This window comes from Streptomyces sp. NPDC046203, from assembly GCF_040646255.1.
GTDB lineage: Bacteria > Actinomycetota > Actinomycetes > Streptomycetales > Streptomycetaceae > Streptomyces.
Map to the genome: position 1 here is coordinate 1 of NZ_JBEYZX010000011.1, position 57,671 is coordinate 57,671.

Sequence of the window (57,671 nt, forward strand, 5' to 3'; positions counted from 1 at the left end):
CCCGCCGCCGCGCGACCGGCCGGCCCGCCCGGCACCGGGCGCCCGCCTACGGAGAGCCGGCGAACTGGTCCGCCGCCCGCCCCGCCGGCCGCCGGTCCCTGCCCCGCGACGCCTACCGCTCCCAGGACTGGTAGCGACCCGGGACTGGCGGCGACGGGGTGGCCACGGGGCGAGGGCGGGGGCGACGACGGGGGCGACGACCGGGTCCGGTCCGCCCCGCGGGGCCGATCGGACGTCCTCTGTCGGTGCCGGGTCGTACGGTGGTGACATGCGGCCCGTTTCCAAGATCGAACGCTCGGTGGCGCCCTTCGAGGTCGTCAGCCCCTTCCAGCCCAGCGGCGACCAGCCCGCGGCCATCGCCGAACTCGACCGGCGCATCCGCGCGGGCGAGAAGGACGTCGTGCTGCTCGGCGCCACCGGCACCGGCAAGTCGGCGACCACCGCCTGGATGATCGAGAAGCTCCAGCGCCCCACCCTGGTCATGGCGCCGAACAAGACGCTGGCCGCCCAGCTGGCCAACGAGTTCCGCGAGCTCCTGCCGAACAACGCGGTCGAGTACTTCGTCTCGTACTACGACTACTACCAGCCCGAGGCGTACGTCCCGCAGTCGGACACGTACATCGAGAAGGACTCCTCCATCAACGAGGAGGTCGAACGGCTGCGCCACTCCGCGACCAACTCGCTGCTGACCCGCCGCGACGTCGTCGTGGTCGCCTCCGTCTCCTGCATCTACGGTCTCGGCACGCCGCAGGAGTACGTGGACCGCATGGTCCCCCTCAAGGTGGGCGAGGAGATCGACCGCGACCAGCTGCTCCGCCGCTTCGTCGACATCCAGTACACCCGCAACGACCTGGCGTTCACCCGGGGCACCTTCCGGGTCCGCGGCGACACCATCGAGATCTTCCCGGTCTACGAGGAGCTGGCCGTCCGCATCGAGATGTTCGGCGACGAGATCGAGGCGCTGTCCACCCTCCACCCGCTCACCGGCGAGATCATCAGCGACGACCAGCAGCTGTACGTCTTCCCCGCCAGCCACTACGTCGCGGGCCCCGAGCGCATGGAACGGGCCGTGAACGACATCGAGGGCGAGCTGGAGCAGCGTCTCAAAGAGCTGGAGAAGCAGGGCAAGCTCCTGGAGGCCCAGCGGCTGCGGATGCGGACCACCTACGACATCGAGATGATGCGGCAGATCGGCTCCTGCTCCGGCATCGAGAACTACTCGATGCACTTCGACGGCCGGCTGCCCGGCTCCCCGCCCAACACCCTCCTCGACTACTTCCCCGAGGACTTCCTGCTCGTCATCGACGAGTCGCACGTCACCGTGCCGCAGATCGGCGCCATGTACGAGGGCGACGCCTCCCGCAAGCGCACCCTCGTCGACCACGGCTTCCGGCTCCCCTCCGCGCTCGACAACCGCCCGCTGAAGTGGGAGGAGTTCCAGGAGCGGATCGGCCAGACCGTCTATCTCTCCGCCACCCCCGGCACCTACGAGATGTCCCGCTCGGACGGCTTCGTCGAGCAGATCATCCGCCCGACCGGCCTCGTCGACCCCGAGGTGGTCGTCAAGCCCACCGAGGGCCAGATCGACGACCTGGTGCACGAGATCCGGCTGCGCACCGAGCGCGACGAGCGGGTCCTGGTCACCACCCTCACCAAGAAGATGGCCGAGGACCTCACCGACTACTTCCTCGAACTGGGCATCCGGGTCCGCTATCTGCACAGCGACGTCGACACCCTGCGCCGGATCGAGCTGCTGCGCGAGCTGCGCTCGGGCGAGTACGACGTCCTGGTCGGCATCAACCTGCTCCGCGAGGGCCTCGACCTGCCCGAGGTGTCCCTGGTCGCCATCCTCGACGCCGACAAGCAGGGCTTCCTGCGCTCGGGCACCTCGCTCATCCAGACCATCGGCCGTGCCGCCCGTAACGTCTCCGGCCAGGTCCACATGTACGCCGACACCATCACCCCGGCGATGGACCAGGCCATCGACGAGACCAACCGGCGCCGCGAGAAGCAGATCGCGTACAACAAGGCCAACGGCATCGACCCGCAGCCGCTGCGCAAGAAGATCAACGACATCGTCGCCACCATCGCGCGCGAGGAGATCGACACCGAGCAGCTGCTCGGCACGGGCTACCGCAAGGGCGGCAAGGACGGCAAGGGAGCGAAGTCCCCGGTGCCGTCGCTCGCCGCGCACACGCACCCGCCCAAGGCCGCGGGCAAGGGCGCCAAGAAGGGATCGGCCGTCGACCTGGGCGACCGTCCGGCGACCGAACTGGCCGGGATCATCGAGGAGATGACGGAGCGGATGAAGGCGGCCGCCGCCGAGCTGCAGTTCGAGGTCGCCGCCCGGCTGCGCGACGAGGTCTCCGAGCTGAAGAAGGAACTCCGCCAGATGAAGGAGGCCGGACTGGCCTGAACCCCCGCCCCGGCGGGGCTCGCACGCCGCCCGGAACCGGCCCCGGTGTGTTGCAAGAACGACACGAAACGGGCCCGGTCCGGGCCGGTCGTCGGTGCGGCTGCGTAGGGTTGTCGCTGATCACACCGATGAGAGGGGCAGCGCGTGACGGTCAACATGACCAAGGGGCAGGCCATCAGCCTGGAGAAGCGGGACGGGGGCAGCCTGACGTCCGTACGGATGGGACTGGGCTGGAAGGCGGCGCCCCGCCGCGGCCTCTTCGGCTCGCGTACACGGGAGATCGACCTGGACGCCTCGGCCGTCCTCTTCGCCGACAAGCAGCCGGTCGACGTGGTGTTCTTCCGCCACCTGGTGAGCGACGACGGCTCCGTCCGCCACACCGGCGACAACCTGGTCGGCGGCGCCGGCCAGGGCGGCGACGACGAGTCGATCCTGGTGGACCTCCAGCGGGTCCCGGTCCACATCGACTCGATCGTCTTCACGGTGAACTCCTTCACCGGTCAGACCTTCCAGGAGGTGCAGAACGCGTTCTGCCGCATCGTGGACGAGACCAACGGCCAGGAGCTGGCCCGCTACACCCTCGACGGCGGCGGCCCGTACACCGCCCAGATCATGGCCAAGGTCCACCGGGCCGGTGCCGGCTGGCAGATGACGGCCATCGGCAACCCGGCCAACGGCCGTACCTTCCAGGACCTGATGCCGGCGATCTTCCCGGTCCTGTAGGACCGCCGACGCCGCACGGCGCCACCCACCCACACCTGCATAGAGGAGAGACGCGCGCGATGACCGCCGAGCTGGTCCGGGGGCAGAACCACCCCCTGTCCCACACCCGCCTGGAGATCCGGGTCTCGGCCGGTCATCCGGTCCTCGCCGCCGCCACCCTCGGCGACGAGCGGGGGCGGATAGCGGGCCCCGAGGCCGTCGCCCACCCGGGCGCGGCCGCGCTGCCCGGGATCGAGGTGTCCCGGCAGGCGGCCACGGTCCACCGGCTCGCGGTCGACCTGGCGGTGGTACGGGACTCGGTCCACCGCGTCGGCGTACTGCTCGCTCTGCCTGGCAACGGGAGCGGCCCGGCCCGTTTCGGGGCCACGGCCGCTCCCGTCGTCGGTGTCACCGGCCCCGACGGCACCCTCCTCGTCAGCTACACGATCGGCGGTCTCGACCGCGAGTCCGCGCTGATCGCCCTGGAGCTGTACCGCCGCCAGGGCGCCTGGAAGATCCGGGCCGTCGGCCAGGGGTACGAGGGCGGGCTCGCCGCGCTCCTCGCCGACCAGGGGCTCCCCGGCGCCGACGGATTCGCCGGTACGGTCCTGGTGGCCGCCGCCCGGGAGGCGGCCCGCGCGGTCGCCGCCCCGCCGCCCAGGACCCCCGGAACCCCCGGGCCTGACCGGACCCGCCACGCCGCGCCCGCCCCCGCGCCCGATTCCACTCCCGCCCCCGCGCCTGCCCCCACTCCTGCGCCCGGCCCGGCGCCCGCTCCCGCACCGGCCGGCTCCACGAGCGGTATCGACTACACCCACCCGCGCCGCCGCCCGGCCGCCACGCCCCCGCCGCCCCCTGCCCAGGCCCCGACCCCGGCGCCCGCTCCCGCGTTCGCCCAGGGGGCCCAGGGGGCCCAGGGGGCCCAGGAGGCCCCGGACCCGGCCTCCGCCGCCCCCGCCGGGCCCCCGCCGCCCGTCGCCGGCGACGCCGCCGGCTGGTCGATGGACGAGCGGCTCTACAACCAGGTGTGGGGCATGTTCGAGGACCTGGCCCGTACCGTCGCCGCGTGCCGCAGCGCCCGCGCGTTCGCCGACTCCCGGCTGGACCAGGAGCTGGACCGGCTGCTCGCCGAACCGAGGAACCGTAGCGGCGCCACCGGGGACGCCGCCCGGGCCGGCGCCCGGGCGAAGCGCGACGTCCTGGTGGCCCGCGCCCAGGAGGCGCTGGACCGCGACCTCGTCCAGCTCATCGCGGAGTCCGAGGTGGTCGAGCCCGCGCTGCCGCCCGCGTACGCCCGCTGGGACAGCCCGGTCTGGCAGACGTACCGGGTGCCCGAGGAGCTGCCGATGGCCGTCCGGCTCGGCGATCTGCACCTGCCCGAGGAACCCGGTCTGCGGGTGCCCTTCCTGGCCCGGCTGCCGCTCGCCCGCGGTCTGTGGGTGGACAGCGGGCGCGGCCACGGCGAGGCGGCGGTGTTCCTGGACGCGGCCGAACGGCGCCGGCTCGCGCTCGACTCCGCCGTCGCGCACACCGTACGGCTGCTCGCGGCGCACCCGGCGGGAGGACTGCGGGTACGGGTGATCGATCCGGCCGGGGCGGGCGCCGCCGCGTTCGCGCCGCTCGTGGAGGCGGGGGTGCTGGAGGCGCCGCCGGCGGCCGGGGCGGCCGGGGTCTCGGCGACGCTGGCCCAGCTCACCGAGCGGGTGGACCTGCTCCAGATGGCGCAGCGGGCGGACGCGGCGGAGGATCTGCCGCCGGGGCTGGACACCTCGGCGCAGTTGCTCGTGGTGCACGACTTCCCGCACGGCTTCGACGACCGGGCCCTCACCCGGTTGCGCTATCTCGCCGACGAGGGTCCGGCGGTCGGGACCCAGCTGCTGATGGTCGCGGACCGGGAGGACGCGTCGGCGTACGGGCCGGTGCTCGACCCGCTGTGGCGTTCACTGACCCGGCTCACCCCGGTCGCCGACGACCACCTCGCCGACCCGTGGGTGGGGCATGCCTGGACGTACGAGCCCCCGGCCCTCCCGGCGAGCGGCACGGTCCTTCGGCGGGTGCTCGCGCAGGTGGCGGACGCCCAGCGGCGGGAACGCCCCTGACCTGCACTTTTGAGATTGCTTTACCCATCTCTTTACCTTCTCTTGGCCTTTCGGGTACTCTCTTTCCTGCGGAGGGGAGTACTCCCTGCATGCGGTGATCCCGTCAATACGGACAGGTCCGACACCTGGTCCCGGGACGCCGGCCCGGTCGTCCCGGGTGGAAGAGACCTCCGGCAACGAGCAGGCTCCTGGTGAGCCGTACGACGCCGGAGGCGCAATGGACGTATCCGTGACCCTGTGGGTCCTGACCATCCTGGGGCTGGCCGCCCTGATCTCGGTCGACTTCCTCATCGGGCGCAAGCCCCACGACGTGTCGGTGAAGGAAGCCGGTATCTGGACAGTCGTCTGGATCGTCCTCGCCGCGCTGTTCGGGCTCGGACTGCTGTTCTTCGGCAGCAGCCAGTCCGCCGGGGAGTTCTTCGCCGGTTACATCACCGAGAAGTCGCTCAGCGTCGACAACCTCTTCGTCTTCGTCCTGATCATGGCGAAGTTCGCGGTGCCCTCCCACCTCCAGCAGCGGGTGCTGCTCGTGGGCGTGCTGATCGCCCTGGTGCTCCGCGCGATCTTCATCGCCGCGGGCGCCGCGATCATCGCCAGCTTCTCGTGGGTCTTCTACCTCTTCGGCGCGTTCCTGATCTTCACCGCCTGGAAGCTCATCCAGGAGGCCCGGTCCGGGGGCGAGGACGAGGACGAATTCGAGGAGAACCGCCTCCTCAAGTCCATCGAGAAGCGATTCGGCGTCGCCGACCGCTACCACGGCACCAAGCTGGTCATCCAGAGCCACGGCAAGCGCGTGCTGACCCCGCTGATGGTGGTCATGCTCGCGATCGGCACCACCGACATCCTGTTCGCCCTCGACTCCATCCCGGCGATCTTCGGCCTCACCCAGGACCCGTACATCGTCTTCACCGCCAACGCCTTCGCCCTCATGGGTCTGCGGCAGCTGTACTTCCTGATCGGCGGACTGCTGAAGAAGCTGGTCCACCTCAGCTACGGCCTGTCGGTGATCCTCGGCTTCATCGGCGTGAAGCTGGTGCTGCACGCCCTGCACGAGTCCGGGGTGCACGTACCGGAGATCTCCATCCCGGTCTCGCTGGCGGTCATCTGCGGTGTTCTCGCCGTCACCACCGTCACCAGCCTGATCGCCGCGAAGCGGCAGGCGCGCCGGGAGGCCGTCGAGGCCGCCCTGGCGGCCCGCGCGGCCGACGGGACGGACGCCGGGGTCTGACCGGTCTGACCCGGAAGACACGGACTCAGGGCCGGTGCGGACGATCCGCACCGGCCCTCCGTACGCCCTGCGCGCCTGCGCGTCTACGCGCGCGTACGTCCCCTGATCCGCCGGACGGCCCCTACGCCGGCTCCGGCTCCGGCTTCGCGCCGGCGGTCACCGCCCGCCCCGGCAGGGTCTCCGGCAGCAGCGCGAAACAGCCGAAGCTCACCAGGGCCACCACCGTCAGATAGGCGGCCACCCCCCACGGCGGCCCCGAGCGCCCCTCCGAGACGGCCGTCGCCACGATCGGGGTGAGCGCACCGCCGAGCACCCCTGCGAGGTTGTAGCCGACGGCCGCGCCGGTGCACCGCACCCTCGGCTCGTACAGCTCGGGCAGATACGCGGCGACCACCGAGAAGACCGTGATGAAGGCGAGGGACGCGCCGAGGAAGCCGAGGAACATCAGCCACGGGCGCGCGGTGGCCAGCAGCGCCACCATCGGGAACATCCACAGCGCCGAGGCCGCGCAGCCCGTCAGGCACATCGTCCGGCGTCCGAAACGGTCGCCGAACATGGCCACGAACGGCGTCAGCGCCCCCTTGACCGCCACGGCGCCCATCACGCACGTCAGCATCACCGTGCTCGACACCCCGAGCTGCCGGGTGCCGTAGGACAGGGCCCAGGTGGACACCGCGTAGAACACGGCGTAGCCGACGGAGAGCCCGCCGGCGGTGAGCAGCAGGATCCGCCAGTGGTCCCGGAACACCTCCAGGACCGGGGCGTCGGCCTGCTGTCCCCGGGCGCTCATCGCCTCGAACTGCGGGGACTCCGCGAGCGAGGCGCGCAGCGCGAGCCCGGCCGTGGCGAGCAGTCCGGCCGCCCAGAACGGCACCCGCCAGCCCCAGGAACGGAACTCCGCGTCGCCGAGGCCGGCGGTCAGCGCCAGCATCACCCCGTTCGCGAGCAGGAAGCCGACCGAGGGCCCCATCTGCGGGAAGCTCGACCACAGGGCCCGGCGGCGCTCGGGGGCGTGCTCGGCGGTCAGCAGGACCGCCCCGCCCCATTCCCCGCCGAGGCCGAGTCCTTGGAGGAAGCGCAGGACGAGCAGCAGGACGGGTGCGGCGATGCCGATCGAGGCGTACGTGGGGACGAAGCCGACCGCGACCGTGGCACAGCCGGTCAGCAGCAGCGAGGCGAACATGACCGGGCGGCGGCCGTGGCGGTCGCCGATGTGCCCGAAGACGGCGGAGCCGATCGGCCGGGACAGGAAGCCGACGGCGAAGGTGCCGAAGGCGGCGAGGGTCCCCGCGAGGGGCGAGAAGGTCGGGAAGAACAGCGGGCCGAGCACGAGCGCGGCGGCCGTTCCGTAGACGTAGAAGTCGAAGAACTCGATGGCCGTGCCGACGAGCGAGGCCGCGGCGAGCCGCCCCATCGAAGGGGAGCGGCGTGGCGACGGAGCGTGACTGTGGTGCATGTCGCGCCAACTACCCCGGGGCCGTACGGGTTACGGGGGGCGTGCGGAGGCATCCCCGGTGCGACCGGCCGCGCTCGCCGGTCGTACCGGGTCCCTCAGGGGGTCACCAGCCGCGCTCGTGCCACTCCGCGAGATGCGGGCGCTCGTCGCCGAGCGTGGTGTCGCCACCGTGTCCCGGGTAGATCCAGGTCTCGTCCGGCAGTACGTCGAAGAGCTTGGTCTCGACGTCGCGGATCAGGCTCGCGAACGCCTCCGGATCCTTCCACGTGTTGCCGACTCCGCCGGGGAACAGACAGTCGCCCGTGAACACGTGCGGGTGACCGTGCGGGTCGTCGTAGACCAGCGCGATCGAGCCGGGGGTGTGCCCGACGAGGTGGCGGGCGGTGAGCCGGACCCGGCCCACGGCGACGGTGTCGCCGTCCTCCACGAGGACGTCGGTGCGGACCGGGATGCCCTCCGCGTCGTACGCGCCCGCGTAGGTCCGGGCGCCGGTGGCCTCGGCCACCTCGGCCAGGGCCTGCCAGTGGTCGCCGTGCCGGTGGGTGGTGACGACGGCGGCGATGCCGTCGTCACCGATCAGCGTGAGCAGGGTGCCGGCGTCGGCGGCGGCGTCGATCAGCAGCTGCTCGCCGGTGGCCCGGCAGCGCAGCAGATACGCGTTGTTGTTCATCGCGCCGACCGCGACCTTCGAGATCATCAGGTCGGTCAGTTCGTGCACGTCCGCAGGTCCGCCGACCTTCACCGCTCCGCTGTACGTCATGGCCTCAGCCTAGTGCGGCGGGCGGTCGGCCGGGAGGCGAAGGTCCTGCGGAGACCTGCGGAGACCTGCGGGGCTCTGCGGGTCCTACAGGTCCTACGGGTCCTACAGGGGCGGGAGCTCCGGGAGCCCGGGCCCCGCGAGGACGGCGAGGTGGGCGCCCTTGTCGCCGCGTCCGGCCAGCCAGCCGAGGAGCTCGGCGCCGGTGCCGCCGAGGACGACCGGCTCGCCCTCGGTGCCGCCGGTGCGCCAGGAGGGGCCGTTCTCGTCGTGCCCGAGCCGCAGCGTCACGGGCGGGACGTCCGCACGGCCGCTCCAGCGGTCCGCGAGGAAGTCGATCTCGCGGGTGGTGAAGTCCTCCGGCAGGTCCTCCAGCTCGTAGCCGCAGCCGAGGTCGACATGGTGCAGGGCCACCTCGACCCAGCGGCGGAACGGGACCCGGGAGGCGCTGTCGGTGACGCCGTTGCGCAGCTCGACGGTGCGGCTCCAGTCGGCGGGCTCGGCGGCCACGGCCGCGAGCCGGTCGGCGGAGGCGCGCAGGTCGGCGAGCTGCTCGTCGAGCGGCCGGCCGGCGTCCCGCGCGATGTCGGCGTCGCGGGTGGCGGCGTCCGGGTACATCGGCAGGCCCCGGAGAACGTTGGCGAGGGCGTCGGCGTTACGGGAGAGGTGGGCCAGCAGATGGCCGCGGGTCCACCCCGGAAGCCGTGACGGCTCGGCGAGCGCCGCGTTGTCCCAGGAGGAGACCGCGTCGACGAGCCGGTCGGTCGCCTCGCGTACGAGGGCAAGGTCACGCACATGGTCGATCATGGCGCCGACCCTAGGCGGTGCCGGGTTTTCCGACCAGGCCCTTTCCCGTACCGGACGGGGGAGTGCGGCCACTCCTTCGGGTGAACCGGGCGGTGAACCGCCGGAAATCGAATGTACGTGCTATAAGCTCGGTGGAAGCATCCGGCATCCTTGGTTGTTGGGTGTTCAGGACCATCCGCTCTCTGAAGAAAGGTGCGGAACGGCGTGACCGACCGTCTCATCGTCCGTGGCGCTCGCGAGCACAACCTCAAGAACGTCTCGCTCGACCTGCCCCGTGACTCGCTCATCGTCTTCACCGGGCTCTCCGGGTCGGGCAAGTCGTCCCTCGCGTTCGACACGATCTTCGCCGAGGGGCAGCGCCGGTACGTCGAGTCGCTGTCCTCCTACGCCCGCCAGTTCCTGGGCCAGATGGACAAGCCGGACGTCGACTTCATCGAAGGTCTGTCGCCCGCCGTCTCCATCGACCAGAAGTCGACCTCGCGCAACCCGCGCTCGACGGTCGGCACCATCACCGAGGTCTACGACTACCTCCGGCTCCTCTTCGCCCGTATCGGCAAGCCGCACTGTCCCGAGTGCCGCCGGCCGATCTCCCGCCAGTCGCCGCAGGCCATCGTCGACAAGGTCCTGGAGCTGCCCGAGGGCAGCCGCTTCCAGGTGCTGTCGCCGCTGGTGCGCGAGCGCAAGGGCGAGTTCGTCGACCTCTTCGCCGACCTCCAGACCAAGGGCTACAGCCGCGCCCGGGTCGACGGGACGACGATCCAGCTCAGCGAGCCGCCGACGCTGAAGAAGCAGGAGAAGCACACCATCGAGGTGGTCGTCGACCGCCTCACCGTGAAGGACTCCGCCAAGCGCCGGCTGACCGACTCCGTCGAGACCGCGCTCGGCCTGTCCGGCGGCATGGTCGTGCTCGACTTCGTCGACCTCGCAGAGGACGACCCCGAGCGCGAGCGGATGTACTCGGAGCACCTCTACTGCCCGTACGACGACCTGTCCTTCGAGGAGCTGGAGCCGCGCTCCTTCTCCTTCAACTCGCCCTTCGGCGCCTGCCCCGACTGCACCGGCATCGGCACCCGCATGGAGGTCGACCCCGAGCTGGTCGTGCCCGACGAGGAGAAGTCCCTCGAAGAGGGCGCCATCCACCCCTGGTCGCACGGCCACACCAAGGAGTACTTCGGCCGGATGATCGACGGGCTCGCCCAGGCCCTCGGCTTCCGCACCGACATCCCGTACGCGGGCCTGCCCCAGCGGGCGAAGAAGGCCCTGATGCACGGCCACAAGACCCAGGTAGAGGTCCGCTACCGCAACCGGTACGGGCGCGAGCGCGCCTGGACCAGCCCCGCCTTCGAGGGTGCCGTCTCCTTCGTGAAGCGCCGGCACAGCGAGGCCGAGAGCGACTCCAGCCGTGAGCGCTTCGAGGGCTACATGCGCGAGGTGCCCTGCCCCACCTGCCGGGGCACCCGGCTGAAGCCGATCGTGCTCGCGGTCACCGTGATGGAGAAGTCCATCGCCGAGGTCTCCGCGATGTCGATCAGCGACTGCGCCGACTTCCTCGGCCGCCTCACCCTGAACGCCCGCGACAAGAAGATCGCCGAGCGGGTCCTCAAGGAGGTCAACGAGCGGCTGCGCTTCCTCGTCGACGTCGGCCTCGACTACCTCTCGCTCAACCGGGCCGCCGGCACCCTCTCCGGCGGCGAGGCCCAGCGCATCCGGCTCGCCACCCAGATCGGCTCCGGTCTGGTCGGTGTGCTGTACGTACTGGACGAGCCGTCCATCGGCCTGCACCAGCGCGACAACCACCGGCTGATCGAGACCCTGGTCCGGCTGCGCGACATGGGCAACACCCTCATCGTGGTCGAGCACGACGAGGACACCATCAAGGTCGCCGACTGGATCGTGGACATCGGCCCCGGCGCCGGCGAGCACGGCGGCAAGGTCGTCCACTCCGGACCGCTGAAGGAACTGCTCGCCAACAAGCAGTCGATGACGGGGCAGTACCTGTCCGGCCGCAAGGCGATCGGCACCCCCGACCTGCGCCGCCCGCTCGACCCCGAGCGCATGCTCACCGTGCACGGCGCCCGCGAGAACAACCTGCGGGACATCGACGTGTCCTTCCCGCTGGGCGTCCTCACCGCCGTCACCGGTGTCTCCGGCTCCGGCAAGTCGACCCTGGTCAACGACATCCTGTACACCCACCTGGCGCGCGAGCTGAACGGCGCCAAGTCCGTCCCCGGCCGCCATACGCGTGTGGCCGGCGACGACCTCGTCGACAAGGTCGTCCACGTCGACCAGTCGCCCATCGGCCGCACCCCGCGCTCGAACCCGGCGACGTACACCGGCGTCTTCGACCATGTCCGCCGGCTCTTCGCGGAGACGATGGAGGCCAAGGTCCGCGGCTATCTGCCCGGCCGGTTCTCCTTCAACGTCAAGGGCGGCCGCTGCGAGAACTGCTCCGGCGACGGCACCATCAAGATCGAGATGAACTTCCTCCCGGACGTCTACGTCCCGTGCGAGGTCTGCCACGGCGCCCGGTACAACCGGGAGACCCTGGAGGTCCACTACAAGGGCAAGTCCATCTCCGAGGTCCTGGACATGCCGATCGAGGAGGCCCTCGGCTTCTTCGAGGCCGTCCCGACGATCGCCCGCCATCTGCGCACCCTGAACGAGGTCGGCCTCGGCTACGTCCGTCTCGGCCAGTCCGCGCCGACCCTCTCGGGCGGCGAGGCACAGCGCGTCAAGCTCGCCTCCGAGCTGCAGAAGCGCTCCACGGGCCGCACGGTCTACGTCCTGGACGAGCCCACCACCGGCCTCCACTTCGAGGACATCTCGAAGCTGATCAAGGTCCTGTCGGGCCTGGTCGACAAGGGCAACTCGGTGATCGTCATCGAGCACAACCTGGACGTCATCAAGACCGCGGACTGGGTCATCGACATGGGCCCCGAGGGCGGCAACGGCGGCGGCCTGGTCGTCGCGGAGGGCACCCCCGAGGAGATCGCCTCGATCCCGGCCAGCCACACCGGCAAGTTCCTCCGCGACATCCTCGGCGCGGACCGCGTCACGGACGCCTCCCCGACCCGCACCACCAAGAAGGCGGCGGCGAAGAAGACGGCGCCCAAGAAGGCGGCGACGGCGGCGAAGAAGACCGCGGCGACGGCGAAGAAGACGGCCACGAAGAAGACCACGGCCAAGAAGGCGACGACCCCCCGCTCCCGCAAGAGCTGACCGGTCGAACCTCCGAGGGCGCCCCGCCGCACGGCGGGGCGCCCTCGTCATGCCCTCTCCCCACTCCCACCCACTTCCCCACCTCACGGCGGGAAGCGCACCCACCCACCCCCTCCTCACCCAAGCGGGAGGGGTGCGGGGTGGTGCGCAGACGACGGATGGGAGCGGGGGCCGGGAAGGGGGTCGTGTTCGAAACGTAAAGCGTGATTTGTGGCGCGGAAAAAGAACGCTTTACGCGCAAGCGAGGCTCCCGCGCCGTAAATCATGCAGTGCAGAACGCGACCCCCGGACCGGCCCACGCGCACCCACCACAACCCACGCGCACCACCACGCAACCCCGAACGCGCCCCCCCCTACAGCTCACCCCCGTACGGCGGCTCCGCCCCCGCCCGCGTGCACGTCACCGCCGCCGCCCGCGCCGCGTACGCCAGCAGCTCCCGCCACGCCTCCACCCCCCACGCCCCCAGCGCCTCCGGCGCGCCCCGCACCTCGCGCCCCACCAGCCCGTGCAACAACGCCGCGTTCACCGTGTCGCCCGCCCCGATCGTGTCCACGACCCGCACCCGCACCGCCGGCACCGACACCTCGTACTCCCGGGTGAACACGGTCAGCCCCGCCGCGCCCCGGGTCAGGACGACCGCGCCCGGGCCCCGCTCCAGCCATGACCGGGGGGTGCCGCCCAGCCAGTCCGCGTCCTCCTCGGACAGCTTCAGGACGGAGACGTGCGGCAGCCAGTTCGCGAAGCGGGTGCGGTAGGCGACGGGGTCGGGCAGCAGCCCGGGCCGGATGTTGGGGTCGAGCAGGGTGAACAGGCCGTCCCGCGCCGAGCGCCGCAGGAGCGCCTCGTACGCGGTGGCGCCCGGTTCGAGGGCCAGGGAGAGGGTGCCGAAGGCGACCGCCCGGACGTCCTCGGGCAGCGGGCCGGGCAGGGCGAACAGCCGGTCGGCGGTGCCTTCCACGTAGAAGCCGTAGCGGGCGGAGCCGTCGGGGCCCACGGAGGCGACGGCCAGGGTCGTCGGTTCGGGGCCGCGCTGGACGAGCTCCGTGCCGACTCCGGCGGACCGGAGCCCGGCCACCAGCGCGTCCCCGAACGCGTCCGTCGACACACGGGAGCAGAACGCGGCCTCGGCGCCGAGCCGCCCGAGGGCGACGGCCGTGTTGTAGGGCCCGCCGCCGGGCCGCGGCAGCAGCGGGGCCAGGGGGCCGGGCGGCCCGTCGGGAACCAGGTCGATCAGGGACTCACCGGCGACGACGATCACGTACCGGAAGGTAACCCATGAGGTGTCGCGGCGGACAGGAGTCCGTGCGGCCCCGGGGGAGGGTGTCGTCCGGCCCGCCGGTATCGTCGATGGGGTCCCCTCTGGATCCCTTGGGTCCCCTTATGCCCCATGGGTCCGTTCTCTCACGACCGCCCGTGGAGTCCTCATGTCCGGCCAGTCCACCCGCCGTACCGTCCTCAAAGGCGCCGCCCTCGCCGGAGCCGCCGGACTGGGCGTAGCCGCCTGCTCCACCGACTCCAACCTCGGCCACGCGCAGAACCCCGTGCCGACCGCTCCGGTGGACCTCGGCGCGCCCGCGGACGTCCCGGTGGGCGGTGCCAAGCTCTACCGTGAGCAGCGGCTCCTCGTGCACTGCCCGGCCGAGGGCCAGTACAAGGCGTTCAGCGCCCAGTGCACCCACGCCGGCTGTGTCCTGGACAAGATCGAGAACAACGAGGGCAACTGCCCCTGCCACCACAGCCGCTTCGACGTGGCCACCGGCAAGGCGATCCAGGGTCCGGCGACCGTGCCGCTGCCCGAGGTCCCGGTGCGGGTCGAGAACGGCAAGCTGATCGCCGGCCCCAAGGCCTGATCCCCGCTCCCGGGTCCGGGGCGCGCGCCCCGGACCTCCCGGGGTTCCCGGAAGGGCATCCGCCCGTCCCCGGTCCGCTCGTCCCCGGCCCGTCTGCCCCCGGTCCGCCCGTCCCCGCCGGTCCCCCCGATGGAGGCGCCCGGACTGTCGGTGCCCGCCAGTAGGGTGGGAGCCATGGCCGACCCGTCCAGCTACCGCCCCCAGCCGGGACAGATCCCCGACTCCCCGGGCGTCTACAAATTCCGCGACGAGCACCGCCGGGTGATCTACGTCGGGAAGGCGAAATCGCTGCGCCAGCGCCTGGCCAACTACTTCCAGCCGCTGGCGAGCCTCCACCCGCGCACCGCGACGATGGTGACCACGGCCGCCTCCGTGGAGTGGACCGTCGTGTCGACCGAGGTCGAGGCGCTCCAGCTGGAGTACTCCTGGATCAAGGAGTTCGACCCCCGGTTCAACGTCAAGTACCGGGACGACAAGAGCTACCCCTACCTCGCGGTCACGCTGAACGAGGAGTTCCCGCGGGTCCAGGTGATGCGCGGGCACAAGAAGAAGGGCGTGCGCTACTTCGGTCCGTACGCGCACGCGTGGGCCATCCGCGAGACCGTCGACCTGATGCTGCGGGTCTTCCCCGTCCGTACCTGCTCCGCGGGCGTCTTCCGCAACGCCGCCTCGGCCGGCCGTCCCTGTCTGCTCGGCTACATCGGCAAGTGCTCGGCGCCCTGTGTGGGCCGGGTCACCCCCGAGGAGCACCGCGAACTGGCCGGGGAGTTCTGCGACTTCATGGCCGGCCGCACCGGTACGTACATCCGCCGCCTGGAGAAGCGGATGACGCTGGCGGCCGAGGACATGGAGTACGAACGGGCGGCCCGGCTGCGCGACGACATAGGCGCGCTGCGCAAGGCCATGGAGAAGAACGCCGTGGTGCTCGCCGACGCCACGGACGCCGACCTGATCGCGCTCGCCGAGGACGAGCTGGAGGCCGCCGTCCAGATCTTCCACGTACGCGGCGGACGCGTGCGCGGCCAGCGCGGCTGGGTCACCGACAAGGTCGAGGCCGTCGACGCCGCCGGCCTGGTCGAGCACGCCCTCCAGCAGCTGTACGGCGAGGAGAGCGGCGACGCGGTCCCCAAGGAGGTCCTGGTCCCCGCCCTGCCCGAGGACCCCGACGCGGTCGCGCAGTGGCTGGCCGGCCGCCGAGGCTCCCAGGTGTCCCTGCGGATCCCGCAGCGCGGCGACAAGAAGGACCTGATGGAGACGGTCGCGCGCAACGCCCAGCAGGCGCTCGTGCTGCACAAGACCAAGCGGGCCAGCGATCTGACCACCCGCTCCCGGGCCCTGGAGGAGATCGCCGACGCGCTCGGCCTGGACTCGGCGCCGCTGCGCATCGAGTGCTTCGACATCTCGCACCTCCAGGGCGAGGACGTGGTGGCCTCCATGGTCGTCTTCGAGGACGGGCTGCCCCGCAAGAGCGAGTTCCGCCGCTTCCAGATCAAGGGCTTCGAGGGTCAGGACGACGTCCGCTCGATGCACGAGGTGATCGGCCGCCGCTTCCGGCGCTATCTCGCCGAGAAGGAGAAGACGGGCGAGTGGGTCGACGGTGAGGTCGGCGGGGTCGGTGAGGCGGGTGAGCCCGCCGAGCCCGGCGCCGTGCCCGCCGGAGCCCCGGCCCAGGACGCCACCGCCCCCGAGAACACCCCCGAGAACGCCTCCGAGGCCGGCGCCCCGGACCCCTTCGCCGCCCCGGAGGACGACGGACGCCCCAAGCGCTTCGCGTACCCCCCGCAGCTCGTCGTGGTCGACGGCGGCCAGCCGCAGGTCGCCGCCGCCCAGCGGGCCCTGGACGAGCTGGGCATCGACGACGTCGCCGTCTGCGGCCTGGCCAAGCGCCTGGAGGAGGTCTGGCTGCCCGGCGACGACGACCCGGTGGTGCTGCCCCGCTCCAGCGAGGGCCTGTACCTTCTCCAGCGGGTCCGTGACGCGGCCCACGACTTCGCCATCCGTTACCAGCGGTCCAAGCGGAGCAAGCGCGTCCGCAGCAGCCCCCTGGACGCGATCCCCGGCCTCGGCGAAACGCGCAAACAGGCGCTCATCAAGCATTTCGGCTCGGTCAAACGTCTCCGACAGGCGACAATCGAGCAGATCTGCGAGGTCCCCGGCATGGGCCGCAAGACGGCGGAGGCCGTGGCGGTGGCCCTCGCGCAGGCGGCTCCGGCCGCGCCCGCCGTGAACACGGCCACAGGAGAGATCATGGAAGACGACGGGGGCACCACCGCATGACCGAGCACGACCAGCACCAGGACGAGCACCGCAGCGACCACCGGACCGGCCAGCGAAACGCCCGGCAGGAGAACGACGAGCCGAAGGGCGGCGAGCAGATGGCCGAGCACGTGGGCGAGCGTGTGTACGAGGACGGAGCGCCGGACATGGACCCGGACACGGCGGAGCCCGCCGACACCAACGGCGACACCAACGGCGACGCGCCCATCCCCGAGCTGGTGATCATCTCCGGGATGTCCGGGGCCGGCCGGTCCACCGCCGCGAAGTGCCTGGAGGACCTCGGCTGGTTCGTCGTCGACAACCTGCCGCCCGCCCTGATCCCCACCATGGTGGAGCTGGGCGCCCGCTCGCAGGGCAACGTGGCCCGGATCGCGGTCGTCGTCGACGTGCGCGGCCGGCAGTTCTTCGACAACCTCAAGGACTCCCTCGCCGACCTCGACGCCAAGCAGGTCACCCGGCGGATCGTCTTCCTGGAGTCCTCCGACGACGCCCTGGTCCGCCGCTTCGAGTCGGTCCGCCGCCCGCACCCCCTCCAGGGCGACGGCCGGATCGTCGACGGCATCGCCGCCGAGCGCGACCTGCTGCGCGAGCTGCGCGGCGACGCCGACCTGGTGATCGACACCTCCAGCCTCAACGTCCACGAACTGCGCGCCAAGATGGACGCCCAGTTCGCCGGCGACGAGGAGCCCGAGCTGCGGGCCACCGTGATGTCCTTCGGCTTCAAGTACGGCCTGCCCGTCGACGCCGACCTCGTGGTCGACATGCGCTTCCTGCCCAACCCGCACTGGGTCCCCGAGCTGCGCCCGTTCAGCGGCCTGAACGAGGAGGTCGCCGCCTACGTCTACAGCCAGCCCGGCGCCAAGGAGTTCCTGGACCGCTACACCGAGCTGCTCCAGCTGATCGCCGCCGGCTACCGCCGCGAGGGCAAGCGGTACGTGACCATCGCCGTCGGCTGTACGGGCGGCAAGCACCGTTCCGTGGCCACCGCCGAGAAGCTGGCCGCGCGGCTGGCCTCCGAGGGCGTGGAGACCGTGATCGTCCACCGTGACATGGGGCGCGAGTGAAGCCGTACCGACGGCGTGCGTCCACCCTGTCGGTGCGGCGCACGCTCCGCAGACGGGGCGCGCAGCCCAAGGTCGTCGCGCTCGGCGGCGGCATGGGCCTGTCGGCCTCGCTCGCCGCGCTGCGCCGGATCACCGGCGATCTGACCGCCGTGGTCACCGTCGCCGACGACGGGGGCTCCAGCGGCCGGCTCCGCGAGGAACTGGACGTGCTGCCCCCGGGCGATCTGCGCAAAGCGCTCGCCGCGCTGTGCGGGGACGACGACTGGGGCCAGACCTGGGCCCGGGTCATCCAGCACCGCTTCCAGTCCAAGGGCGAGATGCACGGCCACGCCGTCGGCAATCTGCTGATCGTCGCCCTCTGGGAGCAGCTGGGCGGCGACCCGGTGCAGGCCCTGGACCTGGTCGGCAAGCTGCTCGGCGCGCACGGCCGGGTGCTGCCCATGTCCGCCGTACCGCTGGAGCTCCAGGCCCTGGTCAAGGGGCACGACCCGGCCCGTCCGGACGACGTGGACACGGTACGGGGCCAGGCCACCGTGGCGCTCACCCCCGGCGAGGTGCAGTCCGTGCACCTGGTGCCGAACGACCCGCCGGCCGTCCCGGAGGCGGTCGCGGCCGTCCTGGACGCCGACTGGGTGGTGCTCGGCCCGGGCTCCTGGTTCTCCTCGGTCATCCCGCATCTGCTGGTGCCCGAACTGCTCGACGCCCTGGTGGAGACCAAGGCCCGCCGGGTGCTCTCCTTGAACCTCGCGCCGCAGCCCGGAGAAACCGAGGGCTTCTCCCCGCAGCGTCATTTGGAGGTTTTGGCACGACACGCCCCTAAACTCGCCCTGGACGTGGTGCTGGCCGACGAGGCCGCCGTGCCCGACGCGTCGGCAAGAGAACCCCTCGCCGAAGCCGCCAAGCGGCTCGGCGCCGCGGTCGAGCTGGCGCCGGTGGCCCGGCCCGACGGCACTCCGAAGCACGACCCGGAGCTGTTGGCCGCCGCGTACGACCGTATTTTTCGGATGCATGGAAGGATCGGCCCATGGCGATGACGGCAGCGGTGAAGGACGAGATCTCCCGGCTCCCCGTCACCCGGACCTGCTGCAGGAAGGCCGAGGTCTCGTCGATCCTGCGGTTCGCGGGCGGGCTGCACCTGGTGAGCGGCCGGATCGTGATCGAGGCGGAGCTGGACACCGCGATGGCGGCGCGCCGGCTCAAGCGGGACATCCTGGAGATCTTCGGGCACAGCTCCGAGCTGATCGTGATGGCGCCCGGCGGGCTGCGCCGGGGCTCGCGCTTCGTCGTGCGCGTGGTCGCGGGCGGCGACCAGCTGGCCCGCCAGACCGGTCTGGTCGACGGCCGGGGCCGGCCCATCCGGGGCCTGCCCCCGCAGGTCGTCTCCGGGGCCACCTGTGACGCCGAGGCGGCCTGGCGCGGCGCCTTCCTGGCGCACGGCTCGCTGACCGAGCCGGGCCGCTCCTCCTCCCTGGAGGTCACCTGCCCCGGCCCGGAGGCCGCGCTCGCGCTGGTCGGCGCCGCCCGGCGGCTCTCCATCGCCGCGAAGGCCCGCGAGGTCCGCGGGGTGGACCGGGTCGTGGTCCGCGACGGCGACGCGATCGGCGCCCTGCTGACCCGGCTCGGCGCGCACGAGTCGGTGCTGGCCTGGGAGGAGCGGCGGATGCGGCGCGAGGTCCGCGCCACCGCCAACCGGCTGGCCAACTTCGACGACGCCAACCTGCGCCGCTCGGCCCGCGCGGCGGTCGCCGCCGGTGCCCGGGTGGCCCGCGCGCTGGAGATCCTCGGCGAGGAGGTGCCCGAGCACCTCGCGGCCGCCGGCCGGCTGCGCATGGAGCACAAGCAGGCCTCCCTGGAGGAGCTGGGCGCGCTCGCCGACCCGCCGCTCACCAAGGACGCGGTGGCCGGCCGGATCCGGCGGCTGCTCGCGATGGCCGACAAGCGGGCCCAGGACCTGGGCATCCCGGGGACCGAGTCCAATCTGACGGAGGAACTGGACGACAGCCTCGTCGGCTGACGCCCCCGCTCCTCACCCGCTCCACCCTTCTCCAGCCTTCTCCTCCCTTCTGCCGGTGCCTCCCCGAGGCACCGGCAGAAGTCGTTTCCGCGCCGGCGGAAGTCGTTTCCGCGCCGGTGGAAGCCGTTTACGGGCCAGGGTCGGGTACTTCGGTCGGGTGCCCGGGTCGCGGGGAAAGGGCCGTCACGGGCCCGTGGTCCGTACCGGACACGCCGATAGGCCGAATCTGCGGCATGGATGGCGCGATTCATTCGAAGAGATGGTTTCAACGGCCGTGCAGCGGTCACCACCCGTGACATCGCCCACCCCGGCTTCGGCCGCGAGCGCGTCCCGAATGCGGCGGAACGGGAGGCTCTGCTCGGAATGACCGTCATTTCGCTCCGACGCCATTCCGGGTGCTCAGTCGAGCACTCATTTTCGTCACGCTGTGTAGTCGAAATCGGGGCATCGGGAGGGTCGATACCCATGGGGAAACAAGGTCTGTAGGCGTTTTACCGGCACATTTCGGGCAGGGGGAGGCGCACTCGATGTCACGCGCGGCCACCATTAGAGGTAGGGTCGTAAGCGGTCGGGGACATCCCAAAATTGAAGCTCGCCGGGCGTCGAAACCCGGCGTACCACGAGGAGATCGGTTCGTGACGATCCGCGTAGGCATCAACGGCTTTGGCCGTATCGGTCGCAACTACTTCCGGGCGCTCCTTGAGCAGGGTGCCGACATCGAGGTCGTGGCCGTTAACGACCTGGGCGACACCGCGACCACGGCCCACCTGCTGAAGTACGACACCATCCTGGGCCGCCTCAAGGCCGAGGTGACCCACACCGAGGACACCATCACCGTCGACGGACACACCGTCAAGGTGCTGTCCGAGCGCGACCCCGCGCAGATTCCGTGGGGTGAGCTGGGCGTCGACATCGTCGTCGAGTCCACCGGCATCTTCACCAAGCGCGCCGACGCCGCCAAGCACCTGGCCGGCGGCGCGAAGAAGGTCCTCATCTCGGCTCCGGCCAAGGACGAGGACATCACCATCGTCATGGGCGTCAACCAGGACGCGTACGACGCGGCGAACCACCACGTCATCTCCAACGCGTCCTGCACCACCAACTGCGTGGCGCCGATGGCCAAGGTCCTCGACGAGAACTTCGGCATCGTCCGCGGTCTGATGACCACGGTCCACGCGTACACCAACGACCAGCGGATCCTCGACTTCCCGCACCGCGACCTGCGCCGCGCCCGCGCCGCCGCGGAGAACATCATCCCGACCACGACCGGTGCCGCCAAGGCCACCGCCCTGGTCCTCCCGCAGCTCAAGGGCAAGCTCGACGGCATGGCCATCCGCGTGCCGGTCCCCACCGGTTCGGTCACCGACCTGGTCGTGGAGCTGTCCCGCGAGGTCACCAAGGACGAGGTCAACGCCGCGTTCAAGAAGGCCGCGGAGGGCGACCTCAAGGGTCTGCTCTTCTACACCGAGGACCCGATCGTCTCCTCGGACATCGTGGGCGACCCGGCCTCCTGCACCTTCGACTCGTCGCTGACGATGGTGCAGGCCGACAACTCGGTCAAGGTCCTCGGCTGGTACGACAACGAGTGGGGCTACTCCAACCGTCTCGTCGACCTCACCGTCTTCGTCGGTGGTCAGCTCTAGAATTCAGGGCGGGCTTCGGCGTGAAGCAGGGCTCGGGCAGTGCGATGGTGCGCTGCGCGGGCCCTGCGTCGTGTGCTCCACCACGTGCAACAGGGAGTCAGAGAAACACATGAAGACGATCGACGAGCTGCTCGCCCAGGGCGTCTCCGGCAAGCGGGTGTTCGTCCGCGCCGACCTCAACGTGCCCCTCGACGGCACGACCATCATCGACGACGGACGCATCCGCGCCGTCGTCCCGACCGTCAAGGCGCTGGCCGAGGCCGGTGCCCGGGTCGTGGTGGCCTCGCACCTCGGCCGCCCGAAGGGCGCGCCCGACCCGGCGTTCTCGCTCGCCCCGGCCGCCGAGCGGCTGGGCGAACTGCTCGGCGCCGACGTGGCGTTCGCGACCGACACGGTCGGCGACTCCGCCAAGGCCACCGTGGCGGCCCTCGCCGACGGGCAGGTCGCCGTCGTCGAGAACCTCCGCTTCAACGCCGGCGAGACCTCCAAGGACGACGCCGAGCGCGGCGCGTTCGCCGACCAGCTGGCGGGCCTCGCGGACGTGTACGTGGGCGACGGCTTCGGCGCCGTGCACCGCAAGCACGCCTCGGTCTTCGACCTCCCGGCCCGGCTGCCGCACTTCGCCGGCTACCTCATCGCCACCGAGGTCGGCGTCCTGAAGAAGCTCACCGAGGACGTACGGCGGCCGTACGTGGTCGCCCTCGGCGGCTCCAAGGTCTCCGACAAGATCGGCGTCATCGACAACCTGCTCGACAAGGCCGACCGCATCCTCATCGGCGGCGGCATGCTCTTCACCTTCCTGGCCGCCAAGGGGCACGAGGTCGGCACCTCGCTGCTCCAGGAGGACCAGAAGGAGAAGTGCCTGGAGTACCTGGCGGAGGCGGAGCGGCGCGGGGTGGAGTTCGTGCTCCCGCTCGACGTCCTGGTCTCGGCGGAGTTCCCGGACCTGAAGGCGAAGGCCGCGACCCACCCGGAGACCGTCGCCGCGGACGCCATGCCCGCCGGCAAGCTGGGCCTGGACATCGGTCCGAAGACCCGCGAGCTGTACGCCGCCAAGCTCGCCGACGCGGGCACCGTGTTCTGGAACGGCCCGATGGGCGTCTTCGAGCACCCCGACTACGCCGAGGGCACCCGCGCCCTCGCCCAGGCGCTGCTCGACGCGCCCGGTTTCACCGTGGTCGGCGGTGGCGACTCGGCCGCCGCCGTCCGCACCCTGGGCTTCGACGAGAATGCCTTCGGCCACATTTCGACCGGCGGCGGCGCCTCCCTCGAATACCTCGAGGGCAAGACGCTTCCCGGCCTCGCCGCACTGGAGGACTGATCCACCGATGAGCACCCGTACCCCGCTGATGGCGGGCAACTGGAAGATGAACCTCAACCACCTGGAGGCCATCGCCCACGTCCAGAAGCTCGCCTTCGCCCTGACCGACAAGGACTTCGACGCCGTCGAGGTCGCGGTTCTCGTGCCCTTCACCGACCTGCGCTCCGTGCAGACTCTGGTGGACGGCGACAAGCTGAAGATCAAGTACGGCGCCCAGGACCTCTCGGCGCACGACTCCGGCGCGTACACCGGCGAGATCTCCGGCCCGATGCTGGCGAAGCTGAAGTGCGCGTACGTGGCCGTCGGCCACTCGGAGCGCCGTCAGTACCACGCCGAGACCGACGAGGTCTGCAACACCAAGGTGAAGGCCGCCTTCCGGAACGGTCTGACCCCGATCCTGTGCGTCGGCGAGGAGCTGCCCGTCCGTACGGCCGGCGACGCCGTCCCGCACACCCTGGCCCAGGTCGAGGGCGGTCTGAAGGACATCCCGGCCGAGCAGGCCGAGTCCGTCGTGATCGCCTACGAGCCGGTCTGGGCGATCGGCACCGGCGAGGTCTGCGGCGCCGACGACGCCCAGGAGGTCTGCGGGGCGATCCGCGGCAAGCTCGCCGAGCTGTACTCCCAGGAGCTGGCCGACAAGGTCCGCATCCAGTACGGCGGCTCCGTCAAGAGCGGCAACGTCGCCGAGATCATGGCGAAGCCCGACATCGACGGCGCGCTGGTCGGCGGTGCCGCGCTGGACGCCGAGGACTTCGTCAAGATCATCCGGTTCCGCGACCAGTGATCCCCGGCGGATCCGCCGGTGCCGCCGGGATCCGGCGCGACCAGTGACGATCCGCGTCTGACGATGTAGAGCCGTGACGGCGATCCGTCGTACCCTTGCGGGGGCCGGGCAGGTACCTGCCCGGCCCTTGTCCTTACAAGTCCGAGGAAGTTGGTCCAGCCGTGGTTATGGGGTTTTCGATCGCCCTGATCGTCTTCAGTGCGCTGCTGATGCTGCTCGTGCTGATGCACAAGGGCAAGGGCGGCGGCCTCTCCGACATGTTCGGTGGCGGCATGCAGTCCTCCGTCGGCGGCTCCTCGGTCGCCGAGCGCAACCTGGACCGGATCACCGTGGTGATCGGCCTGCTGTGGTTCGCGTGCATTGTCGTACTTGGCCTGCTGGTGAAGATGGACGGGTAACTCCAACCACTGGACGCGCGTTGGGCCTTACGTAGACTGGGGCATCTTCGAGCACCATCACGCAGGGAGTTACGACCGTGGCAAGTGGCAACGCGATCCGGGGAAGCCGGGTCGGAGCGGGGCCGATGGGGGAGGCCGAGCGGGGCGAGTCGGCTCCGCGTCTCCGGATCTCCTTCTGGTGCTCGAACGGGCACGAGACCCAGCCCAGCTTCGCCAGTGACGCACAGGTCCCGGAGACCTGGGACTGCCCGCGCTGTGGCTTTCCGGCAGGTCAGGACAGGGACAACCCGCCGGACCCGCCGCGCACGGAGCCGTACAAGACGCACCTCGCGTATGTACGGGAGCGGCGCAGCGACGCGGACGGGGAGGCGATCCTCGCCGAGGCGCTCGCCAAGCTCCGCGGCGAGATCTGAGGGACGGAAGGACAGCCGCGCGGCGACGCGCGGTACGACGAAGACGACGGACGGGCCTCGCCCGCGAACACGGTTCGCGGCGGGGCCCGTTCGCCGTGTCCGGGGCCGTACGCGCAGGGCCCCGCACGGGCCGGCCGCGCCGGTCGTGCACGCGGGGACCGGCCGGGCCGCCGCCCGGGGCACGCGCCGGACGGGTTCGGGGCCCACGATCAACTAAGTTGTCAGGGCGGGGCATACAACCGGCAAGACGAAGAAATGGGCGATGTCCGAGATGACGAACGCAGGCACCAGGCTGAACCAGCTGCCCGAGTGGGCGGCCCTCGGCAAGCACCGTGAGCAGCTGGGCGACACCCATCTGCGCGAGCTGTTCGCCACCGACCCCGGCCGCGGCACGGGGTACGCGCTGCGCGTCGGCGACCTGTATCTCGACTACTCCAAGCACCTCGTGACCGATCAGACCCTGGAGCTGCTGCGCGACCTGGCCGCCGCCACCGGCGTCGCGGAGCTGCGCGACGCGATGTTCCGCGGCGAGAAGATCAACACCACCGAGGACCGCGCCGTCCTGCACACCGCGCTGCGCGCCCCGCGCGGGGCGGTCGTCGAGGTCGACGGGGTGAATGTCGTCCCCGAGGTGCACGCCGTCCTCGACAAGATGGCGGGCTTCGCGGACCGGGTCCGCGCGGGCGAGTGGACCGGCCACACCGGCCGGCCGATCAAGAACATCGTCAACATCGGCATCGGCGGCTCCGACCTCGGCCCCGCCATGGCCTTCGAGGCGCTGCGCTCCTTCACCCGCCGCGACCTGGTGGTCCGCTTCGTCTCCAACGTCGACGGCGCCGACCTGCACGAGGCCGTCCGCGACCTCGACGCCGCCGAGACCCTCTTCATCGTCGCCTCGAAGACCTTCACCACCATCGAGACGATCACCAACGCCACCTCCGCCCGCGAGTGGCTCCTCGGCGAGCTCGGGGCCGGCCAGGAGGCCGTCGCCCGTCACTTCGTCGCCCTGTCGACCAATGCCGGGAAGGTCCGCGACTTCGGCATCGACACCACGAACATGTTCGAGTTCTGGGACTGGGTCGGCGGCCGCTACTCGTACGATTCCGCCATCGGCCTGTCCCTGATGATCGCCATCGGCCCGGACCGGTTCCGCGAGATGCTCGACGGCTTCCACCTGGTCGACGAGCACTTCCGCACCGCCCCACCCGAGGAAAACGCGCCGCTGCTGCTCGGCCTCCTCGGCATCTGGTACGGCGCCTTCTTCGACGCCCAGTCGCACGCGGTCCTGCCGTACTCGCACTACCTGTCGAAGTTCACCGCGTACCTCCAGCAGCTCGACATGGAGTCCAACGGCAAGTCCGTCGACCGCGACGGCCGGCCCGTCGACTGGCAGACCGGCCCGGTCGTCTGGGGCACCCCCGGCACCAACGGCCAGCACGCCTACTACCAGCTGATCCACCAGGGCACCAAGGTCATCCCGGCCGACTTCATCGGCTTCGCCCGGCCCGTCGCCGACCTGCCGGCCGGCCTCGCCGCACAGCACGACCTGCTCATGGCCAACTTCTTCGCCCAGACCCAGGCGCTGGGCTTCGGCAAGACGCCCGAGGAGGTACGGGCCGAGGGCGTGGCCGAGGAGCTCGTCCCGCACAAGACCTTCCGGGGCAACCACCCCACCACCACCATCCTGGCCGACGCCCTCACCCCGTCCGTCCTCGGCCAGCTCATCGCCCTCTACGAGCACAAGGTCTTCGTCCAGGGCGCCGTCTGGAACATCGACTCCTTCGACCAGTGGGGCGTCGAACTCGGCAAGGTCCTCGCCAAGCGGATCGAGCCGGTCCTCACCCGCGGCGAGGGCGGCGCGGACCTGGACCCGTCCACCGCCGGACTCGTCGCCGCCTACCGCTCGCTGCGCGGCCGGAGCTGACCCGGTGACGGCGGGGGAGCACACGGCGACGGCCCCGGGAACCGGGGCGTCGGGCGCGTCCGGCGCGTCCGGCGCTTCCGGGGAGGGCACGCCAGGGGAGGGTGCGATACGGCTGCGCCCGCCGGCCCACACGGTCGACGGGCGGGCCGTCGGCTGGTGGCGGGCGCGGCTGCTCCTCGCGACCGTCGTCCCGGTGGCCGTCCTGGTGGTGGCCGGCGTGCTCGTCGAGCCGGCCGCCGGCTGGCTGTTCGCCGCCGCCGGCGCGGTGGGCGCGGTGGGCCTCGCGGCCGTCGTGGGTCTCCCCGGCTGGTGGTTCCGGGTGCACCGGTGGGAGGTCACCGACGCCGCCGTGTACGTGCGGACCGGGGCGATCCTGCAGGAGTGGCGGATCGCCCCCATGTCCCGGATCCAGACGGTCGACACCGTACGGGGGCCGCTGGAGCGGGCGTACCGGCTGGCCACCGTCACCGTCACCACCGCCTCCTCGGCGGGCGCCCTGCGGATCGCGGGCCTCGACCACGAGCGCGCCGCCGAACTCGCCGAACGGCTCACCGCGATCACCCGGGCGACCCCGGGGGACGCCACATGAGCGTCCCCGCCGGCCCCGGCGCGTCCGACACAGCGTCCGGCATACCCGGATTCGCCATCCCCGGGACCGGCAGCCCTGCGACCGGCACCTCCGGCTCCGGCAGCCCCGTCGCTCCCGGCTCCGGCGACGCGGGCTGGCGGCGGCTCTCCGCCCGTTCCCCGCTCGCCGGGGCCACCATGCACTTCGGCATGGCCGCGGGCGCCGTGCTGCCCGCGTACGCCGGCGGCGGCGGTCCGTCCCGGTTCGCCCTCGCGCTGCTTTTCGGCGGAGTCCTGCTGATCGTCGGCGGCGTCGCCGCCGACGTGGTCCGGGTGTGCCGTACCCGCTACCGGGTGGGACTCGAACGGGTCGACCTGCACACCGGGCTCCTCACGGTCCGCGAACGCTCCCTGGCCCGGGACCGGATCCGCAGCGTCGATCTCACCGCCGGCCCCGTCGAGCGGCTGCTCGGCCTCGTCAAGGTCAGGATCGGCACCGGTGAGCAGACCGCCGGCGAATCCACCCTCGAACTCGACCTGGTCACCCGCGCCGAGGGCGAGCAGCTGCGGCGCGTCCTGCTCGGCCGGCCCGAGGGCCCGGCCGTCGTCACCGTCCACGACGGGGTCCTCGCCACCCTCGAACCGGGCTGGATCGGCTACGCCCCGGTCTCCTTCGTCACCCCGCTGCTCGGCATCGCCGCCACCGGGACGCTGCTCCAGACAGGCGACTGGGTCGGGGTGGGGGAGGAGGAGGCCGCCGGCTTCCTGGAGGACCGCTTCGCGGGCATTTCCCCGTACGGGGCGGCCCTCGGGGCGGCGCTGCTGGTCACCGTCGTCGGTGTGATCGGCGCGCTCGGCCGGTGGACCGAGATGTGGGCCCGCTACCGGCTCGAACGCGAGCCCGGCGGCACTCTCCGGGTCCGCCGCGGGCTTCTGACCTCCCGCTCCGTCTCCCTGGAGGAACGCCGGCTGCGGGGTGTCGAACTGGTCGAGCCGCTCGGCATACGGCTCTTCCGGGGCGCCCGTCTCGACGCCGTCGCCACCGGCCTCGCCCAGGACGACGACGACCAGCACGGCGACCTGAAGAACCTGCTGCCTCCGGTGCCCCGTGCCGTCGCCGACCGGGTCGCCGCCCAGGTGCTGCGCGTCCCCGAGACACCCACCGGCATCCCGCTCGCCGCCCACCCCCGGGCCGCCCGCACCCGCCGGGTCCGCCGGGCGCTCGTCGCCGTGCTCGCCCCATCGGTGGTGCTTGCCGTCCTCGGCGCCCGGCTCACCCCGGTCCTGTACTACGTGGCCGCCGGCACCGTACTCGTGTTCACCCCGCTCGCCCTGCTGCTCGCCCGCGACGCCTACCGCGGCCTCGGGCACGGCATCGGCGGCGCCTATCTGGTGACCCGTTCGGGCAGCGTGCGCCGCTCCACGGTCGCCCTCCAGCGCTCCGGGGTCATCGGCTGGACCATCCGGCAGACCTGGTTCCAGCGGCGTGCCGGGGTGCTGACGCTGCGCGCCACGACGGCCGCCGGAGAGGGCGCGTACGCCGTCCGCGACGCGGGCGAGAGCCAGGGCCTGGCCTTCGCCGCCGAGGCCGTACCGGACCTGTTGACGCCCTTCCTGGAGCCGGTTCCGTACCAGGCCCCGGGCAAGGAGCCGGGCAACGCGAAGGCCCGGCTCACCAAGGGGTGAACCGGGCCTGAGACGTGCCGTCGGCAGTCCCTGAGGCGTCAGGCGGACGTCTGCGGGTACAGCTCCCTCGGCAGCTCCGAGGCCGCCGCCGCGTCCAGCAGCCACAGCGTGCGCGCCTGCCCGCGGGCCCCGGCCGCCGGGGCCTGGATCTCGCCCGCGCCGGACAGCGCGATGGCCGCGGCCTTCGCCTTGTCCGCGCCCGCAGCGAGCAGCCAGACCTCCTTGGCGGCCCGGATCGCCGGAAGCGTCAGCGAGATCCGGACCGGCGGCGGCTTGGGCGCGCCGTGCACCCCGACGACCGTCCGCTCGGTCTCCCGGACCGCCGGCAGCTCGGGGAAGAGCGAGGCCACATGCGTGTCCGGGCCGACCCCCAGCATCAGGACGTCGAAGGTCGGCACCCCGTGGTGGTCGCCCGGGACGACCGCCGAGGCGAGCTGCGCCGCGTACGCCGCGGCCGCCGCCTCCACGTCGGAGCCGTACGGACCGTCCGAGGCCGGCATCGCGTGCACCCGCGCCGGGTCCAGCGGGACGCTGTCGAGCAGCGCCTCGCGGGCCTGGGTGACATTGCGCTCCGGGTCGCCCTCCGGCAGGAAGCGCTCGTCGCCCCACCACAGGTCGAGCCGTCCCCAGTCGATCGCGTCGCGGGCGGGCGCCGCGCGCAGGGCCGCGAGCAGCCCGTTGCCGTTGCGGCCGCCGGTGAGCACCACCGAGGCGGAGCCCCGGGCGGCCTGCGCGTCCACGATCCTGGTGATCAGCCGGGCCGCGGCGGCCTCGGCCATCAGTTCCTTGTCGCGGTGGACGACCAGCTGGGGCACGCTCACTTCGCCGCCGCCTTCCGGGAGGAGGACTTCCGGCCGCCGCGCCGGGACGATCCGGCGGACTCCTCGTCCGAGGCCGGCTCGTCCGAGGTGGCCTGGGCCTCGACGGTCTCCGCCGCCTCGGTGGCCTCCACGGCCCCGGCGCTTTCCACGGCCTCGGCGGCCTCGGCGGCCTCGGCGGCCTCCACGACCGGCTCCGGCGCGGTGGTCGCCGCCCGCTCGTCCAGCCGCTCCAGGCCGTACTTCAGCGCCGACGCGTAGGTGTCGTCCGGGTCCAGCCGGCGCAGCTCCTCCGCGATCAGCTCGGCCGTCTCGCGCCGCTTGAGCGCCACCGCGCGGTCCGGCTGGCCCTGGATGGACAGCGTCGCCAGGGAGCCGTCCGGGCGGTCGAGCACGATCGGACCGGCGTCGGTCTCCAGGCGTACGGAGGTCAGCCCCGGGCCCGTCGACGCGGCGCGCCGCACCGGAACCTGGAGCCGGTCCGCCAGCCACATGGCGAGCAGCTCGACGCTCGGGTTGAACTCCTCGCCCTCGACCGCCGCCGAGGTGACCTCGCACCGCACCTGGTCGAGCGCGGCGGCCAGCATCGAACGCCACGGGGTGATCCGGGACCACGACAGGTCCGTGTCGCCCGGGGTGTACGCGTCGGCGCGCGCGGTCAGCTCCTGGATCGGCTGCTCGGCGGCGTACGTGTCGGTGACACGGCGCTGGGCGAGGGCGCCCAGCGGGTCGTTGGCCGGGTCGGCCGGCGCGTTCACCGGCCACCAGACGACGACCGGCGCGTCCGGCAGGAGCAGCGGCAGCACCACCGACTGGGCGTGGTCGACGACCTCGCCGTACAGCCGGAGCACCACCGTCTCGCCGGTGCTGGCGTCGGCGCCGAGGCGGACCTCGGCGTCCAGCCGCGCGTTGGCGCGGTCCCGCGGGGTGCGCGAGACCCGCTTGATGACGACGAGGGTCCGCGAGGGGTGCTCGCGGGACGCCTCGTTGGCCGCCTTGAGCGCGTCGTAGGCGTTCTCCTCGTCGGTGACGATGACGAGGGTCAGCACCATGCCGACGGCCGGGGTTCCTATGGCCCGCCGCCCGAGCACCAGCGCCTTGTTGATCTTGGAGGACGTGGTGTCCGTCAGGTCGGTCTTCATGGCCGGCGCCAGCTCCTGCCGTCTCGTGCGAGCATCTCGTCCGCCTCGACCGGACCCCAGGTCCCGGACTCGTACTGGGCGGGCGTGCCGTTCTGGTCCCAGAACCGCTCGATCGGGTCGAGGATCTTCCAGGACAGCTCGACCTCCTCGACCCGCGGGAAGAGGTTGGAGTCGCCGAGCAGGACGTCGAGGATGAGCCGCTCGTACGCCTCCGGGCTGGACTCGGTGAAGGACTCGCCGTAGGCGAAGTCCATCGACACGTCCCGGATCTCCATCTGGGTGCCGGGCACCTTGGAGCCGAAGCGCATCGTGACGCCCTCGTCCGGCTGGACGCGGATCACGATGGCGTTCCGGCCGAGCTCCTCGGTCGCCGTGTGGTCGAACGGGGAGTGCGGGGCGCGCTGGAAGACCACCGCGATCTCGGTGACCCGGCGGCCCAGCCGCTTGCCGGTGCGCAGATAGAAGGGGACGCCCGCCCAGCGGCGGTTGTCGATGCCCAGCTTGATCGCCGCGTAGGTGTCGGTCTTCGACTGCGGGTCGATCCCGTCTTCCTCCAGGTAGCCGACGGCCCGCTCGCCGCCCTGCCAGCCCGCCGCGTACTGCCCGCGGACCGTGGACTCGGCGAGGTCCTTCGGCAGCCGTACGGCGCCGAGCACCTTGGTCTTCTCCGCGGCGAGCGCGTCGGCGTCGAAGGAGGCGGGCTCCTCCATCGCGGTGAGCGCCAGCAGCTGGAGCAGGTGGTTCTGGATGACGTCACGGGCCGCGCCGATGCCGTCGTAGTAGCCGGCCCGGCCGCCGATGCCGATGTCCTCGGCCATGGTGATCTGCACGTGGTCGACGTACGACCGGTTCCAGATCGGCTCGAAGAGGGTGTTGGCGAAGCGGAGCGCCAGGATGTTCTGGACGGTCTCCTTGCCGAGGTAGTGGTCGATCCGGAAGACCGCCTCGGGCGGGAAGACCTCGTGGACGATGTCGTTGAGTTCCTTCGCCGACGCCAGGTCGTGGCCGAAGGGCTTCTCGATCACCGCGCGGCGCCAGGAGTCGTTCTTCTGGTCGGCGAGCCCGTGCTTCTTCAGCTGCTGGACGACCAGGGGGAAGAACTTCGGCGGTACGGAGAGGTAGAAGGCGAAGTTGCCGCCCGTGCCCTGCTCCTTGTCCACGTCCTCGATGGTGGCCTTCAGCTGCTCGAAGGCGTCGTCGTCGTCGAAGTCGCCCTGGACGAACCGCATGCCCTGGCTCAGCTGCTGCCACACCTCCTCGCGGAACGGGGTGCGCGCGTGCTGCTTGACGGCGTCGTGGACCTCCTGGGCGAAGTCCTCGTCGTGCCACTCACGGCGGGCGAAACCGATGAGGGAGAAGCCCGGCGGCAGCAGACCCCGGTTGGCGAGGTCGTAGACGGCGGGCATCAGCTTCTTGCGGGACAGATCGCCCGTGACACCGAAAATCACCAGACCCGACGGCCCCGCGATACGCGGGAGCCGTCGGTCTGCGGCGTCACGGAGCGGATTGGCTCCGGTGACTGCGCTCAAGGGGACTACGCCTCCGAGGGTGCGAGGCGGGTGAGCTCCGCCTCGGTCGACGTGAGCAGGTCGGTCCAGGCGGCCTCGAACTTCTCGACGCCCTCGTCCTCCAGGACCTGGACGACATCGTCGTACGAGATGCCCAGCTTGGCCACCGCGTCGAGGACCCGGCGGGACTCCTCGTAGGTGCCGCGGATGGTGTCGCCGGCGACCACGCCGTGGTCGGCGGTGGCCTCCAGGGTGCCCTCCGGCATGGTGTTGACGGTGCCCGGGGCGACCAGGTCCACCACGTACAGGGTGTCCTTGTACGCCGGGTCCTTCACACCGGTCGAGGCCCACAGCGGACGCTGCTTGTTGGCGTGCGCCTTGTCGAGGGCGGCCCAGCGGGCGGAGCCGAAGACCTCCTCGTAGGCCTCGTAGGCCAGACGGGCGTTGGCGAGCGCCGACTTGCCCTTGAGGGCCTTGGCCTCGTCGGTGCCGACGCCGTCCAGGCGCTTGTCGATCTCGCTGTCCACGCGGGACACGAAGAACGACGCCACCGAGTGGATCTCGGAGAGGTCGAGGCCGCGCTCGCGGGCCTTCTCCAGGCCCGCCAGGTAGGCGTCCATGACCGCGCGGTAGCGCTCCAGGGAGAAGATCAGCGTCACGTTGACGCTGATGCCGAGGCCGATGACCTCGGTGATCGCCGGCAGACCCGCCTTGGTGGCCGGGATCTTGATGAGGGTGTTGGGGCGGTCCACCAGCCAGGCCAGCTGCTTGGCCTCGGCGACGGTCGCGACCGTCTCGTGGGCCAGGCGCGGGTCGACCTCGATGGAGACCCGGCCGTCCTGGCCGTCGGTGGAGTCGAAGACCGGCCGCAGGATGTCGGCGGCGTCGCGGACGTCGGCCGTCGTGATCATGCGGATGGCCTCGTCCACGGTCACCTTGCGGGCGGCGAGATCGGCCAGCTGCCGCTCGTAGCCGTCGCCCGAGGAGATCGCCTTCTGGAAGATGGACGGGTTGGTGGTCACGCCCACCACATGGCTCTGGTCGATCAGCTCGGCCAGGTTGCCGGACGTGATCCGCTTGCGCGAGAGATCGTCCAGCCAGATCGCGACGCCTTCGTCGGAGAGGCGCTTGAGAGCGTCTGTCATGAGAGTTGCATCTCCATTAGTCGTACGTAATCGCGCGTATCCGCGTCAGCGCGCGGCGGCGGCGATCGATTCCCGGGCGGCCGAGGCGATCGCCTCCGGCGTGAATCCGAACTCGCGGAACAGGACCTTGGCGTCCGCCGAGGCACCGAAGTGCTCCAGGGAGACGATCCGGCCGGCGTCGCCGACGTACCGGTGCCAGGTCAGGCCGACCCCGGCCTCGACCGCGACCCGCGCCTTGACCGACGGCGGCAGGACGGAGTCCTTGTACGCCTGGTCCTGCTCCTCGAACCATTCCACGGACGGCATCGAGACCACCCGGGTCGGCACGCCGGCGGCCTGGAGCTGCTCGCGGGCCTCGACGGCCAGGTGCACCTCGGAGCCGGTCGCGATGAGGATGGCCTCCGGCGTGCCGCCGTCGGCCTCGAACAGCACGTAGCCGCCCTTGACGGTGTCCTCGTTCGGCGCGTAGACGGGCACGCCCTGGCGGGTGAGGGCCAGACCGTGCGGGGCGCCCTTGCCGTACACCCGGGTGTGGCGCTCGGTGATCTCGCGCCAGGCGATGGCCGTCTCGTTGGCGTCGGCCGGCCGGACCACGACGAGACCCGGGATCGCGCGCAGCGCGGCCAGGTGCTCCACCGGCTGGTGGGTCGGGCCGTCCTCGCCGAGACCGATCGAGTCGTGCGTCCACACGTACGTCACCGGCAGGTGCATCAGCGCGGACAGCCGGACGGCGTTGCGCATGTAGTCGGAGAACACCAGGAAGGTGCCGCCGTAGACGCGGGTGTTGCCGTGCAGGGCGATGCCGTTCATCTCCGCGGCCATGGAGTGCTCGCGGATGCCGAAGTGGATCGTTCGGCCGTACGGGTCCGCCTCGGGCAGCGGGTTGCCCTCGGGGAGGAACGAGGACGACTTGTCGATCGTGGTGTTGTTCGAGCCGGCGAGGTCGGCCGAGCCGCCCCACAGCTCGGGGAGCACCGAACCGAGCGCCTGGAGCACCTTGCCGGAGGCGGCGCGGGTCGCCACGCTCGAACCGGGCTCGAAGACCGGCAGCTTCTCGGCCCAGCCGGCCGGCAGCTCGTTCGCCTGGATCCGGTCGAAGGAGGCCGCCCGCTCCGGGTTGGCCGTACGCCACGCGGCGAGCGACTTCTCCCACTCGGCGCGGGCCTCGCGGCCCCGGTCGCCCAGCGCGCGGGTGTGCCCGACGACCTCGTCGGAGACCTCGAAGGACTGCTCCGGGTCGAAGCCGAGGACGCGCTTGGTGGCGGCGACCTCGTCGGCGCCGAGCGCCGAGCCGTGCGCGGCCTCGGTGTTCTGCGCGTTCGGGGCGGGCCAGGCGATGATCGAGCGCATCGCGATGAACGACGGGCGCTCGGTCTCGGCCTCGGCGGCCCGGATCGCCGCGTACAGCGCGACCGGGTCCAGATCGCCGTCGGCCTTGGGCTCCACGCGCTGGACGTGCCAGCCGTACGCCTCGTACCGCTTCATCGTGTCCTCGGACACGGCGGTCTCGGTGTCGCCCTCGATCGAGATGTGGTTGTCGTCCCACAGCAGGGTCAGGTTGCCGAGCTTCTGGTGACCCGCGAGCGAGGACGCCTCGGCGGAGATGCCCTCCTGGAGGCAGCCGTCGCCGGCGATCACGTACACGTGGTGGTCGAACGGGGAGGCGCCCTTGGCCGCCTCCGGGTCGAACAGACCGCGCTCGTAGCGGGCGGCCATGGCCATGCCCACCGCGTTGGCGACACCCTGGCCCAGCGGACCGGTGGTCGTCTCCACGCCCGCCGTGTGGCCGTACTCCGGGTGACCCGGGGTCTTCGAGCCCCAGGTGCGGAAGGCCTTCAGGTCGTCGAGCTCCAGCCCGAACCCGCCCAGGTACAGCTGGGTGTACAGGGTCAGCGAGGAGTGCCCGGCGGAGAGGACGAACCGGTCGCGGCCCACCCACTGCGGGTCGGCCGGATCGTGCCGCATCACCTTCTGGAAGAGGGTGTACGCGGCGGGTGCGAGGCTCATCGCCGTGCCGGGATGGCCGTTGCCGACCTTCTGCACGGCGTCGGCGGCGAGAACGCGGGCGGTGTCCACGGCCCGCTGGTCCAGATCGGTCCATTCGAGGTCTGTGGTCGTCTGCTTAGTGCTCACCCTGAGTCAGGGCTCCTCTCCGCATGTCGTTGGCCGGTGACGGAGGGTGTCCCGGCGTGGTCGAGCCTACCCCTGGAAATCGCCACTCTTTTCGTGTCCAGGCCCCTCAAATGAGCGGCTTTGGCAACACGGCGAAGGGGTGGCCGTCTTCGCCTTCCGGGGCCGGGCCGGAGGCGGGGTCCGCGCGTGCCGGCTCACGCATCGAGGAGCCCCGGCGCGCGCCCGGTCCCGGGAGTGTTCGCGCAGGTCGCCCCGGGGCCGCCGGCGAGGCGGGGTGACACGAGCCCACCCCGAATAAGAACGAGGTATGGGCAACGTCTACAGTGGCGTGGTACGCGCAAGTTTCGCCCTGCCCGCAGGCGGGGAGGCTTGCTGGGATTTCTCTGTCAGGGGTGTGCGTGACGGCCGTCGAGTCCCGACCCGCAGGGGTCGTCTTGACTCCCAGCCCGGCGGGCCATCGGCCGTTCGGGGCCCGCGTCAAGGCATTCGTGGCGCTGACGAAGCCGCGGATCATCGAGCTTCTGCTCATCACCACCGTTCCGGTGATGTTCCTCGCCGAACAGGGCGTGCCGAACCTCTGGCTGGTGCTCGCCACCTGCTTCGGCGGCTACCTGTCCGCGGGCGGCGCCAACGCGCTGAACATGTACATCGACCGCGACATCGACGCGCTCATGGACCGTACGGCCCAGCGTCCGCTGGTCACCGGCATGGTCTCGCCGCGCGAGGCGCTGGTCTTCGGCATCTCCCTCGGCGTGGTGTCGACGCTCTGGTTCGGACTGCTCGTCAACTGGCTGTCCGCCTGGCTGTCGCTCGGCGCGCTGCTCTTCTACGTGGTCGTCTACACGATGATCCTCAAGCGGCGCACCGCCCAGAACATCGTCTGGGGCGGCATCGCCGGCTGTCTGCCGGTCCTCATCGGCTGGTCGGCGGTGACCGACTCGATGTCCTGGGCCGCCGTCATCCTCTTCCTCGTCATCTTCTTCTGGACGCCGCCGCACTACTGGCCGCTGTCGATGAAGGTGAAGGAGGACTACGCCCGCGCGGGCGTGCCGATGCTGCCGGTGCTGGCCTCCAACAAGGTCGTCGCCAAGCAGATCGTCCTCTACAGCTGGGTGATGGTCGGCGTCTCGCTGCTGCTCACCCCGCTGGGCTACACCGGCTGGTTCTACACGGCGGTGGCCCTGGTCACCGGCGGCTGGTGGCTGTGGGAGGCGCACGCGCTCCTGGGCCGCGCCAAGTCCGAGGTGACCGGCGCGAAGCTCAAGGAGATGCGCCTGTTCCACTGGTCCATCACCTATGTCTCGCTGCTGTTCGTGGCGGTCGCGGTGGACCCCTTCCTGCGCTGACCCCTCTGAAGCATCCGGCTCGACGGCCGGGGCGCGTGGCCCACGCCACGTGCCCCGGCCGTCGCCACGTGATCTACCCGCGAGTAGCATCTGCTGCATGGCAGAAACGAAGCAGGCGGAGCGCAAGGCGGCCAAGCTGGCCCGCGAGATCAAGGCGTTCTCCGGTAAGCACGGCGGCGCCGAGGGCCAGCTGGCCCACATCGGCCAGGCGGGCACCCGGATCGTCCTCGTCGGCGAGGATGGCGGCTGGGGCGACCTGGTGGCCCCCGACTACGCGATCGCCCAGCAGGCCGCCGAGCTGGCCGGGCTCACCCTGCACGACGAGTTCGACGGCGAGTTCGCCGCGAAGGTCGTCACGGGGCCGTACGAGTGGACCCGCATGGCGGGCATCCAGGTCGGCGGTCCGTCGAACGGCTGAGCCGTTCCCCCTCCTCTTCACCGACTGACACCGCTGGTCCGGTCGGCTTCCGCGCCCGCGCCCTGCCACAGGACGCGGGCGCGGGTGCGTCCGGTGGCGAGTGGGTGATGTCGGAGCGAGGCCCAGGGTGTCGCCGCTCGGCATCACAAGGCACCCATATAAAGCCTTTGTGAATAATTCGCCGTATCTGTCGTATATGTCGCGCGTGGCGCATGTGTCACGTAGATCGCATGTATCGGGGTGTCGCCGCTCGCTGCGTACCCTGCTGGCGGCTCTGGCCGCCGCACTGTTCCTGACCGGTCTCGCCGCCCCGGCCGCCCATGCGGCCCCACCGGCGGGCACAGCGCTGAGCTGGGGCTTCAACCTCTCGGGCCAGCTGGGCAACGGCACCACCACCAACAGCGACGTCCCCGTGGGGGTGCACCTCCCCGCGGGCACCACGGTCACCGCCGTGGCCGCAGCCAACTTCCACGCTCTGGCGCTGACGTCCGACGGCCGGGTCCTCGCCTGGGGCGCCGGCTACGCGGGCCAGCTCGGCGACGGCACCACCACCGGAAGCACCACCCCGGTCGCCGTCGACCTCCCGGCGGGCACCACGGTCACCGCCATCGCCGCGAACGGCGGGCACAGTCTGGCGCTGACGTCCGACGGCCGGGTCCTGGCCTGGGGCGTCAACACCTACGGCGAGCTGGGCGACGGCACGACGACCGAGCGCCTCACCCCGGTCGCCGTCGACCTCCCCGCCGGCGTCACCGTCACCGCCATCACCGCGGGCAACAGTGAGAGCGCGGCGCTGACCTCCGACGGCCGCGTCTACGCCTGGGGCCGCAACGACCTCGGCCAACTGGGCGACGGTACGACGGCCGACAGCACCACTCCTGTCCTCGTCGCCATCCCCGCGGGCACCACCATCAGCGCCGTCTCCATGGGCAGCTTCCACAGCCTGGCGCTGACGTCCGACGGCGGTGTCCTCGCCTGGGGCGACAACGGCAACGGTCAGCTCGGCGACGGTACGACGACCACCCGCACCACCCCGGTCGCCACCCTCATCCCGGCGGGCACCACGATCACGGCGGTCGCGGCGGGCACCAACCACAGCCTGGCGCTGACCTCCGACCACGGGGTCCTGGCCTGGGGCTCCAACATCGGAGGCCAGCTCGGCAACGGCTCCCTCATGGAGAGCGACATCCCTGTCACCGTCCTTCTCCCCCCGGGCGTCACCGTCACCGCCGTCGCCGCGGGACACAGCGACAGCCTGGCGCTGACCTCCACCGGCCGGATCCTCGCCTGGGGCGCCAACTACTACGGTGCGCTGGGCGACGGCTCCACCATCCCCCGAGAGGTCCCCATCTTCACCGACCTCCCGGAAGGCGCCCGGGCCACCGCGATCGCCGCGGGCCGCTGGTACAGCCTGGCGGTGGTGGGGGAGCCGTCGAGCACCACCACGCTCACCGCCTCCCCGACCACGGTCACCGAGGGCCGGCCGGTCACCCTGACCGCCGAGGTGACCTGTGACCTCGGCACTCCCACCGGCGAGGTCACCTTCTCCAGCGGCGGCACCCCGATCGGCTCGGCTCCCGTCGGCAGCGACGGCCGCGCCGAGATCTCCGTCTCCGACCTCGGCGTGGGCACCCACCAGATCACGGCCCACTACGCGGGCGACGCCACCTGCCCGGCCTCCGTCTCCGCACCGGTCACGATCACCGTGAACGCCGAAGGCGGCGGCTACGGGGACTACGGGGACCACGGCTCCTCCAGCTGACCCCACCCGTACCCGGCACACACGACACATGACAAGGGGCGCTCCGCAGGGAGCGCCCCTTGTCATGTGTCTCGTACCCGTGACCTCGCGGCCTCTTACAGCGCGGCCATCTCCGGAGCCTTCGCCGGGAGCTCCGGCTCCGCGGACGGGCGCTCGCGCAGGCTCATGGCCAGCCGGACGACGGCGACCCACATCAGCGAGGAGCCGAGCATATGGGCGCCGACCAGGATCTCGGGGACGCCGGTGAAGTACTGGACGTAGCCGATGACGCCCTGCGCGGCCAGCACGACGAGCAGGTCGCGGGCCCGGGCACGGGTGTCGTCCGGGGCGTCGACGACGCGCAGGATCAGCCACATCGCGATGGCGAGGGCGCAGACCAGCCAGGCGGCGATGGCGTGGACATGGGCCGCGTTGGTCCAGTCCCACGGCATGCGCGGGACGTCGCTGCTGTCGCCCGCGTGCTTGCCGGCGCCGGTCACCGTCGTACCGAGCGCGATCAGGACCGCCGAGACGACGACGATCGCCCAGGACAGCTTGCGTACGGGACGCGGCACGCGCGGCTTCGGCGCGCCGTCGCCCTCGCCGACCCGGATCCAGGTGATCGTGGCGACGGTCAGCAGCGCGTTGGCGGCCATGAAGTGGCCGGCCACGGTCCACGGGTTGAGGCCCATCCAGACGGTGATGCCGCCGATCACGGCGTTGCTCATCACCATCCAGAACTGGGCCCAGGCGAGCCGGGTGAGGTTCCGGCGGCGGGGCTTGGCGCTGCGCGTGGCGAAGATGGCCCAGCCGACGGCGGCGGACAGCACATAGGTCAGCATGCGGTTGCCGAACTCGACGGCACCGTGGAAGCCCTGCTCGGCGGTGACGATCAGGCTGCCGTCCGTGCACTTCGGCCAGGTGTCGCAGCCGAGGCCGGAGCCGGTCAGCCGGACCGCGCCGCCGGTGACGATGATGATCACGCTCATCACGACGGCGGAGAGCGCGGCGCGCCGGACGATCCGGGGAGACGGAGTCCAGCGCTGGGCGATGAAGGCAAGGGGGGTTCGCACGGGCCCATCGTAGGCGGGGGCTTGTGCACGGTTTCACGAGGGGGTGGTTCCGGGGCGAGTCGACGCGAAACGTCACTGCATCGCCACGTACCGCGTCAACCGGACGCGCCTGAGACAGCCCCGAGGAGGCCCCTGAGGCGGCTCCTGGGGCGGGCCCGGAGAACCCCCGGAGAGCCCCTGCGACGGCCCCGGAGACCCCTGGGCATCCCCGGAAAACGCACTGGGGCGCACCCCGAGAGGTGCGCCCCCGCAGTCCCTCTGCCCCTACTCCCAGCGGAAGAACCTGGCCGCCGCGCCAAGCCCCAGGACCGCCCACACGGCGAGGATCAGCGCGTCGCCCCACGGCATCATCGCGCCGTCCTGGAGGACGTCCCGCAGGCCGCCGGAGAGGGCGGCGATGGGCAGCAGTCCGAGGACGTTCTGCGCGGCCTCGGGGAACTTGTCGAGCGGCACGACCACGCCGCCGCCGATGAGCAGCAGCAGGAAGACCAGGTTGGCGGCGGCCAGCGTCGCCTCGGCCTTGAGGGTGCCGGCCATCAGCAGGCCGATGCCGGAGAAGGCCGCCGTGCCGAGCACCAGCAGGAGGAGCACGGCGAACGGGTTGCCCTCGGGCGACCAGCCGAGCGCGAAGGCGATGACGGTGAGCAGGATCACCTGGAGGATCTCGGTGACCAGCACCGACAGCGTCTTCGCGGTCATCAGGCCCCAGCGCGGCAGCGGGGAGGCCGCGAGCCGCTTGAGCACCCCGTAGCGGCGTTCGAAGCCGGTGGCGATGGCCTGGCCGGTGAAGGCGGTGGACATCACCGCGAGGGCGAGGATGCCGGGGGCGAGGAAGTCCACGGCCTTGCCGTCGCCCGTGTCGACGATGTCGACGGAGGAGAAGAGCACGAGCAGCAGGGTGGGGATGACGACCGTGAGGAGCAGCTGCTCGCCGTTGCGCAGCAGCATCTTCGTCTCCAGGACGGCCTGCGCGCCGATCATGCGCGGGAGCGGGGCCGCTCCCGGCTTCGGGGTGTACGTACCGGCGCTCATCCGCGCAGCTCCCGCCCGGTCAGTTCGAGGAACACGTCTTCGAGGGTGTGGCGCTCGACGGAGATCCGGTCCGGCATCACGCCGTTCTGGGCGCACCAGGACGTGACCGTCGCGAGCAGCTGGGGGTCGATCTCCCCGGTCACGCGATAGGCGCCGGGGGTGGTCTCGGTGGCCGAGCTGCCGTCGGGCAGGGCCTTCAGGAGCGAGCCGGTGTCGAGGCCGGGGCGGCCGGTGAAGCGCAGGGTGTTCTCCGCGCCGCCTCGGCACAGCTGCTCCGGGGAGCCCTGGGCGATGACCTTGCCGCCGTCGACCACGGCCACGTCGTCGGCGAGCTGTTCGGCCTCGTCCATGTGGTGGGTGGTGAGGATGACGGAGACGCCGTCGGTCCGCAGATCGCGGACCAGATCCCAGGTCGCGCGGCGGGCCTGCGGGTCGAGTCCGGCGGTCGGCTCGTCGAGGAAGACCAGTTCCGGCCGTCCTACGACGGCCATGGCGAGCGCGAGCCGCTGCTGCTGGCCGCCGGACAGCCGCCGGTAGCCGGTGCGGCCGCAGCTGCCCAGGCCCAGGCGTTCGATCAGGGCGTCCACGTCGAGCGGGTGCGCGTGCAGCCGGGCCACATGGCGCAGCATCTCGTCGGCGCGGGCGCCGGAGTAGACGCCGCCGGACTGGAGCATCACACCGATCCGGGGCCGCAGCCGGGCGGCTTCCCCGACCGGGTCGAGGCCGAGGACCCGGACGGTTCCGGAGTCCGGCCTGCGGTAACCCTCGCAGGTCTCGATGGTGGTCGTCTTGCCCGCCCCGTTCGGGCCGAGGACGGCGGTGATGCCGGGGTGGGCGGTCAGATCGAGACCGTCGACCGCGGTCTTGTCTCCGTACCGCTTCACCAGACTTTCGATCCGGAGGACGGGCTCGCTTCGCATGGTGGTCAAGTCTAGAGACGCGTCCGAGGTGGTCGGTCCACGGGGGCGGGCCGGGGCGGGGCGGGCCGGTGGGACGGGTGGCGGGGTATTGGCCGGAAGCGGACCCCTGAGACCTACTTGTGACCAACTTGTCATGCCTGCATCATCTTTACCGGCTCAGGCCGCGCCTGCACCCCCCGCAGCACGACCGGCACCCCGCACCCCGCCACCGCAGGACAGCAGCGGATTGAGCGTCCGGTACGAACCCGCTTTCACCAAGGAGAGTTCGTGGCTCGACGCAGGAAACAGGTCCCCCGCGGTACAGGGCGAGGAGCGAACCTCGCCGCCCTGACCGCCCTGATCACCGCCCTTCCCCTGGGGCTCGGGGCACTCCCGGCCCAGGCGAGCGCCGCCGCCCCCGCACCGGGCGGCGCCCTCGTCGCCAAGGGCGACGCGAAGCTGGTCGGCCAGTTCGCCGCCCAGGCTGCCAAGACCGGCAAGACCGGCAAGACCGGCAAGACCGGCAAGACCGGCAAGACCGGCAAGGGCGCCGAGACCGCCAAGGCCGCCGACGGCAAGGTCACCTTCTGGGTGAACCTGACCGGCAAGGCCGACCGGTCCGGGGCCCACAAGGCCAAGGGCAAGAAGGCCAAGGCCCGCGCGGTGTACGACACCATGACCGCCTACGCCGGCACGGCGCAGGCCGGAGTGCTCGACGAGATCGCCCGCCAGGGCGGTACCGCGAAGTCCTTCTGGATCGCCAACACCGTCGAGGTGACCGGCACCCGGGCGCTCGCCGAGAAGCTCGCCGCCCGCTCGGACGTCGCCTCCCTCGACTCCGACAGCGCGCTGACGCTCCCCGACCCGCTGCCCGGCGAGGCCGAGCCGAAGACGGACGGGGTCGAGTGGAACATCGACCGGATCAACGCCCCCAAGGTCTGGAACGAGCTGGGCGTACGCGGTGACGGTGTCGTCGTCGCGTCCATCGACAGCGGGGTCCAGTACGACCACCCGGCGGTCAAGGCCAAGTACCGGGGCCTGAAGTCGGACGGCTCGTACGACCACAACTACAACTGGTTCGACCCGGCGAAGGTCTGCGCGAACGCCACCCCGTGCGACAACAACGGCCACGGCACCCACACCATGGGCACCATGGTCGGCGACGACGGCGCGGGCAACACGGTCGGCGTCGCCCCCGGCGCGAAGTGGGTCTCCGCCAAGGGCTGCGAGTCCAGCTCCTGCTCCCGGGAGTCGCTGCTCGCCTCCGGCCAGTGGGTGATCGCCCCCACCGACCTGAACGGCGCCAACCCGCGCCCCGACCTCGCCCCCGACGTGGTCAACAACTCCTGGGGCATGACCGGCTACGACCCCTGGTACCGCGAGACGGTGCAGGCGTGGCGCGACGCCGGCATCTTCCCGGCCTTCTCCAACGGCAACAACGGCTCGGCCTGCAACACCTCCGGAGCCCCGGGCACGTACACGAACTCGTACTCCTCGGGCGCCTTCGACATCAACAACGCCATCGCCGGCTTCTCCTCGCGCGGCACCGGAGAGAACGGCGCGATCAAGCCCAACCTGGCGGCTCCGGGCGTCAACGTCCGGTCCTCCTGGGCCGGCGGCGGCTACAGCACCATCTCCGGTACGTCGATGGCCTCCCCGCACACCGCCGGCACCGTCGCCCTGATGTGGTCGGCGTCGCCCGCGATCCGGGGCAACATCGCCGAGACGGAGAAGCTGCTCGACCAGAGCGCGATCGACGTCGACGACACCACCTGCGGCGGCACCGCGGCCAAGAACAACGTCTTCGGCGAGGGCCGGCTCGACGCCTACGCCGCGGTCGGCGCCACCCCGCGCGGCGCCCTCGGCGCCCTGTCCGGCACCGTCACCTCCGGCGGCGGCGCCCTCGGCGACGCCCGGCTGAGCCTGTCCGGCCCGATGAAGACCACGGTCGTCACCGGCGCGGACGGCTCCTACACGCTGCCGAAGCTGATGGTCGGCGACTACACGGCCGAGGTGGGCAAGTTCGGCTACGTCACCGCCACGGGCACCGTCACGGTGGTCGAGGACCAGGCCGTGACGAAGGACTTCGCCGTCGACCAGGCCCCGTCGGCCAAGCTCACCGGCAAGGTCTCGACCGAGGCGGGCCCCGAGGCCGGCGCCACCCTCGCCGTCCAGGGCACCCCGGTCCGCGGCACCACCGCGGCCGACGGCAGCTACGCGCTGACCCTGCCGGTCGGCGCCTACGACGTGGCCGTCACCCCGGTCAGCCGCTGCGCCGCGGGCACCAGCACCGGCGTCAAGCTGAACGCCGACACCACCCGGAACATCGACCTGGCGCCCCGTACCGACACCTTCGGCACGGCCTGCCGGCTCGCTTCGACGGCCTTCCCGACCGGCACCGACAAGCTCACCATGTCGAGCCAGACCACCGGCTCGGCCGTGGTGACCCTGCCCTTCCCGGTGGCGCTGTACGGCAAGACGTACCGCACCGCCACCGCCACCACCGAGGGCGTCCTCGCCTTCGGCACCAGCTCCACCTCGTCCGCCAACAGCACGCTGCCGACGACCACCACGCCCAACGGCGCGCTGTACCCGTTCTGGGACAACCTCCAGCTGGCCGCCGACTCGGGCATCTACAGCGGAGTCTCCGGCACCGCCCCGCACCGCCGGTTCACCGTCGAGTGGCGCGATGTCCAGATCTACGCCGACACCACCCAGCGCGTCACCTTCTCCGCGGTGATCGGTGAGGACGGCGAGGTGTCCTACCACTACAAGGACATCGGCGCGGGCAGCTACGAGAACGGCTCCAGCGCCACCATCGGCCTGGAGAACGCCACCGGCACCGACGCCCTGCTCTACTCGTTCAACGAGCCGGTCGTCACCGACGGCATGAGCATCACCTTCCGCACCACCAAGAGCGCGGTCGTCGCCGGCACCGTCACCGACGGCAACGACAAGCGGGGCGTCGAGGGCGCCACGGTCTCCGTCCGCCAGGGCGGCGCCGAGGTAGGCACCGCCACCACCGGCGCCGACGGCGGCTACCTCGCCCAGGTCCCGGCCACCGGCGACAAGGCGACCTACACCCTCGCCTTCGGCGCCGCGCACTACACCGGCGCCACCGCCGCCCGGGACGCCAAGGCCACCGAGATCGCCACGGCCGACGCGGTCCTCGCCACCGGCCGGGTCAAGGCCGACCGTACGGCGGTGACCGAGATCGTCCCGGCGGACCAGAGCCGCGCCCGGGAGCTCGTCCTCGGCAACGACGGTTCCGCGACCGCGTACACGGTCAAGGAGAAGAACGGCGCCTCCTGGCTGAAGATCACCCCGGCCTCGGGCGACCTGGCGGCGGGCGGCACCCAGAAGGTGGCGCTCACCCTCGACACCCAGGGCGCGACCCCGGGCTCGGTGCTCACCGGCACCCTCCAGATCGCCTCGGAGTCCGGCCGTACACCGCTGACGGAGCTGCCGGTCAAGGTCGTCGTGCCCGCCTACCAGGTGGCCGTCGACGCCGGCGCGACCGAGGCGTCCACGGACACCCGCGGCGACGGCTGGCGTCCCGACCAGGAGTACAAGGCCGGCTCGTACGGCTACCTCGGCTCCACCGGCAAGGTCTCCACGTCCAAGGCGATCTCCGGCACCGGCGACCCGGAGCTGTACCGCAGCGCCCGCCAGGGTGCCTACGAGTACCGCTTCGACACCCTGCCGAACGGCGTCTACCAGGTCGACCTCGGCTTCGCGGAGCTGGGCAACACCAAGCCGGCGGACCGGGTGATGGACGTGATGGCCGAGGACACGGAGAAGATCTCCAACCTCGACGTCGCGCTGACGGCGGGCACCTTCGCCGCCCACGACCGGACCTTCACGGTCGAGGTCACCGACGGCCAGCTGAACCTGCGCCTCGTGGGCATCAAGGGCAAGACCCTGGTCAACTCCGTCCGGGTGAGCCACCGGCCGGACCTCGGCTGACGGACACGGCCACGGCCACGGTCACGGCCGCCGTGGGCGCGGGACGGACACGGATCCCGCACGCGACCTGACAGAGTGGGAACACCAGCGGGAAGCGCCGGGCCCGTCCCTTCGGGGGCGGGCCCGGCGTCGTCTCGGCATATGCCCGGGCCTGACGCCCCCCGTTCTGGCATATGCCCGGGCTCGGGTTTCCCGGATTCCCGGGCTTCCCGGCGATGGATGAATCCGGGGGCGCGGCGGTCCGCGACGCGCGGGCCTTCCTCCGCTCGGCGGCCTCCCAGGGGCTCGCGACGGCCTCGCCGAAGGGGGTCGGGAAGGGGGTCGCGAGACGGACGTAAAGCCTGGTCAGAGGGGTGGTGAAAGAGCCCTCCGGTGATCGTTTCCGCAGGTCAGGTAAGGCTTACCTACGTGATGCACCGCACCGCCGGACGGCCGGACCTCGCTTGTCAGCCCGTGATTAATTACGCAACAATGGCGTTGTGAAAAACGTCGGAGAGGCTCCCACGGAGGAACTCGCGACCGGAGAGCGCTCGACGCGCAACCGGGTCGCGCGCTCCATCCTGGACCACGGGCCCTCGACCGTCGCCGATCTGGCCCAGCGGCTCGGCCTCACCCAGGCCGCCGTCCGCCGCCACCTCGACTCGCTCGCCGGCGACAACGTCGTGGAGGCCCGCGAGAAGCGCGTCTACGGGGCCCGCTCCCGCGGCCGCCCCGCCAAGGTCTTCGCCCTCACGGACGGCGGCCGGGACGCGTTCGACCAGTCGTACGACAAGCTGGCCGTCGAGGCACTGCGCTGGATCGAGCGCAACGCCGGCGGGGAAGCGGCCGTCGCCGCCTTCGCCCGCGACCGCATCGAGGCGCAGGCCGAGGCGTACCGCGCGGCCGTCGAGGCCGCCGGCCCCAGCCGCCGCACGGAGGCGCTGGCGAAGGCGCTGAGCGCGGACGGGTACGCTGCCACGGCACGTCACGCGCCGGTCGGCGAACAGCTCTGCCAGCACCACTGCCCGGTCGTCCACGTCGCCGAGCAGTATCCGCAACTGTGCGAGGCGGAGACGGAGATCTTCTCCCGCCTCCTCGGGACCCATGTCCAGCGCCTGGCCACCATCGCGCACGGCGACGGCGTCTGTACGACGTACATCCCGGACATCGCGCACGGCGACTCCGGGACCACCGCGCAGACGCGGACCACATCATCCACAGCATCAGCCAGCAAGGCCGGGAGGAACCCCGCATGACCACCGAGATCAGCCACCCCGAGCTCGAGGGCCTGGGTCGGTACGAATACGGCTGGGCCGACTCGGACGCAGCGGGTGCCGCCGCCCAGCGCGGTCTCTCCGAGCACGTCGTCCGCGACATCTCCGCGAAGAAGAACGAGCCGGAGTGGATGCTGAAGCTGCGCCTCAAGGGGCTCAAGCTCTTCGGCAAGAAGCCCATGCCGACCTGGGGCTCCGACCTCTCCGGCATCGACTTCGACAACATCAAGTACTTCGTGCGGTCCACCGAGAAGCAGGCCGAGTCCTGGGAGGACCTGCCGGAGGACATCAAGAACACGTACGACAAGCTCGGCATCCCGGAGGCGGAGAAGCAGCGCCTCGTCGCCGGTGTCGCGGCCCAGTACGAGTCCGAGGTCGTCTACCACCAGATCCGCGAGGACCTGGAGGAGCAGGGCGTCATCTTCGTCGACACCGACACCGCGCTGAAGGAGCACGAGGAACTCTTCAAGGAGTACTTCGGCACCGTCATCCCGGTCGGCGACAACAAGTTCGCCTCCCTGAACACCGCCGTGTGGTCCGGCGGCTCGTTCATCTACGTGCCGAAGGGCGTGCACGTCGAGATCCCGCTCCAGGCCTACTTCCGTATCAACACGGAGAACATGGGCCAGTTCGAGCGGACGCTGATCATCGTCGACGAGGACGCCTACGTCCACTACGTCGAGGGCTGCACCGCCCCGATCTACTCCTCCGACTCGCTGCACAGCGCCGTCGTCGAGATCATCGTGAAGAAGGGCGGCCGCTGCCGCTACACGACCATCCAGAACTGGTCGAACAACGTCTACAACCTGGTGACCAAGCGCGCCGTCGCCTACGAGGGCGCCACCATGGAGTGGGTCGACGGCAACATCGGCTCCAAGGTCACCATGAAGTACCCGGCCGTCTACCTGATGGGCGAGCACGCCAAGGGCGAGACGCTGTCCATCGCCTTCGCGGGCGAGGGCCAGCACCAGGACGCCGGCGCCAAGATGGTCCACATGGCCCCGAACACCTCCTCCAGCATCGTCTCCAAGTCGGTGGCGCGAGGCGGCGGCCGCACCTCCTACCGCGGTCTCATCGAGATCGGCGAGGGTGCCCCGGGCGCCAAGTCGAACGTGCTGTGCGACGCGCTGCTCGTCGACACCATCTCCCGTTCCGACACGTACCCCTACGTGGACGTGCGCGAGGACGACGTCACGATGGGCCACGAGGCCACCGTCTCCAAGGTCTCCGAGGACCAGCTCTTCTACCTGATGCAGCGCGGCATGACCGAGCAGGAGGCCATGGCGATGATCGTCCGCGGCTTCGTCGAGCCGATCGCCAAGGAGCTGCCGATGGAGTACGCGCTGGAGCTGAACCGGCTGATCGAGCTGCAGATGGAAGGCGCGGTCGGCTAACTGCCGCCCCACCCCGTACGCAGCGAACGATTCTCAACGCAGGAAGAGAGCACTACGACAGCCATGGCTGAGGCTCAGAACATCCCCGCGGGCTCGACCACCGCGGGCTCGATCGCGGTGGCCGCCGAGTCCACCGTCGCCACCCGCATGAGCGCCCCGCCGTCCTTCGACGTCGCGGACTTCCCCGTGCCGCACGGCCGCGAGGAGGAGTGGCGCTTCACCCCGCTGGAGCGGCTGCGCGGCCTCCACGACGGCACGGCCACCGCCAACGGCGAAGGCGTGCGCGTCGAGATCGAGGCCCCCGAGGGCGTCACCGTGGAGGCCGTCGGCCGCGACGACGCCCGCCTCGGCCGGGCCGGCAAGCCCGTCGACCGGGTCGCCGCCCAGGCGTACTCGGCCTTCGAGAAGGCGTCGGTCGTCACCGTCGCCAAGGAGGCCGTGCTCACCGAGCCGATCCGGATCTCCCTGCGCGGCCAGGGCGGCGTCGCCTTCGGCCACCAGGTGATCGAGGTCGGCGCGTTCGCCGAGGCCGTGGTCGTCCTCGACCACACCGGTGACGGCGTGCTCGCCGCCAACGTCGACTTCGTCCTCGGCGACGGCGCCAAGCTCACCGTCGTCTCCGTCCAGGACTGGGACGACACCGCCGTCCACGTCGCCCAGCACAACGCCCTCGTCGGCCGCGACGCGACCTTCAAGTCCGTCGTCGTGACCTTCGGCGGCGACCTGGTCCGGCTGCACCCGCGGGTCGAGTACACCGCCCCCGGCGGCGACGCCGAGCTGTTCGGTCTGTACTTCACCGACGCCGGCCAGCACCAGGAGCACCGCCTCCTGGTCGACCACAACACCCCGCACTGCCGCTCCAACGTGGCCTACAAGGGCGCCCTGCAGGGCCAGGACGCCCACGCGGTGTGGATCGGCGACGTCCTCATCCAGGCCAAGGCCGAGGGCACCGACACCTACGAGCTCAACCGGAACCTCGTCCTCACCGACGGTGCCCGGGTCGACTCGGTCCCGAACCTGGAGATCGAGACGGGCGAGATCGCCGGCGCCGGCCACGCCTCCGCCACCGGCCGCTTCGACGACGAGCAGCTCTTCTACCTGATGGCCCGCGGCATCCCGGAGACCGAGGCCCGCCGCCTGGTCGTCCGCGGCTTCTTCGCCGAGCTGGTCCAGCAGATCGGCGTCCCGGACGTCGAGGAGCGCCTGCTCGCCAAGATCGAGGCCGAGCTGGAGGCGTCCGTCTGATGGCCTTCGTCCGCGTCTGCGCGCTGAGCGAACTCGGCGAGGACACCCCGAAGCGGGTCGAGATAGACGGCACGCCGGTCTCCCTCGTACGTACCGAGGGCGAGGTGTTCGCGATCCACGACGTCTGCTCGCACGCGAACGTCTCCCTCTCCGAGGGCGAGGTGGAGGACTGCCGGATCGAGTGCTGGCTGCACGGTTCCGCGTTCGACCTCCGCACCGGCAAGCCGTCCGGTCTTCCCGCGACGCGCCCCGTCCCCGTATACCCCGTAAAGATCGAAGGGGACGATGTGCTCGTCTCCGTCACCCAGGAGTCCTGAGTCACCCATGGCAACGCTTGAAATCCACGACCTGCACGTCTCCGTCGAGGCCGAGAACGGTCCGCGTGAGATCCTCAAGGGTGTCGACCTGACCATCAAGCAGGGCGAGACCCACGCCGTCATGGGCCCCAACGGCTCCGGCAAGTCGACCCTGGCGTACTCGCTGGCCGGCCACCCGAAGTACACGATCACCGGCGGCACCGTCACCCTCGACGGTGAGGACGTCCTGGAGATGTCGGTCGACGAGCGTGCCCGCGCCGGCGTCTTCCTCGCCATGCAGTACCCGGTCGAGGTCCCCGGCGTCTCGGTCTCCAACTTCCTGCGCACCTCCGCCACCGCGATCCGCGGCGAGGCCCCCAAGCTGCGGCTGTGGGTCAAGGAGGTCAAGGAGGCCATGGCGAAGCTCCAGATGGACCCGGCGTTCGCCGAGCGCAACGTCAACGAGGGCTTCTCCGGCGGCGAGAAGAAGCGCCACGAGATCCTTCAGCTGGAGCTGCTCAAGCCGAAGATCGCGATCCTCGACGAGACCGACTCCGGCCTCGACGTCGACGCCCTGCGCATCGTCTCCGAGGGTGTCAACCGCGTCCGTGAGCAGGGCGAGGTCGGCACCCTGCTGATCACGCACTACACGCGGATCCTCCGCTACATCAAGCCCGACTTCGTGCACGTCTTCGCGAACGGCCGCATCGTCGAGTCCGGCGGCGCCGAGCTCGCGGACCAGCTGGAGAACGAGGGCTACGACAAGTACGTGAAGGGTGGCGCATCCGCGTGAATTCCGCCCATCAGGGGCTGACCGGCCTCCTCGACACCGAGGCGATCCGCAAGGACTTCCCGCTGCTGGACCGTCTGGTCCACGACGGCAAGAAGATCGTGTACCTGGACTCCGCGGCCACCTCGCAGAAGCCGCGCCAGGTCCTCGACGCGCTCAACACCTACTACGAGCGGCACAACGCCAATGTGCACCGCGGCGTCTACACGGTCGCCGAGGAGGCCACCGAGCTCTACGAGGGCGCCCGCGACAAGGTCGCCGCGTTCATCAACGCGCCGAGCCGCGACGAGGTCATCTTCACCAAGAACGCCTCCGAGTCGCTCAACCTCGTGGCCAACATGCTCGGCTGGGCCGACGAGCCCTACCGGGTCGACCACGAGACCGAGATCGTCATCACGGAGATGGAGCACCACTCCAACATCGTGCCGTGGCAGCTGCTCGCGCAGCGCACCGGCGCGAAGCTGAAGTGGTTCGGGCTCACCGACGAGGGCCGGCTCGACCTGTCCAACATCGACGAGCTCATCACCGAGAAGACCAAGGTGGTGTCCTTCACCCTGGTCTCCAACCTGCTCGGCACCGTGAACCCGGTCGAGGCCATAGTCCGGCGCGCCCAGGAGGTCGGTGCGCTCGTCTGCGTCGACGCCTCCCAGGCGGCCCCGCACATGGTGCTCGACGTGCAGGCGCTCCAGGCCGACTTCGTGGCCTTCACCGGCCACAAGATGTGCGGCCCGACCGGCATCGGCGTCCTCTGGGGCCGCCAGGAGCTGCTCGAGGACCTGCCGCCGTTCCTCGGCGGCGGCGAGATGATCGAGACCGTCTCGATGCACTCCTCGACCTACGCCCCGGCGCCGCACAAGTTCGAGGCGGGTACGCCCCCGATCGCCCAGGCCGTCGGCCTCGGCGCGGCCGTGGACTACCTGACGGCGATCGGCATGGAGAACATCGCGCGCCACGAGCACGCGATCACCGAGTACGCCGTCCGCCGCCTCCAGGAGGTTCCGGACCTGCGGATCATCGGCCCGGCCACGGCCGAGGACCGGGGCGCCGCGATCTCCTTCACGCTCGGCGACATCCACCCGCACGACGTGGGCCAGGTCCTCGACGAGCAGGGCATCGCGGTCCGGGTCGGCCACCACTGCGCCCGCCCGGTCTGCCTGCGCTACGGAATTCCGGCGACCACGCGCGCGTCGTTCTATCTGTACTCCACTCCGGCCGAGGTCGACGCCCTGGTCGAGGGTCTGGAGCACGTCCGTAACTTCTTCGGATAGGGCGGCTGACCTGTGAAGCTGGATTCGATGTACCAGGACGTCATCCTGGACCACTACAAGCACCCGCACGGGCGGGGCTTGCGGGACGGCGACGCCGAGGTGCACCACGTCAACCCGACCTGTGGTGACGAGATCACGCTGCGCGTGAAGTACGACGGCGAGCGTGTCGAGGACGTGTCGTACGAGGGCCAGGGCTGCTCCATCAGCCAGGCCTCGGCCTCCGTCCTCAACGAGCTGCTCGTCGGCAAGGAGCTGGCCGAGGCGCGAAGGATCCAGGACACGTTCCTGGAGCTGATGCAGTCCAAGGGCCGGATCGAGCCGGACGAGGCGATGGAGGAGATCCTGGAGGACGCGGTCGCGTTCGCCGGTGTCTCGAAGTACCCGGCCCGGGTGAAGTGCGCGCTGCTCAGCTGGATGGCGTGGAAGGACGCGACCGCCCAGGCCCTGGGCGGGGACGACCAGAAGTCTGTGAGGAAGTCGGCATGACCGAGAACGCCGAGGCCACCCTGAAGCCGGCCTCCGAAGAAGAGATCCGCGAGGCGCTGTACGACGTCGTCGACCCCGAGCTGGGGATCGATGTCGTCAACCTCGGACTGATCTACGGGATCCACGTCGACGAGTCCAACGTCGCGACCCTGGACATGACCCTGACGTCGGCGGCCTGCCCGCTGACCGATGTGATCGAGGACCAGGCGAAGTCCGCGACCGACGGCATCGTCAACGAGCTGAAGATCAACTGGGTCTGGATGCCCCCGTGGGGCCCGGACAAGATCACGGACGACGGCCGCGAGCAGCTTCGCGCGCTCGGCTTCAACGTCTGATCGGTCTGATCTGTCCGATCGGTCTGATCGGCCTGGTCGGTTTGACTGTCCGATCGGTCTGATCCGTTTGGATCCGTCCGACGGTCCGACCGCCTGATCCGTGCGATCCGTCTGCTTCAGGCGATCCGTACGCAGGCGCGGGGATACGCAGGTACGCCCGAGGGCTCCGGTGGGAACACCGGGGCCCTCGGGCGTATCGTTTCGCCGCTTCCCCGTCAGACGAGCGGCGTGCCCGCGCTCTCGGCGAGTGCCGGGGCCAGGTTCTCCTTGCGGATGCGCTGGTCGATGTAGAGCAGGGAGGTCATCAGCGGCTGGAGCGGGGCCATCAGTGTCTGGACGACGAGCTGGATGAGCCCGAGGGTCACCATCGCGCCGACCATGGTGGGGATGACGTCACGCACCCTCTCGGCCTTCTCGGGGATGAAGCCGATCGTTGAGAACATGGTCGCGAACGACGTGATCTGCTGGATCATCCCGGCGACGACGGAGATCATCAGACTCATCAGCAGCGTGCAGCCGGCGATGCGCCACCAGGACCCGCGGACCAGATGGGCGGAGCGGCGCAGCGCGGCCACCGGGCGCTGGTTCTCGATCACGGCGGCGGCCGGGGCCAGCAGGAACTTCATCCAGAGCCACACGGAGAGGGGGAAGGAGGCCACGGCGAGCAGTATGGCCACTCCGCCCGCGATCGCGACGCCCGACCCGCCGCCGTGGTCCTGTACGAGGAGCCCCCCGAACAGCGTCATCGCGCCGATTCCGAACAGGACCATCGGCAGGGCGGCGGCCAGACCGGACAGGAAGACCGAGCCGATCACCGCGCCGACGCGCGACCAGGCGCGGCGCCAGACGGCCCCGAAGAGGGCGGGCCGGCCGAGGACCGCTTCCTGCGTCACGGTGTGGACGGTGGCGTTGACGAGGGCGCTGGCGACGAGCATGCCGATGATCAGGATCAGCCAGGCCGTACCGAAGGTGACGATCAGCGGCTGGAAGTCGGCGAAGCCGGGATCCGCGTCGTCGGGCAGGTCGTCCAGCCGTTCCACGTTGTCCACGACGCTGCCGTAAGCGACCAGCAGCACGCCGCCCAGCAGGGCCGCGACGGTCCCGTAGGCGATCGCCGTGATGCCGAGGAGCGGTTTCCAGTAGCGCCCGTAGGTGCTGAAGACGCCGCCGAGGAGGTCGCCCACACGCAGCGGCGCGAGGGGTATGACGCCCGGCTTGGGCGGCGGAGGCGGGGGCGGATAGCCGTATCCGTACGGTCCCGGTGGGTAGGTCATGCGCACACCGTAACCGCCCTTGATCGCACTACTGTACGACCCCGATATGTACGCCCGTACACTCGGATGCCATGGGATACGGACTGCTCGCCGGAGCCATCGCCGCGGAGATCGTCGCGACCACCTCGATGAAGTACAGCGACGGCTTCTCCAGGCTCTGGCCCTCGCTCCTCACCGGCACCGGCTACCTCGTCGCCTTCGCCCTCCTCGCCCAGGCGCTCAAGACCCTCCAGGTCGGCACCGCCTACGCGATCTGGTCCGGCATCGGCACCGCCGCCGTCGCCGTCATAGGCTTCCTCTTCCTCGGCGAGAGCCTCGGCCCCGCCAAGATCGCCGGCCTCGCCCTGATCATCGCCGGGGTCGCCGTCCTCAACCTGGGCGGCGCGCACTGATGGCCGCCGCCGCGCCCCGGGCCCGCCGCCACGACCCCGGCCGCCGCGACCGGATCGTCGACGCCGCCCTGCGCGTCGTCGGCCGGGCCGGGCTCGCCGGACTCAGCCACCGCACCGTCGCCGCCGAGGCCGATGTGCCGCTCGGCTCCACCACGTACCACTTCGCCTCCCTCGACGAACTGCTCGTCGCCGCCTTGCGCAAGGCCAACGACACCTTCGGCCGCGCCCTGCGCGAGAGCCCCGGCCTCGCCGATCCGGCGAGCGACCTCGCCGCCGTCCTCGCCCGGCTCATGGGCGGCTGGCTGAGCGGCGAACGGCGCGGCGTGGAGCTGGAGTACGAGCTCTACCTCGCCGCCCTGCGCCGTCCCGCGCTGCGCCCGGTGGCCGCCGAATGGGCCGAGGAGGTGAGCCGGATCCTCGCCGCGCGGACCGACCCGGCGACCGCCCGGGGCGTGGTCGCCCTGATGGACGGCATCTGCCTCCAGGTGCTGCTCACGGACGGCCGGTACGACGAGGAGTACGCGCGCGCCCTGCTGGCCCGGGTGCTGGATCCCGCCTGAGGTATCCGGCCCGCGGCGAGGGGCGCGGGCTTCGGGCGGGCACCGTGAGACCGGCCGGTTGGCCCGCGCGGGGCCTCGAAGGTTAGGTTTTCCGTCATGACCACTGCTCCTCGCACCACCGGCGCCGTCGCCGCCGGCCTTGCCACCCTCGCCGGCGACGGCACCGTTCTCGACACCTGGTTCCCCGCCCCGGAGCTGACCGACGCGCCCGGCCCGGCCGGCACCGAGCGGCTCGGCCCCGACGAGGCCGTGAACGCGCTCGGCGAGGGCGCCGCCAAGGCCCTCGGCGTGGACGCCCGCCGCGGGGTCGAGGTGGTCGCCGTCCGTACCGTCATCTCCTCCCTCGACGACAAGCCGCTCGACGCCCACGACGTCTACCTGCGCCTGCACCTGCTGAGCCACCGTCTGGTGAAGCCGCACGGCCAGAACCTGGACGGCATGTTCGGCCTGCTCGCCAACGTCGCCTGGACCTCGCTCGGCCCGGTCGCCGTCGACGACGTCGAGAGGGTGCGCCTGAACGCCCGCGCCGAGGGCCTGCACCTGGCGGTCACCTCGATCGACAAGTTCCCTCGGATGACCGACTACGTGGCGCCCGCCGGCGTCCGGATCGGCGACGCCGACCGGGTCCGCCTCGGCGCCCACCTCGCGGCCGGCACCACCGTCATGCACGAGGGCTTCGTCAACTTCAACGCCGGCACGCTCGGCACCTCGATGGTCGAGGGCCGGATCTCTGCCGGTGTCGTGGTCGGCGACGGCTCCGACATCGGCGGCGGCGCCTCCACCATGGGCACCCTGTCCGGCGGCGGCAAGCAGATCATCTCCATCGGCGAGCGCTGCCTGATCGGCGCCGAGGCGGGCATCGGCATCGCGCTCGGCGACGAGTGCGTCGTCGAGGCCGGTCTGTACGTCACGGCCGGTACCCGGGTCGCGCTGCCCGACGGCCAGATCGTCAAGGCGCTGGAGCTCTCAGGCGCCGACAACGTCCTCTTCCGCCGCAACTCGGTCACCGGCGCCGTCGAGGCCCGCCCCTACAAGGCCAACTGGGGCGGCCTCAACGAGATGCTGCACAGCCACAACTGACCCGCACGCGGCGACGGGCCCCGGCCCGTCGCGCGGTCGCGACCGGCCGCCCTGCCCGCCGTTTCGTACGGTGGGCGGGGCGGCCGGCTGTTTTGCGGGGAGCTTTGGAGGCCCTGGAGGCCCGGGGCGTTCAGAGTGTGAGCTTGAAGCCGTCGTGGCTGCGGGCGAAGCCCAGCGAGGCGTAGAAGCGGTGGGCGTCCGTCCGGCTCTTGTTACTGGTCAGCTGGACGAGCGCGCAGCCTCGGGCGCGGGCCCGGGCCACCGCGCCCGTCATCAGTGCGCGCCCGAGGCCGTCGCCGCGCCGGTCGGCCCGGATCCGGACCGCCTCGATCAGGGCCCGCTCGGCGCCGCCCTTGCCGAGGCCCGGGATGTAGGTGGCCTGGAGGCAGCCGAGGACGGTCGCGCCGGGCTCCGCCGTCTCGGCCAGGACGAGCAGTTCGTTGCGCGCGTCGGCCTCGATGTCCGCGAACGCCCGCGCGTGGGCGGGGGTGACGGTCATCGAGGCCGGGTCCACCACCCGCTCCTCGTCGGCGAGGAGCGCGAGGACGGCGGGCAGATCGGCACGGGTGGCGGGACGCAGGATCACGCCCGGAGTCTCGCACACCCGCACGAGGGTTCGATCAAGCCTGACCGGACCCGACCAAGCCCGATCGGGAGCACTCAAGCGTGATCGAGCCCGATCGGAGGTGCTCACGGGCGGAAGCGCAGCACCTGCGGGTCGTGGTCGCTGTTCTGGTCGGCGAACTCCGCGTTGATGTGCACGCTGTCGTACGCGAAGTGGTGCACGCCGGGGCTGGTCAGGATCTGGTCGAGCACCTGGCTGTTGCCCTGGTAGACGTACGAGTAGCGCTCGTTCGCCGGCAGCGACAGCGCGGCCGGGGACAGCACCCCGCCCTCGGTCATCGCCCGCGTGGCGGCGGAGAACTCGAAGTCGTTGATGTCGCCGACGACGAGCACGTCCGCCTGCTTGTCGAGCGCCACGATGTCCTTGACGAAGGCGTTGACGGCCTGGCCCTGGAGCAGTCGCTTCTGCTCGGAGGAACGGTTCGGCGGCTGGTGGTGCGAGACGATCGACTCGTCGCCGCCCTTGGAGCCGAAGTGGTTGGCGATCACGAAGACCGTCCGGCCGCGGAAGGAGAACTCGCCCGCGAGCGGCTTGCGGCTGTCCGTCCAGGCGGCGTTCGCCGGGTCGACGCGGCCGGGGGAGAGCGTCAGATGGGCGTCGCCGTGCGTGCCGGTCACCTTGGTCGCGGTGGTGGCGTCGCCGCCCGGGCGGTCCACGAAGGAGACGCGCGCGGGGTTGAAGAGGAAGACCTGACGGATGTTGCCGCCGGGCTCGCCGCCGTCCTTGCCGTTCTCCGGGTCGACCGAGCGCCAGTCGTACGCCGGACCGCCGGCCGCCACGATCGCGTCCGTGAACTTCTTCACGGTCTCGCCGGCGGTGACGACCC

48 protein-coding genes (1 of these 48 running past the window's edge) are annotated in these 57,671 nt (G+C 71.3%); 33 read left to right on the forward strand and 15 right to left on the reverse strand.

Features of this window, described 5'->3' with window-relative positions; translation table 11 throughout:
• Positions 1–268 precede the first annotated feature (268 nt).
• From uvrB to ABZ990_RS11900, 4 genes are all read left to right on the forward strand, one after another.
• Positions 269–2,416, forward strand: coding sequence for an excinuclease ABC subunit UvrB (uvrB, locus tag ABZ990_RS11885; RefSeq protein ID WP_361229177.1), 2,148 nt, complete (start codon positions 269–271; stop codon positions 2,414–2,416).
• 144 nt (positions 2,417–2,560) lie between these two features.
• On the forward strand, positions 2,561–3,139 hold the full coding sequence (locus tag ABZ990_RS11890) for a TerD family protein (RefSeq protein WP_361229180.1): 579 nt from the start codon (positions 2,561–2,563) through the stop codon (positions 3,137–3,139).
• A gap of 59 nt (positions 3,140–3,198) precedes the next feature.
• Positions 3,199–5,217, forward strand: a complete 2,019-nt coding sequence (locus tag ABZ990_RS11895; protein WP_361229182.1) for a TerD family protein — start codon at positions 3,199–3,201, stop codon at positions 5,215–5,217.
• 217 nt (positions 5,218–5,434) lie between these two features.
• A complete protein-coding gene (locus tag ABZ990_RS11900; protein ID WP_361229185.1) occupies positions 5,435–6,445 on the forward strand; it encodes a TerC/Alx family metal homeostasis membrane protein in 1,011 nt (336 codons plus the stop codon).
• 121 nt (positions 6,446–6,566) lie between these two features.
• On the opposite strand, the gene ABZ990_RS11905 is transcribed toward ABZ990_RS11900, so the two are convergent.
• The 3 genes from ABZ990_RS11905 to ABZ990_RS11915 form a co-directional block, all read right to left on the reverse strand.
• The gene (locus tag ABZ990_RS11905) at positions 6,567–7,859 is read right to left on the reverse strand and encodes an MFS transporter (RefSeq protein WP_361229188.1); all 1,293 of its coding nucleotides are present in this window, start codon (positions 7,857–7,859) and stop codon (positions 6,567–6,569) included.
• A gap of 145 nt (positions 7,860–8,004) precedes the next feature.
• Positions 8,005–8,661: an MBL fold metallo-hydrolase gene (locus tag ABZ990_RS11910; RefSeq protein WP_361229191.1), complete on the reverse strand. Its 657-nt coding sequence runs from the start codon at positions 8,659–8,661 to the stop codon at positions 8,005–8,007.
• Positions 8,662–8,763: 102 nt separating this feature from the next.
• Positions 8,764–9,465, reverse strand: a complete 702-nt coding sequence (locus ABZ990_RS11915) for a maleylpyruvate isomerase family mycothiol-dependent enzyme (protein WP_361229194.1) — start codon at positions 9,463–9,465, stop codon at positions 8,764–8,766.
• A 204-nt stretch (positions 9,466–9,669) separates the two neighbouring features.
• On the opposite strand from ABZ990_RS11915, the gene uvrA reads away from it, so the two are divergent.
• Positions 9,670–12,684: an excinuclease ABC subunit UvrA gene (gene uvrA / locus ABZ990_RS11920; RefSeq protein ID WP_361229197.1), complete on the forward strand. Its 3,015-nt coding sequence runs from the start codon at positions 9,670–9,672 to the stop codon at positions 12,682–12,684.
• A gap of 353 nt (positions 12,685–13,037) precedes the next feature.
• On the opposite strand, the gene ABZ990_RS11925 is transcribed toward uvrA, so the two are convergent.
• Positions 13,038–13,943, reverse strand: a complete 906-nt coding sequence (locus ABZ990_RS11925; RefSeq protein ID WP_361229200.1) for a carbohydrate kinase — start codon at positions 13,941–13,943, stop codon at positions 13,038–13,040.
• A 166-nt stretch (positions 13,944–14,109) separates the two neighbouring features.
• Between ABZ990_RS11925 and ABZ990_RS11930 the strand changes: the two genes are divergently transcribed.
• The 13 genes from ABZ990_RS11930 (at position 14,110) to ABZ990_RS11990 (ending at position 28,626) form a co-directional block, all read left to right on the forward strand.
• Complete coding sequence (locus ABZ990_RS11930) at positions 14,110–14,535, forward strand: Rieske (2Fe-2S) protein (protein WP_361229203.1); 426 nt, start codon at positions 14,110–14,112, stop codon at positions 14,533–14,535.
• Between the two features lie 174 nt (positions 14,536–14,709).
• On the forward strand, positions 14,710–16,812 hold the full coding sequence (uvrC, locus tag ABZ990_RS11935) for an excinuclease ABC subunit UvrC (protein WP_361229206.1): 2,103 nt from the start codon (positions 14,710–14,712) through the stop codon (positions 16,810–16,812).
• A gap of 146 nt (positions 16,813–16,958) precedes the next feature.
• Complete coding sequence (gene rapZ / locus ABZ990_RS11940) at positions 16,959–17,876, forward strand: RNase adapter RapZ (protein WP_361229533.1); 918 nt, start codon at positions 16,959–16,961, stop codon at positions 17,874–17,876.
• A complete protein-coding gene (yvcK, locus tag ABZ990_RS11945) occupies positions 17,873–18,910 on the forward strand; it encodes a uridine diphosphate-N-acetylglucosamine-binding protein YvcK (protein WP_361229209.1) in 1,038 nt (345 codons plus the stop codon). Before rapZ ends, yvcK begins: the two co-directional genes overlap by 4 nt.
• Complete coding sequence (gene whiA, locus ABZ990_RS11950) at positions 18,901–19,890, forward strand: DNA-binding protein WhiA (protein WP_359884392.1); 990 nt, start codon at positions 18,901–18,903, stop codon at positions 19,888–19,890. Before yvcK ends, whiA begins: the two co-directional genes overlap by 10 nt.
• 635 nt (positions 19,891–20,525) lie before the next feature.
• Positions 20,526–21,533 carry a type I glyceraldehyde-3-phosphate dehydrogenase gene (gap, locus tag ABZ990_RS11955; RefSeq protein WP_361229213.1) on the forward strand — a complete coding sequence of 336 codons (1,008 nt, stop codon included), beginning with the start codon at positions 20,526–20,528 and terminating at the stop codon, positions 21,531–21,533.
• Positions 21,534–21,642: 109 nt separating this feature from the next.
• A complete protein-coding gene (locus ABZ990_RS11960) occupies positions 21,643–22,854 on the forward strand; it encodes a phosphoglycerate kinase (RefSeq protein ID WP_361229216.1) in 1,212 nt (403 codons plus the stop codon).
• Positions 22,855–22,861: 7 nt separating this feature from the next.
• On the forward strand, positions 22,862–23,638 hold the full coding sequence (gene tpiA, locus ABZ990_RS11965) for a triose-phosphate isomerase (RefSeq protein ID WP_361229219.1): 777 nt from the start codon (positions 22,862–22,864) through the stop codon (positions 23,636–23,638).
• A 167-nt stretch (positions 23,639–23,805) separates the two neighbouring features.
• Positions 23,806–24,036 carry a preprotein translocase subunit SecG gene (gene secG, locus ABZ990_RS11970; protein ID WP_361229222.1) on the forward strand — a complete coding sequence of 77 codons (231 nt, stop codon included), beginning with the start codon at positions 23,806–23,808 and terminating at the stop codon, positions 24,034–24,036.
• A 77-nt stretch (positions 24,037–24,113) separates the two neighbouring features.
• On the forward strand, positions 24,114–24,449 hold the full coding sequence (locus ABZ990_RS11975; protein WP_003976875.1) for an RNA polymerase-binding protein RbpA: 336 nt from the start codon (positions 24,114–24,116) through the stop codon (positions 24,447–24,449).
• Between the two features lie 262 nt (positions 24,450–24,711).
• The gene (gene pgi, locus ABZ990_RS11980; protein ID WP_361229225.1) at positions 24,712–26,373 is read left to right on the forward strand and encodes a glucose-6-phosphate isomerase; all 1,662 of its coding nucleotides are present in this window, start codon (positions 24,712–24,714) and stop codon (positions 26,371–26,373) included.
• Positions 26,374–26,479: 106 nt separating this feature from the next.
• Positions 26,480–26,962 (forward strand): PH domain-containing protein, encoded by a 483-nt coding sequence (locus ABZ990_RS11985; protein WP_361229536.1) that lies wholly within the window; start codon positions 26,480–26,482, stop codon positions 26,960–26,962.
• Positions 26,959–28,626: a PH domain-containing protein gene (locus ABZ990_RS11990; RefSeq protein WP_361229228.1), complete on the forward strand. Its 1,668-nt coding sequence runs from the start codon at positions 26,959–26,961 to the stop codon at positions 28,624–28,626. The genes ABZ990_RS11985 and ABZ990_RS11990 overlap by 4 nt, the downstream gene beginning before the upstream one ends.
• A 38-nt stretch (positions 28,627–28,664) precedes the next feature.
• Here ABZ990_RS11990 and pgl read toward each other — a convergent pair whose 3' ends face one another.
• The 5 genes from pgl to tkt are packed head-to-tail and all read right to left on the reverse strand — an operon-like array spanning position 28,665 to position 35,372.
• The gene (gene pgl, locus ABZ990_RS11995) at positions 28,665–29,447 is read right to left on the reverse strand and encodes a 6-phosphogluconolactonase (RefSeq protein ID WP_361229231.1); all 783 of its coding nucleotides are present in this window, start codon (positions 29,445–29,447) and stop codon (positions 28,665–28,667) included.
• Positions 29,444–30,586, reverse strand: coding sequence for a glucose-6-phosphate dehydrogenase assembly protein OpcA (gene opcA, locus ABZ990_RS12000; protein ID WP_361229234.1), 1,143 nt, complete (start codon positions 30,584–30,586; stop codon positions 29,444–29,446). The genes pgl and opcA overlap by 4 nt, the downstream gene beginning before the upstream one ends.
• Positions 30,583–32,115, reverse strand: coding sequence for a glucose-6-phosphate dehydrogenase (gene zwf, locus ABZ990_RS12005; protein ID WP_361229237.1), 1,533 nt, complete (start codon positions 32,113–32,115; stop codon positions 30,583–30,585). Before zwf ends, opcA begins: the two co-directional genes overlap by 4 nt.
• A gap of 5 nt (positions 32,116–32,120) precedes the next feature.
• Positions 32,121–33,239: a transaldolase gene (gene tal, locus ABZ990_RS12010; RefSeq protein ID WP_361229240.1), complete on the reverse strand. Its 1,119-nt coding sequence runs from the start codon at positions 33,237–33,239 to the stop codon at positions 32,121–32,123.
• 45 nt (positions 33,240–33,284) lie between these two features.
• Positions 33,285–35,372 (reverse strand): transketolase, encoded by a 2,088-nt coding sequence (tkt, locus tag ABZ990_RS12015; protein ID WP_361229243.1) that lies wholly within the window; start codon positions 35,370–35,372, stop codon positions 33,285–33,287.
• A gap of 398 nt (positions 35,373–35,770) precedes the next feature.
• On the opposite strand from tkt, the gene ABZ990_RS12020 reads away from it, so the two are divergent.
• From ABZ990_RS12020 to ABZ990_RS12030, 3 genes are all read left to right on the forward strand, one after another.
• Positions 35,771–36,718: a heme o synthase gene (locus ABZ990_RS12020; protein WP_361229246.1), complete on the forward strand. Its 948-nt coding sequence runs from the start codon at positions 35,771–35,773 to the stop codon at positions 36,716–36,718.
• Positions 36,719–36,815: 97 nt separating this feature from the next.
• Positions 36,816–37,136 carry a hypothetical protein gene (locus ABZ990_RS12025; RefSeq protein ID WP_361229249.1) on the forward strand — a complete coding sequence of 107 codons (321 nt, stop codon included), beginning with the start codon at positions 36,816–36,818 and terminating at the stop codon, positions 37,134–37,136.
• A 214-nt stretch (positions 37,137–37,350) separates the two neighbouring features.
• Positions 37,351–38,898 (forward strand): Ig-like domain repeat protein, encoded by a 1,548-nt coding sequence (locus ABZ990_RS12030; RefSeq protein WP_361229252.1) that lies wholly within the window; start codon positions 37,351–37,353, stop codon positions 38,896–38,898.
• 95 nt (positions 38,899–38,993) lie between these two features.
• Here the strand turns inward: ABZ990_RS12030 and ABZ990_RS12035 are convergent, their stop codons facing one another.
• The 3 genes from ABZ990_RS12035 to ABZ990_RS12045 form a co-directional block, all read right to left on the reverse strand.
• Positions 38,994–39,950: a COX15/CtaA family protein gene (locus ABZ990_RS12035; RefSeq protein ID WP_361229255.1), complete on the reverse strand. Its 957-nt coding sequence runs from the start codon at positions 39,948–39,950 to the stop codon at positions 38,994–38,996.
• Positions 39,951–40,214: 264 nt separating this feature from the next.
• The gene (locus ABZ990_RS12040; protein ID WP_361229258.1) at positions 40,215–40,982 is read right to left on the reverse strand and encodes an ABC transporter permease; all 768 of its coding nucleotides are present in this window, start codon (positions 40,980–40,982) and stop codon (positions 40,215–40,217) included.
• Positions 40,979–41,902, reverse strand: coding sequence for an ABC transporter ATP-binding protein (locus tag ABZ990_RS12045; RefSeq protein WP_361229261.1), 924 nt, complete (start codon positions 41,900–41,902; stop codon positions 40,979–40,981). The genes ABZ990_RS12040 and ABZ990_RS12045 overlap by 4 nt, the downstream gene beginning before the upstream one ends.
• A gap of 267 nt (positions 41,903–42,169) precedes the next feature.
• Between ABZ990_RS12045 and ABZ990_RS12050 the strand changes: the two genes are divergently transcribed.
• From ABZ990_RS12050 to ABZ990_RS12090, 9 genes are all read left to right on the forward strand, one after another.
• Entirely contained in the window at positions 42,170–45,847 is a 3,678-nt protein-coding gene (locus ABZ990_RS12050; RefSeq protein WP_361229264.1) for a S8 family serine peptidase, read from the forward strand.
• A gap of 479 nt (positions 45,848–46,326) precedes the next feature.
• Complete coding sequence (locus ABZ990_RS12055) at positions 46,327–47,082, forward strand: metalloregulator ArsR/SmtB family transcription factor (RefSeq protein WP_361229267.1); 756 nt, start codon at positions 46,327–46,329, stop codon at positions 47,080–47,082.
• Positions 47,079–48,494 (forward strand): Fe-S cluster assembly protein SufB, encoded by a 1,416-nt coding sequence (gene sufB, locus ABZ990_RS12060; RefSeq protein ID WP_361229270.1) that lies wholly within the window; start codon positions 47,079–47,081, stop codon positions 48,492–48,494. The genes ABZ990_RS12055 and sufB overlap by 4 nt, the downstream gene beginning before the upstream one ends.
• A 63-nt stretch (positions 48,495–48,557) precedes the next feature.
• Positions 48,558–49,739, forward strand: coding sequence for a Fe-S cluster assembly protein SufD (gene sufD, locus ABZ990_RS12065; protein WP_361229273.1), 1,182 nt, complete (start codon positions 48,558–48,560; stop codon positions 49,737–49,739).
• Entirely contained in the window at positions 49,739–50,056 is a 318-nt protein-coding gene (locus ABZ990_RS12070) for a non-heme iron oxygenase ferredoxin subunit (RefSeq protein ID WP_361229276.1), read from the forward strand. Before sufD ends, ABZ990_RS12070 begins: the two co-directional genes overlap by 1 nt.
• Positions 50,057–50,063: 7 nt before the next feature.
• The gene (gene sufC, locus ABZ990_RS12075; RefSeq protein WP_361229279.1) at positions 50,064–50,828 is read left to right on the forward strand and encodes a Fe-S cluster assembly ATPase SufC; all 765 of its coding nucleotides are present in this window, start codon (positions 50,064–50,066) and stop codon (positions 50,826–50,828) included.
• Positions 50,825–52,093 carry a cysteine desulfurase gene (locus ABZ990_RS12080; RefSeq protein ID WP_361229282.1) on the forward strand — a complete coding sequence of 423 codons (1,269 nt, stop codon included), beginning with the start codon at positions 50,825–50,827 and terminating at the stop codon, positions 52,091–52,093. The genes sufC and ABZ990_RS12080 overlap by 4 nt, the downstream gene beginning before the upstream one ends.
• A gap of 12 nt (positions 52,094–52,105) precedes the next feature.
• Positions 52,106–52,579, forward strand: a complete 474-nt coding sequence (gene sufU / locus ABZ990_RS12085) for a Fe-S cluster assembly sulfur transfer protein SufU (RefSeq protein WP_361229285.1) — start codon at positions 52,106–52,108, stop codon at positions 52,577–52,579.
• Positions 52,576–52,914 (forward strand): metal-sulfur cluster assembly factor, encoded by a 339-nt coding sequence (locus ABZ990_RS12090; RefSeq protein ID WP_361229288.1) that lies wholly within the window; start codon positions 52,576–52,578, stop codon positions 52,912–52,914. Before sufU ends, ABZ990_RS12090 begins: the two co-directional genes overlap by 4 nt.
• Positions 52,915–53,129: 215 nt before the next feature.
• Here ABZ990_RS12090 and ABZ990_RS12095 read toward each other — a convergent pair whose 3' ends face one another.
• On the reverse strand, positions 53,130–54,188 hold the full coding sequence (locus tag ABZ990_RS12095; RefSeq protein ID WP_361229291.1) for an oxidoreductase: 1,059 nt from the start codon (positions 54,186–54,188) through the stop codon (positions 53,130–53,132).
• A 71-nt stretch (positions 54,189–54,259) separates the two neighbouring features.
• On the opposite strand from ABZ990_RS12095, the gene ABZ990_RS12100 reads away from it, so the two are divergent.
• The 3 genes from ABZ990_RS12100 to dapD all read left to right on the forward strand — a co-directional run bounded on the left by ABZ990_RS12100 (position 54,260) and on the right by dapD (position 56,220).
• Positions 54,260–54,580, forward strand: a complete 321-nt coding sequence (locus tag ABZ990_RS12100) for a multidrug efflux SMR transporter (RefSeq protein WP_361229294.1) — start codon at positions 54,260–54,262, stop codon at positions 54,578–54,580.
• The gene (locus tag ABZ990_RS12105; protein WP_361229298.1) at positions 54,580–55,140 is read left to right on the forward strand and encodes a TetR family transcriptional regulator; all 561 of its coding nucleotides are present in this window, start codon (positions 54,580–54,582) and stop codon (positions 55,138–55,140) included. Before ABZ990_RS12100 ends, ABZ990_RS12105 begins: the two co-directional genes overlap by 1 nt.
• 96 nt (positions 55,141–55,236) lie before the next feature.
• The gene (gene dapD, locus ABZ990_RS12110; protein ID WP_361229301.1) at positions 55,237–56,220 is read left to right on the forward strand and encodes a 2,3,4,5-tetrahydropyridine-2,6-dicarboxylate N-succinyltransferase; all 984 of its coding nucleotides are present in this window, start codon (positions 55,237–55,239) and stop codon (positions 56,218–56,220) included.
• Between the two features lie 130 nt (positions 56,221–56,350).
• Here the strand turns inward: dapD and ABZ990_RS12115 are convergent, their stop codons facing one another.
• Both ABZ990_RS12115 and ABZ990_RS12120 read right to left on the reverse strand, forming a co-directional pair.
• On the reverse strand, positions 56,351–56,806 hold the full coding sequence (locus ABZ990_RS12115; protein ID WP_361229304.1) for a GNAT family N-acetyltransferase: 456 nt from the start codon (positions 56,804–56,806) through the stop codon (positions 56,351–56,353).
• 104 nt (positions 56,807–56,910) lie between these two features.
• Positions 56,911–57,671 carry the 3' portion of an endonuclease/exonuclease/phosphatase family protein gene (locus ABZ990_RS12120; RefSeq protein ID WP_361229307.1) on the reverse strand. The gene runs 1,087 nt beyond the window's last position, so the window shows 761 of its 1,848 coding nt (coding positions 1,088–1,848); its start codon lies beyond the right edge, outside the window — the gene reads right to left on this strand; it ends in the stop codon at positions 56,911–56,913.

Coding starts and splice junctions, on each gene's coding strand:
- tal (WP_361229240.1), bottom strand. CDS start 33,239: ATGACAGACGCTCTCAAGCGCCTCTCCGACGAAGGCGTCGCGATCTGG.
- ABZ990_RS12040 (WP_361229258.1), bottom strand. CDS start 40,982: ATGAGCGCCGGTACGTACACCCCGAAGCCGGGAGCGGCCCCGCTCCCG.
- dapD (WP_361229301.1), top strand. CDS start 55,237: ATGACCACTGCTCCTCGCACCACCGGCGCCGTCGCCGCCGGCCTTGCC.
- ABZ990_RS11905 (WP_361229188.1), bottom strand. CDS start 7,859: ATGGGGCGGCTCGCCGCGGCCTCGCTCGTCGGCACGGCCATCGAGTTC.
- ABZ990_RS12095 (WP_361229291.1), bottom strand. CDS start 54,188: ATGACCTACCCACCGGGACCGTACGGATACGGCTATCCGCCCCCGCCT.
- sufB (WP_361229270.1), top strand. CDS start 47,079: ATGACCACCGAGATCAGCCACCCCGAGCTCGAGGGCCTGGGTCGGTAC.
- pgi (WP_361229225.1), top strand. CDS start 24,712: ATGTCCGAGATGACGAACGCAGGCACCAGGCTGAACCAGCTGCCCGAG.
- ABZ990_RS12025 (WP_361229249.1), top strand. CDS start 36,816: ATGGCAGAAACGAAGCAGGCGGAGCGCAAGGCGGCCAAGCTGGCCCGC.
- ABZ990_RS11930 (WP_361229203.1), top strand. CDS start 14,110: ATGTCCGGCCAGTCCACCCGCCGTACCGTCCTCAAAGGCGCCGCCCTC.
- ABZ990_RS11900 (WP_361229185.1), top strand. CDS start 5,435: ATGGACGTATCCGTGACCCTGTGGGTCCTGACCATCCTGGGGCTGGCC.
- ABZ990_RS12045 (WP_361229261.1), bottom strand. CDS start 41,902: ATGCGAAGCGAGCCCGTCCTCCGGATCGAAAGTCTGGTGAAGCGGTAC.
- tpiA (WP_361229219.1), top strand. CDS start 22,862: ATGAGCACCCGTACCCCGCTGATGGCGGGCAACTGGAAGATGAACCTC.
- uvrC (WP_361229206.1), top strand. CDS start 14,710: ATGGCCGACCCGTCCAGCTACCGCCCCCAGCCGGGACAGATCCCCGAC.
- sufD (WP_361229273.1), top strand. CDS start 48,558: ATGGCTGAGGCTCAGAACATCCCCGCGGGCTCGACCACCGCGGGCTCG.
- ABZ990_RS11960 (WP_361229216.1), top strand. CDS start 21,643: ATGAAGACGATCGACGAGCTGCTCGCCCAGGGCGTCTCCGGCAAGCGG.
- ABZ990_RS12090 (WP_361229288.1), top strand. CDS start 52,576: ATGACCGAGAACGCCGAGGCCACCCTGAAGCCGGCCTCCGAAGAAGAG.
- ABZ990_RS11990 (WP_361229228.1), top strand. CDS start 26,959: ATGAGCGTCCCCGCCGGCCCCGGCGCGTCCGACACAGCGTCCGGCATA.
- ABZ990_RS12070 (WP_361229276.1), top strand. CDS start 49,739: ATGGCCTTCGTCCGCGTCTGCGCGCTGAGCGAACTCGGCGAGGACACC.
- ABZ990_RS12105 (WP_361229298.1), top strand. CDS start 54,580: ATGGCCGCCGCCGCGCCCCGGGCCCGCCGCCACGACCCCGGCCGCCGC.
- opcA (WP_361229234.1), bottom strand. CDS start 30,586: ATGAAGACCGACCTGACGGACACCACGTCCTCCAAGATCAACAAGGCG.
- rapZ (WP_361229533.1), top strand. CDS start 16,959: ATGGACCCGGACACGGCGGAGCCCGCCGACACCAACGGCGACACCAAC.
- ABZ990_RS11915 (WP_361229194.1), bottom strand. CDS start 9,465: ATGATCGACCATGTGCGTGACCTTGCCCTCGTACGCGAGGCGACCGAC.
- whiA (WP_359884392.1), top strand. CDS start 18,901: ATGGCGATGACGGCAGCGGTGAAGGACGAGATCTCCCGGCTCCCCGTC.
- ABZ990_RS12100 (WP_361229294.1), top strand. CDS start 54,260: ATGGGATACGGACTGCTCGCCGGAGCCATCGCCGCGGAGATCGTCGCG.
- uvrB (WP_361229177.1), top strand. CDS start 269: ATGCGGCCCGTTTCCAAGATCGAACGCTCGGTGGCGCCCTTCGAGGTC.
- ABZ990_RS11910 (WP_361229191.1), bottom strand. CDS start 8,661: ATGACGTACAGCGGAGCGGTGAAGGTCGGCGGACCTGCGGACGTGCAC.
- ABZ990_RS11895 (WP_361229182.1), top strand. CDS start 3,199: ATGACCGCCGAGCTGGTCCGGGGGCAGAACCACCCCCTGTCCCACACC.
- secG (WP_361229222.1), top strand. CDS start 23,806: ATGGGGTTTTCGATCGCCCTGATCGTCTTCAGTGCGCTGCTGATGCTG.
- sufC (WP_361229279.1), top strand. CDS start 50,064: ATGGCAACGCTTGAAATCCACGACCTGCACGTCTCCGTCGAGGCCGAG.